The following is a 57,180-nucleotide window of genomic DNA, read 5'->3' as shown; positions in this document are numbered from 1 at the left end:
CGGCCGCCCGGCCGACCGCGAGGTCCGGGCCCGTCGTGTGACGGGCCCGGGCCTGTCGTGTGGTCGGTCAGACGCGGTCGGCCGCGATCAGGAGGTACTGGAAGGACCCGTCCTTGTAGGAGTTGATGAACGCCGTCTCGATTCCGGTGACCAGCGAGGAGGTGGCACGCAGCTCCCAGTAGGGCAGGGTCTCGGGCGTCAGGTCGATGACGGCCTGCGGTACGAGCCGGTTGTTGGCCATGGCGCGGAAGTACTCCCGGCGCGAGTGGATGTTGCACTCGAAGTGCGCGTTGATCTGGGAGACCCACTTCGACGGTTGGCCGTATCGCGGGTTCCAGCAGCCGGTGATGGTCACGTAGCGGCCGCCGACCGTCAGGACGCGGGAGTGCTCGGCGAAGAGGTCTTCCAGGTCGACGTACATGCTCGACTCGTTGTTCCACGAGGCGGCGACCTGTCCCCTTTCGAGGGGGGTGTCGAGCATGTTGCACACGCGAGCGCGGACGTGGTCGTCGATGCCGAGTTCCAGGGCCCTGCGGTTGGCGAACTCCGCCTGCTTGGCCGACAGCGTGACACCCTCGACGTCGCACCCGAACCGCTGGTGGGCCATGACCATCGACCCGCCGCGGCCGCAGCCGGCGTCCAGGAGGGTGTCGCCCCGCCCGATGGGGCCGAGGTGGTCCAGGAGGACTTCGGTCTGCGCCGACTCCAGGCGGTGGAGTTCGGAGATCAGCCTGTTCTCGTACCCGCCGTCTCCGGTGTCCCCGAGGGCGGCGTGGTCGATGTCGCCGATGCCGTAGTGGTGGTGGTAGAGCCCGTCCACGTCGCCGAGACGCAGGTTGACGGGCCTGGCCTCACCGTCCCAGTAGCGCGCGATGTCCCCCTGGTAGGGCGAGGCGGGGCCGGGGATGAACGCGGTGGCGCCGGTGGTGAGTTCGGTGCTGGTCATGGTGGGATCCGTTCCTTACCAAAAATCGGGCAGGCTGTATCGGTAGGTGTTGGTCTGGTGCCAGTAGTGGTTGCCGTCGACCCAGGCGGCCACGCCCCGCAGGAAGCGCAGCACGCTCGGGACGGGGCAGGCGGCCGCCAGGGCGGCGGCTTCGGACTCGAACGCGCGCATGAGGTCGTTGTGGATCTCGACCGCTTTCAGATAGGCGTCCCGGTCCGGGACTCCCTCACGTTCGGCGATCACCACGGGCAGGTTCAGATGTCTGCCGGGGCTGTCGAGTTCCTTGGTGTACGAGTAGAGGTCGTTCACGATGGTGGTGGCGTTCGAGGCGAGCGCGATGACCCGCTGCATCTCCGGCTGGGCGTGCAGGTCCGCGGGCAGTTCGTATCCGCCGACGGTGTCGGTGATCGTCGGGCAGGGACGGAAGTTGTTGAACTGGCGCATCGCCAGATACTCCCAGACCTCGGGCACATGGTCCGTCTCGGCCCACGCGGCCTCCGCGAGGTAGCCCAGGTGCAGACGTGCCATGTCGTGCCGGTACCGGTCGGCCTGCGAGGGCGTGGCCTGCTGGACGAAGTACTCCATGGCGGAGCGGTAGGCACGCCGGGGCGCGTCCGACTGCAGCGACTCCGCCCACGGCTGCTCGTACTCCCGCGTCGTGAGCAGGGGGTCGAGAGCCGTGTGTGCCAGCAGAAGGCGGCTGCCGAGTCCGACGGGTGAACCGCCGTGGTCCTCGCAGTAGCAGTCGTCGAGCGCGTTCTCCGCGACCATCAGCCGTGTGGCGATCATCAGGCGGTCGACCGTGGGAGAGTCGGGATGGCAGGCCACCATGTAGCGTCCGACGGAGAAACCGTCGAACTGGTCCTCCCATTCCGGGGGGCAGGCCTGGACCTCGTCGACCGCCCATCTCTTGATCCGGTGGCTGATCTCCTCCACCCGTACCGGGTCCGGCTCTGCCACCGGGTGGTGGTACAGGCCGGGGACCGGCGTGCCCTCCACCGGCGTCCCGGGCTCCCGAGGTGTCGGCGGCTCCTCCCGCCGCGTCGGATACAGGCCGGTCGTGCCCACTCCGCTGGGTCCCCGCAGGATCCGTTCCAGGGCGGAGGCCGCCGGCCCCGCCACGGCACGGCTCTCCTCTCCGAGCCACGGGGTGAGGTCGCCGGTGGTGTCGCTGTGGGGTTCGGAGTGGGCGATACGGGTGCGGGCCCCGACGAGGGCCATGGCGTCAGCCAGGCGCGACTGCGAAGGGGAAGGCCCGGGCTCGGGCATCCTTGGCTCCTTGGTGGAATGGGCGAAGGCCTCGCCGGTACGGGGGCCGAAGCGGCTGGACGCGAGCCCTCTAGCCGCGGCCACGGGCGATCTGCACGTCTTCCAGCACGCCCAGCGCATCGGGCAGGAGGACCGCCGCGGAGTAGTACGTGGTGACCAGGTACGAGAGGATCGCCTGCTCGTCGATGCCCATGAAGCGCACCGACAGTCCCGGCTCGTACTCCTCCACCAGACCGGTCTGACGCAGGCCGATGACGCCCTGGTTGTCCTCCCCGGTCCGCAGGGCGAGGATCGAGCTGGTGCTCTCCTTGCTGATGGGGATCTTGTCGCAGGGCAGGATCGGGACCCCGCGCCAGCCCAGTACCTGCCGGCCGTCGAGGTCGACGGTCTCCGGGTAGAGCCCGTAGGCGCTGAACTCGCGGCCGATCGCCGCGATCGTCCTGGGGTGGGCGAGGAAGAACTTGGTGCTGCGGCGCCGGCAGAGCAGATTGTCGAGGTCGTCCGGCGTGGGCGGGCCGGAGTGACTCTGGATCCGCTGCTTGAAGGCGGCGTTGTGGAGCAGGCCGAACTCGCGGTTGTTGACGAGTTCGTACTCCTGGCGTTCCCGCAACGCTTCGACGGTGAGCCGGAGTTGTTCCTCCGTCTGGTTCATCGGACCGTTGTAGAGATCGGCGACCCTCGAGTGGACGCGCAGGACCGTCTGCGCGACGGAGAGTTCGTACTCCCGCGGGTGGAGTTCGTAGTCGACGAAGGTGCTCGGCAGCTCGGCCTCACCTGTGTGACCGGCCGACATGGCGATCTCGGCCTCGCCGTGGTGGTTCTGCCGCCGGAGGGCGAGCTCGCCGAAACGCTGTAGGTGGGCCCGAAGACCGGGAGCCGAGGACGCCACGGCGGCGAAGTCGGAGCGGGACAAGGTCAGCAGGGTGCCCGCCGTCCGGGCGGTGGCGGTGCAGTCCCATCTCGCGTCGGTGTCCACGAGGGCGCCCTCACCGAAGTGACCGCCGTCGGCGAGCACGGCGTCCGTCATCTCGTCCCCGTACTTGCCGGCGGACGTCCGGCTGATCCGGCCGTGGGCGATCAGGTGGACCTGCTCGGCGGGGGTGCCGGCACGGACCAGTACCTCGCCCGCCCGGAAGTCGCGTTGGACGCACCGGTCGGCGATCGCCGTCAGCACCTCGACGTCCTCGAAGCCGCGCAGCAGGGCCAGTTCACCGAGCTGACGGGGAATCACACGGACGTCGGCGCCGTCCTGGACGAACTCGACGCGTCCGTCGCCGACGTTGTGGCTCAGCCGGCGGTTCACCCGGTAGGTGCCGCCCTTGGTCTCCACCCAGGGGAGCATCCGCAGCAGCCACCGCGAGGTGATCTCCTGCATCTGCGGGGCGGACTTGGTCGTGTGGGTGAGGTTACGGGCGGCCGCCGTGCCCAGACTGGACTGCCGGCGCGGCTCCAGCCCCGCTTCCGGGCCGGTCTCAACGGTCATCGAGCGAGGTCTCCTTCGCGACGGCGTCGATCGGCGCACGAGCGCCGACCACTGGATGGGAAACGGGTGGGTGAAACGCGGAGAATCCGCCCAGATCCACGGGAACCGTAACGGCCGATGCGTCCGACCTGCCTGTCGTTCCAGCCGAGTTACCTCGATACAGCGATCTAGATCCATATCGGGTTTACCGAAGCGATCATCGATATTCGGACAGCGCGATCGAGATCCCGCCAACACCTGGCGGCGGCCCGCCCCTTGCCGCCGCCGACGCCCTCCCGCCGTACAACGGGAACGGGAACGGGTGTCCCCGGCGCCAGTGCGCCGGGGACACCGGCCGCGACGGCGCAGGTTCGTTCCCGAAGTCCGTCTGGTGCCACCGTCACGGGATGACCCAAGCTGGCCCGCATGGATTGGTTGCCACTGCTCTCCACCCTCGCCGGGGCCGCGATCGGCATCGGCTCCACCCTCATCGCCGATCGCAATCGGTGGAAGCACGAGGACGTCAAAGAAGCCCTTCGGCTGCGGCTCGACATCTACACCCAGTACACCACCACCGTGAAGGCCCTCGGTGAGACCTTGCGGACCCTGGCCGAGCGAGGGCACCCGTCCGACGAGGAACGGGCGCTCGCGCTACGCACGGCCTTCCGGGAGTCAGGCGTGGCCATCGCATCGGAACGGATGTGGCTCATCGCGCCCCAACCCGTCGTCAAGGCCTCCGACAGCGTGTTCCACTGCCTGCGACGCATCTGCGACGGCTACGCCGACGGCGCCGCTGTCAGCGGTCCGGAGGATCGCGCCCGCTGGGAGGAACGCGGCAGAGCCGCCGCCAGGATGCGCAAGCTCATGCGCGAAGACCTCGGCGTCGGCCCGCTCACCGAACGCCACAGCCCCCTTCTCGACGACCATGGCAGTCCCGCCGCACAGTGATCGTGACCGCGGCACCCATCGCTCCGGCGGGTGGCCACCAGGGGCGGACCTGCCCCGTCCCCCGGCCCGCCCACCCCTCATAGAAGCGGGACCCGGCAACAGCCGGGCCCCGCTCAGGTCAGGTCAGGTCAGGTCAGGTCAGGATGACGCTGCTCGGCGGCAGATCGGTGGTCATGTCTCCCGGATCCGCTGCCTCCACCACGCTGCCGCATGCCATGAACTCACCGATGCGGCCCGCGGATCGGGCAGGGTGCGTCGGAGGAACTCCGCATCGAGTCGGGCGACGACGGCGCCCAGCCTTCCCCGCGCCGCGGGCGGCAGCCGCCGGAGTGCTTCTTCGAGGGTGTCCCGAGCGTCCGTCGGGTCGCAGCACGGGCAGTCGCTCCAGGACAGATACAGGTATCGGCCGGGCTTTCGGAGGAAACTCTCGTATCGGTGCAAGGCCTCAGCGACAGCGCCGTGCCACAGATACCGGGCTTCGATCCGGTCGATGGCCGTCTGAGCCCGGCGGGGAACGCCTGGAATCCGGCGGGCGGAACGGATGTCGCTACGAGTCGGCCATCGCTGCGCGCGGATGGCGCCGGGCGGTCTACGCGCCATCGGCCTTTCGGGTCTGTGTCATGGAGCCCATCATGCCAGGACTCACGGTCACAGTCAGCAGCCGCTGTACCTCCGGAGGGCCTCATGGACGCAGCAGACCGGTCATGGACGCAGCAGACCGGTCGTGGCACTTCACGCCGCACCTCGGCGCCACCGACCTCCTGACATGCAGCGGCACCAGGCGCGAGCCGCCCTCATGGGGGCGGTCAGAAGCTCCAGCTGTAGAGGCCGCCGCCGGTGTTCACCGCAGACTCCGCGAGCCGGGCGACTCCCCGCAGGACCGCCAGCAGATCGTCGTCGGTCATGTCGTCCCCGTCCTCGGACCGGAGCCGCGTGGTCCAGCGTCCTGCGAGCTCCTCGAGTTCGGCGGGGCTCGCGCCGGCCAGCGCTCGGGTCAGCCGCTCCGGCAGAGCGAACACCTCGACGCCATCGTTCAAAGGGGCGGTGACCCACTCGGGCCACACCCACCCGTGGAACCGCTCGATCGACGGGACCTCGGCCGAAGGCTCCTCGAAGTACATGTCCCAATCGGCGATGGCAGTGTCCGGCTCGATGAAGCGGCAGGTCACGGACTCGAAGGCCGCACCGGGTCCCCGCAGGCGCGTCGCAGCGGCGGTCTTGTCGTCGGGGGCGAGGAAGAACACTATGTCGTGGGCCACCGGAGCATGATGGCAGCCCGCTCGCTACCTTCCTCTCATGGAACGGGCCATCATCCTGAGCGGTCTCGCCGCGAGCGGAACCGACACCGCCCCGCGGCGAGTCGTCGAACTCGCCGACGGGCTCGGCATACCGGCCGCCGATCTTCTCGCTGTCGCGGGCCACCCGGTGCCGGCGGAACTCCTCCCCCCGAAGCGCGACACCAGGGTCTTGAGGCAGTTCGCGTACCGCGTCAGTCACTGCGGCCACTCACAGCTCGCCGCGCTGGAGACTTTCGTCCGCTCACTGCCCCGCGTCGCCGCTCCAGAACCCTTCGTGCAGCAGGCCTGGCCGGGCCGCCGTCCCCCCGAGACCAGGTTCGCCGCCGTGCTCTGCGCGCTGGTCCGCAACCGCGGCTTCGCCATCGGCGATCTGCCGTTCATGGGGCTGTCCCTCAGCACGTTGTACGGGATGGTGTGGCGCTGGGACCCGAGCCCGCATCGTCGGCAGCAATTGTCCGCCGTGGCGGGCCCGTTGGGCTGGACCCTGCCCGATCTCTTCGCGGTCGCCGATGAACCGTACTCGGAGGAAATCCGCCCGATGCTGCACTGCCACCACCTCGGGCGGGTCCTCGCGGCGGCCGTCCCCTTGAGCACCGCTCAGCTGATCGAGACCGCGGAGGAAGCGGATCGACTGAGCGCGCGTCAGGAGCACGGCGTGTGGCGGCCGGTCTCACAGGGTTTCGCAGAGGAGTGCCCGGATGTTCAATCGCCTTGAAGTCGGTACGTTGCCACCGGGCCCCCGATGGGCTGCCCAGTTGCGGTTCCGGATCGACGGTGAGGACGTGGTGGCGGGAGCGGTCGGAGAGGGAGGCCGCGGCCCCTTCGCCGAGGAGGCACTGCCCGCTGACGGTCCCGGTCCTCTTCGGGCGACCGACGAGGGGCACCGTGCGGTGCTGGGGGAGCCCGAGTGCACAGGCGGATGCTGTGGGTACCTGTCCGTGTTCGTGCGGCGTCTCGGCGGGATCGTGGAGTGGTCCGGCTGGCAGGTGCCCGAGGGCGGGGCAAGACCCCCCGTGTTCCTTTTCGACGCCGGTCGATACGACGCCGAACTGACCCGAGCGCTGACGGACCGCGGGGACGGTTCCGGGAGTGATCGGCGCGCCGCCGGTCCTGCCTTGTGACGCGTGCCCGCCGGCCCGGCCCACCGGACCGCCCCGGCGGCGAGAGGTGCGGGCGGACCGTGGCGGCTCGCACGGACGAGCGCGGAACGCGGCAGGCGGGGCGGGCGGCCGCCGGGTTTCGGTCCCGCGGATGATCAGTGGGGGGAGCTCCGGAACCAGCCGGTGATGTCGGGCGCGTGTTCTTCGAGGAATCCGCCCGCGCGGGCCGCCGCTTCTTCCGCGGTCGCGTGACAGGTTCCGTCGGCGACCGCGCCGGAGAGACAGCCCTAGAGTCATGGACCATGACCGTGCTGCATGGCGACTCCGTCACCCTCCGGCCCACCGTCCGCGACGACGTCCCCGCCCTGGCCGCCATCCGGGCCACGCCGGAAGTACGCGCGCGATGGCGGGGCGGGGACGATCTCGAGGCGGACGTCGAGGCCGACCTGCGGGACAAGGGGACCCGATGCCTGACGGTGGAGCACGACCGGCGGATCATCGGCATGATCCAGTGGTACGCCGAGGAGGAGCCGGACTACCGGCACGCCGGCATCGACCTCTTCCTCGATCCCGCGGTGCACGGCAGGGGCCTGGGCACCGACGCCGTACGGACACTGGCCCGGCACCTCGTCGACGCCCACGGCCATCACCGTCTGATCATCGACCCGGCGGCCGACAACGCCGCCGCGATCCGCTGCTACACCAAGGCCGGCTTCCGCCCGGTCGGCATCATGCGGCGCTACGAGCGCGGCCCGGACGGCAGTTGGCACGACGGCCTCCTGATGGACCTCCTGGCCGACGAGGTGGTGCGCTGACCGCCACGCGCCACCCGCTACCCACCGCTCGCCGCCCGCAGCCCGCCGCTCGCCGCTCGCCGCCGAACGGGCTGTACAGGCGACCACGACCGCGATAGCGTCACATCGACGAGAATTCTCGTCGATGTGACGCTATTTGTTTCGAGGGGGAGCCATGACACAGGCGCTGCTCGCCGGGCGATACCGGCTCAAGGACGAACTGGGGCGCGGCGGCATGGGGGTCGTCTGGCGCGCGGAGGACGAACGGATCGGCCGGACGGTGGCGCTGAAGGTACTGCCGCCCGAATACGGCGTGCCGGCCGCGCAGGACCGGCTCGCCTCGGAGGCGAGAGCGCTCGGGCGGATATGGGACCCGCGCGTGGTCGCCGTGCTCGACTACGGGCAGGACGCGGACGGCACGGTGTTCGTGGTCATGGAACTGGTCGCCGGTCACACCCTGGACCGGGCCGCCGCCGGCGCGTCGGTGCCCTTGATCCTGGACTGGGCCGGACAGATCTGCCGGGCCCTGGAGGTCACGCACGCGGCCGGGCTGCTGCACCGCGACATCAAGCCCGGCAACGTGATGGTCACCCCCACGGGGGCCGTCAAGCTCCTGGACTTCGGCATCGCCCGGTTCGTCCGGGAGCCGGACCCGGCCGGCCCGCTCACCCTTGCGGGGCAGGCGATCGGAACGCCCGCCTACATGGCCCCCGAACAGCTCGGCACGCCCGGGACGGTCGACGGCAGGGCCGATCTGTACGCCCTGGGCTGCGTGCTGTACGAGCTGCTGACCGGAGCCCGCCCCGAGTGCGGTGGCCTCTACGAGAGGAAGCTGCCGCCCCCGCCCTCCCTCCACTCGCGCGAGCCCCTGCCCGCCGAGGTCGACGGACTGGTCCTCGCGCTCCTCGCCCCGGACCGGGCGGACCGGCCCGCCGACGCCGGGGCGGCGCGCACCATGGTCGAGGCCGCGATGGACGCCTGGAGCGGGACGTACGGGCCGCCCGGGTCCGTCGCACCCGGGCGGCCCGGCGGTACCGGTGGAGACACGTCCGGTGCCCCTTCCTCGTACGCCCCGACCGTCCTCCTGGACGTCGTGGCACCGTCCCCCGCACAGGGCGGCCCGGCGCCCCGGACCCGGATCATGCCGGTGTCCATGTCCGGCCTCGACCGCGTCCGCGAACTGGCCGACTGGCAGCGCGGCCACCTGGAGGCGTGCCGGGACCCGCGTACGCCCGCCGTCAAGGAACTGCGCCACCTCGTCGAGGAACTGGTCTACCTCCCGGCGGCCCTGCTGGCTCACACGGACCTCTCCGGCCTGAACCTCGACAGCGCCGTCCTCATCCGGGGAAGGCTGGCCGGAGTCCGACTGACGGGCACTCAACTCTCCTTCGCCCTCATGCCGTTCGCCGATCTGCGCGAGGCGCACCTCGTCGGCGCGGACCTCGCGGGCACCTACCTCGGTTCGGCGGACCTGACGGGCGCGGACCTGACGGACGCCCAGCTCTACACGACCCACCTCACCGAGGCGAACCTGGTGGGCGCGCACCTGACGGGCGCCAACCTCCTGTCCGCGGTGCTGTCCGACGCCGATCTCTCCGGTGCCGACCTGCGCGGCGCGGTCCTGTACGGCGCTTCACTCCGCGAGGCCCGGCTGAGGGGTGCCGACCTCTCGGGCGCCGACCTGCGGGACGCCGACCTCGCCGGCGCCGACCTGAGCGGTGCGCGCTGGTCCGTCGAGACGCGCTGGCCGTTCCCGTCGACCGCGCTGCGGAAGCTGTCGTACTCCTCGCAGGCACCGGGCGGATTCGTCCTGCCCGACCCCTGCGTCTCGCTGAAGCTGCGCCGGCTGCTGGACGGTGACGACGGCCGGTAGCTCCCGATGGTGCGCCGACGCCCCTGGGTGCCTCGGCCGCATCCGCCCGTACGGCGGATACGGGGCCGGAGCGGGTGGTCGCGGCGTGACGGCTACAGGCCCGCCCGGGTCAGCAGTCGCTCCATGTGCTCGACGGGAAGGAACGGCAAGGCACCGGCGGCTTCCGCGACGTGCTCCGAGGAGTCGGCGAGAAGGCGGAGCAGGGACGGGAGCGGGAGGTTGCGGTGGGGCGCGACCGCGAGGCGGACGCGGGCTTCGGGGTCGGAGGCCAGCTTCTCGGCGAGTTCCGGCGGCAGATCCGGATCGCGGGGCGCGAAGGAGCGGAGCCGGGGCTCGGGGTCCGTGGCGAAGCGGCGCAGGGTTTCCGGGGAGAAGGTCAGGACCTCCTCCCGGTCCCACCAGAACGTGAACTTGTCCCGTCGGCGGTAGCGGCGTTCGATGTCCTCGGCGGTCGCGGGATCGACCAGGTGCGGAGCGGTGTGCGCCATGGTGAGGCGGACGATCTCCTCCTCGTCGTCGAGCAGACGGGCCACGGCGTCGGCGGGAAGGGTCCTGGCGGCGGCCGCCGAGACCCGGAAGCCGACGTAGGGCGAGTCGACGTGGGGCAGCGGATCGGCCGTGACCCACGGCAGGCGCAGGATCCGCAACTCCGTCGGTGCGGCAGTGTTCCGATACCACTGCAGGACTGTCTCGTCGTCGGCGTCGAGGCTCGGGTCGGCCGTCGAGCGTGAGAGTTCGTGGACCGAGGCGTGGATCTCCGCCCGTACGTGCTCCGGCGTGTCGGGGCGGGCGAAGACCTTCACCCGGACGTTCAGGGCCGGATCGACGGCGAGGACGTCGCGGACCGACGGCGGCAGGTCGGGATGCCGGGCGAGCTCGGCGCGCACCTCGCCGTCCGGGTCACCGACGAGCTGCTGGAGGGTGTCCGCGTCGAGAACGGCGTGGATCACCGCGCCCGCCCGGGTCACGGGGTCCGCCAACAGGGCCGGCAGCAGGTCCGGGGGCGGTGTCGGATGCGGCCCGTGCGCGAAGTAGGTCGAACAGGCCGCGGCGCGGACCTCGGCCTCGGAGTCGGTCAGCAGGGTCCGGCGGACCGCTTCCGGCGCCTGTGTCCAGTGCTTCGCCAGCGTGGCGCGGATCGCGGGGTCGGGGTCGGCGGCGAGACGGGCCCGGAGGTCGGGCGGCGTGTGACGGCCCTGGGCCAGGCGCTCGCGGACCTGTGGCTCGGGATCGTCGACGAGCCGCTCCAGCATCTCCCTAGGCGCGGTCGCGGCGCGCATGACGAGCGCGGACCGCACCGCCTCGTCCCGATGGGAGGCCAGGCTGACGCGGAACCGGTCCGGCAACCGGTCGTTGAGCGCCAGGCCGTGCAGGAGCCAGTGGTCGTCGGTCGCGACGATCTCGGCGATCATGTCCTCGGTGAGGTCGGGACGCCCCGCCACCTTGCCCATGCCCCGCCGCCGTCCGAACAGCCGCCGGACCAGGGGGGCCGGCAGGGCGGGATTCACCGCCAGCCCGTCCATCACCTTGTCGAGGTGGACGGGAGTCACGGCATCGGTGTCCATGCGGCCAGGATGTCAGGCGGACTCCGCCACCACGCCGCCGGGCCGCGGCCCACACCGGATCGAAGCTCACCCGGTCCCGGATCACCCGACAAGCAGCTCCGCCGCCCGCCGGTACTGCTCGGACCGTTCCTCGGCCAGCCTCCACAAGGCGATCGCACCTCGCACGCCCGGGCCGGCAGCTCCGCCGGACGCCCCCGCGCGACGCCGAGCGGCGCCGGACGCACGCGGGCACGCGGGCACGCGGGAGCAGCTCTCGCCCGAGGTGCCCGCGATCGTCGTCAACCCGCAGGCACACCGGCACACCGGAGCAGCACATCAGTCGCACGGGACGCGACCGCCTGACGTCTCATCACTTGACGCTCGCTCAGAACGTTTACACCGGGCCCCCTTTGTCGGAGCGCGCGGACGGTGGCACTCTCGTCACCGAGCGCGCTTCCGCCGACTCCCGGGCGGGACCGGCGGAAGCGCGCGGAGCGAAGACGGTCGGCGCCGCCCCCGCGCAGGAGCGGGGTGGCGCGGTCACCGGCGCGAGCGGCGCCGCGGCCCCGGGTGGACGGCCCTCACGACGCGGCGTGAACCACGTGCCCGTCATGGCACACTGCGGCCATGACTGACGGCAACGCCTCCGCGGCGCCGCACGCCCGGCCGGATCCTCCCCGCGTGGCCTGGCGCAAGGAGATGCGCGAGCGGGTCATCGCCGAGGCCAGGTCACTGGCCGCCGAGGACGGCTGGGACCGCGTCCGGGTGGCCGACCTCGCCCTGCGCGCCGGCGTGTCACGCCCCTCGATCTACAAGGAATTCGGCGACCGGGCGGGCATCGGCCGCGCCCTGGTGGAGCACGAGACGGACAAGTTCCTCATCGGCCTCGCCGCGGTGCTGGACACCCACCGCGGCCGTCTCGCCCCCGCGCTGGAGGCGGCCGTGGCCCACTCCCTGGAGCAGGCGGCCGTCAACCCGTTCGTCGGCGCCGTACTGACCGCCACGCGCGGGGGCACGGATGCCCTGCTGCCCTTCCTGACCAGCAGACCCGAACCCGTCTTCTCCAGCACCCGGCGGCTGCTCTGCGCGTGGTTCGGCGAAACGGTCCCGCAGGTCACCGAGGACCGCCGCGCCGCGGCAGCCGATCTGACCGTACGCCTCACCCTCAGCCACATGCTGCTGCCCTCCCACGATCCGGGGGCGACCCCGTCCCACATAGCGCGGACCGTGTGCGCGACCCTCGGCGCGTGAGGCCGTCGCACGCCGGAGCGGGGCCGGCCGGGACCGGCGGCGCCGGGCGAGAAGACGATCACTCTCCGGGGAGGGCGCGCCGGACGGAGGGGCGCCCGGACTCCGGAGACCGACGGGCCGGCCCCGCCACGGACCATATTGCTGCGCCATCATTGTTGCTGCAACATATTCGCAATAAAGGGGCGAGGTGCCCTGCCCGATCACCCGTCCGGGAAGGGAGCGCGCCCGGTGGACACCTGTACCCCCGGCCCGGCCCGCGACCACACCGCGCCCGCGTCGAAGCCGGTCACCGGGGCCCGCTCCGCGTCCCGTCGCCCCCTTCACGGCCCCGGCGTCCGGCGGGCGAGCCGGGGCGAGCCGTCGCGAGCGACCGCCCGACCGGGACGGCGGCGCCGGCGCGCGGCACCGTGCGCGTCCGGCCACTCGGACAACCGGCCGGATGCCGCCTTGCACCAGGGGTGCCCGCGGCGCGATCCGGCCAACCTGCCGACGCAACCCAGGCATTACGCCCATGTGGCCGGCCGTGCCGGAACAGGGACGCGCGGGTTACATCTACGCGCGGCGCAAACCAGGTCGGGCGGTCGCGGTCGAGGTGAGGATTCCGCTCAGGAGGACGGCCAGACTCCCGAGAGCCTCCGCGTCACGCTCCCGCCTCACCGCGTCCCCCCACGTTCGCAGCTCGGCATTCACCTGCCGAAACACCTGCTCATCGATGAGATAGGCCCACCGCGTGATCCCCAGGCCGCGCGTGACCGTCACCAGCGTCTCGATGGTCAGATTCGCGCCCTCCGCCGACTCCGCGGCCGTCAGGGTGCGTTTCGAGACACCCGTGCGCTCGGCCAGCTCCGACAAGGTGAACGGACCTTCCGGGTGATTCTGCCGGATATGGCGCAGTCGGCGGGCGATCGCGGGCATCACCGCTCCATCGTCCTGCCCGTCCGGGAGCCGGGTGGAGTACCAGGTCCATCCGGTGTCGCGGTTGGCCATTTCCAGACCTCCGGTGCAATCTATTGCGACGTCGATCCTGCGACGTCGAAAGGATTATTGACCGCCCCGTCACGCCGCCCCTAAGCTCAGCGGCAGCTATGCGAAACGGGGGCAGAGAATGAAGACTCGAAAGCGCTGGCGACCCGGTGGAAAAGGCATCGCCACGCCACCTCCTCCCCACGTCGGAGGACGGAGATCAAGTACGGCCCATAAGATCGTTCCATGCACCTCGAGCGTCTCGAACAGGCGTATCCAAAATCGGACATCGAGGGAATGCAGATGCAGGTGAACCTCTTGGGCGCGATGGAGATAATAGAGGACGGCATTTCTGTCGTACTGGCCGGGGAAAAACTTCGCGCCATCATCGCGACGCTCGCCCTGTCGCCCGGGGTATCGGTCTCCTCGAACGATCTCATAGACGAATTATGGGGAGAGCGTCCACCGAAGAACGCCGCCAATTCCCTTCAGAGTCATATCGCCCGACTGCGCCGGATCCTCGCGGAAGGCTCCGGCAAGCCGCAGGTGCGGGAGATCATCGAGACCAGCTCCTCCGGATACATACTGCGCATCGGCGCCCGTGACGTCGACGCGCTCCGGTTCGAGCAGTCCGTGGCCTCGACGGAACGGATCAGTCATGTGCCGCAGCAGGTGGCCGACCGGCTCGACCAGGCACTCGCGCTGTGGCGGGGCCCGGCCCTCCTGGACGCGGGGCCCGGCATGATCTGCCGGACGGCCTACGCGGGACTCGAGGAGACTCGTCTGATCGCCCACGAAAGGCTCATCGACGCGCGGCTCGCGCTGGGGGAATACCAGGGAACGGTCCCGGAGATCGAACAGCTCTACATGCAATACCCCCTGCGGGAACGATTCTGCGAGCAATTCATGACCGCGCTGTACCATTCGGGCCGGCAGGCGGAGGCGCTCGACGCCTATCAGCGCACACGCCATCGCCTGGCACACGACCTGGGCCTCGAACCGAGCGAAAGGCTGCAGACGAGGTTCCAGCGGATCCTGAACCATTCGCGGGCGGGCCGATGAACCGAACCGGTCCCGCCGTCAAATGGAGTTCGTCACCCTGAGGATCTGCCAGATGGCTCCGGGGCGCACCCTTCCTTCGAAGGCGAGATACTCCGGAAGTATCAGGTCGGGCGCCCACTTCTCCTTGTAGGCGAGCTGGCTTCGGGAAGGATAGACGGACTCACCTCGCTCGGCGAGCAGTCTCATGAATTTCGCCGTGAGTGGACTGTGACCGGGCAGCTCGTGCTCGGGGAGCAGACCCGTGAACGGAGTGAAGCCGAAATGCAGCCATTCCGCGCCCTCCGCCCGGAAGATATCCATGGCCGTGGAGTTCAAGGCTTCCATCACGCCGGGCGGGGTGTCCGGACCCCGCCGGCTCAGATCATGGAGCCAGCCCGGGCTGGAGCCGTAGGAGGGCGAGTAGGAGATGTAGGCGACGGGCACGTCGTCCAGGAGGCCGACGAAGAGCCTGCGATGTTCCTGTGCCGGCCCCCCGAGCTGCCCCACCAGGAACGCGATCTCCTTGACGTGCCGGCCCTTCGAGTTCAGCCAGGTCCTGTCGATGTGGCCGACGGCCTCGGCGTACCGGCTGAACTCCGCCTCGCGTATCTCCAGTCCGCTGCGCTTGGCTCGCGATATCTTGTTGCGCAGCTTGACGAACTTCGAACCACGAAGAGAGAAGTCCGACAGCTTGACGGAGTATGACGCCCCGACCTGGTTGACCACGAATCCCTCGGAGTCGTACAGCTCGGTGTCCGCCGCCTGAAGCTGTATCGCGGAGATGAGACGCTTCTCTTTCTTCGCGAACTTTTTGAACTCCCGCAGCAGCGCCGCCTGTTGTTCCTTCGGGGCGAACACTCCCCCGAATTGGACGAGGTACCGCCCGGCTCTGCGGTAGACGATGACCCCGTCCTCCCCGGGCACGAGGAAGACCTCGTTTCCGCTGTTCAGGGCCAGAAAGGCACTCGGGTTTTCCGCGTACTTCTCGATGGCGGACCTGATCGGCGCCCTTCGGGAGTCGCCCGGGGAATCCGGATCCGCATCGGCCTGCGCCTTTGACCGCCTCATGGAGGAACCGTCCCTTCACGTCACCTCGCCGCGCCAACTGGGTGAGCAGCGTAGTGATTTCCTCGGCAACGCTTCTGACAGGGCCGTTTCAGCGGGCTGTCAGCGCTTTTTCAGTGGCCGCTGCGAGGGTCTGGAGAACTTCGGAGCATCCGACGGGAAAGAGAACAGCGACAGCAGGGAGTGAGAGTGGGGATCACGCAGTTGTCCCTCCCGGATCCGACGCCGCCCAGTCCGGCACGAGAAAGCCGGACATCCTTCAGGTCCTATTCCTCCTACGTGGGCGGGCAGGACCACGAAAGCGACTCCTGGGTCTATGTCGTGGATTCCTCGGTATTACTGGACGACGCGTTCGCGAGTCTGTCGCTCAAGCGGAAGCTGGAGCAGGGGCGCATCACACCCGACTCCCTGCCGCCGAGCATCGTCGGCCGTGTGGCGAAGGCCGACCGGCCGACGGTCGAGGCGGCGCTGGAAGCCGCCGCGGCGGCGGCGCCGGCCTGGGCGGCCTTCCCTCTGGAGACGCGACTGGACAAGGTCGGCGAGCTGCTGCGGCGGAGGCTGTCCGAGCGCGCCGAGGAGATCACCCGGATCCTGGTGTCCGAGGGGCATCCGCTCGCCCTGGCCCGCTGGCAGGTCTCGGGAATGCTGGAGTGCTTCGGTCCGGAGTCGGTGGGCTTCTACCACGCGCAGATGCACCAGGAGTTCCGGCAGGGCGAACGGCGCATCCAGATCCGCCGCCTCCCGGACGGTGTGGTGTGCCTGAACCCTCCCCACAACGCTCCCCTCTCCAGCGCCCTGCTGGGCGTCACCTCCGTCATGGCCGGCAACTCCCTGGTCGTGCGCGCCCCGCGAAGCGCTCCTCTCGGCGTGATGTACGTCCTGCACGAGGTGGTGAGGCCCGTACTGGAGGAGGTCGGGGCACCGCCCGGCACGCTCAACGTGGTGTGCGGCGACCCCGCGCCGATGCTGTCCGCGTGGGTGGACAGCCCCCATGTCGACGACATCATGTACTTCGGCAGCAGCGAGAACGGCGTCCGGTTCCAGGAACGCTGCATCGCCGCCGGGAAGAAGCCGATCCTCGAACTCGCGGGCAACGACGTGGTCGTGGTCTGGAAGGACGCCGACCTCGACCTGGCGGCCGAGGCGTTGACGGAGAGCTTCTACGGCTCGGGCCAGCTCTGCATGATCCCCAACCAGGTGGTCGTGCATCCCGATGTCGCCGACGGTCTCGTCGCACGGCTGATCCGTCAGATCGGCCACATCCGCCCCGGCCGGCCGGGCGAGGAGGACGTGCTGCTCACCCCCGTGCTGCGCAACGAGAAGTTCTTCAGCTGCCTGCGCGACGCCCTGGACAAGGGCGCCGAACTCGCCTGCGGCGGCCACGCCATGCAGGCCGACGAGACCCGCGACGCCGCCGGCATCTTCCTCGAACCGACCGTCGTGGTGGTGCGCGGCCTCGAGGGCGCACGCGAGGTCGACGCCGTACGGCACGAGACGTTCTTTCCCCTGCTGCCCCTCGTCGTGGCGGAGCCCGCCCCGGACGAGGTCCTCCTGGAGCGCTTCGTCGAGTACATGAACAGCAACGAGTACGGCCTGCGCAATTCGCTGTGGGCGGCGTCGTCGACGGTGGTCGACACCTTCCTCGCCCGGATCCGCACCGGCGGACTGCTGAAGATCAACGACTCGCACATCGGCTTTCTCCCCTATCTGCCCACCCACGGCGGAACCGGTCTGACCGGCGGCGTCTTCGGCGAGGCCAACTACCCGATCCTGCGCACGAGCCACCTCCAGGGCGTCAGCATCAGCTCCGGATCCAGGCCCCGGGACGCGGTCTTCGGGCGGTGGAAGGCCCTGCAGAGGAACGGTTCGCGCAGCGCTCCCGCGTCGGTCCACCCCAACGATCACCAACCGTGAGGAGGCGCGAGCTCTCGTGCATTCACTCGACGCAGCACGTTCGACCTGTGAGGCCTTCCTGCCCGGGCTCCTGGGCAGGCTCGACGACATCCCGCTGACCGAGCTGGAGCGGCCGGGCAGCCCGGCGATCGATCTCTTCCGTTCCCACGCCGGTCCCGGCCTGGTGATCCCCAAGACCTATGCCGGCGCGGGCGCCAGCCCGCTCCAGGCACTCGAGGCGACCCGTGCCCTCGCGGCGTCGGCCCCGTCCCTGGCCGTGGCGACCACCATGCACCACTTCTCGGTGGCGACGCTCTTCACCCTCGCCGACAGCCTGCAGAGCAGCGGCGTGGAGTGGGCGCTCCTGGAAGGCATCAGCTCGCAGAACCTCCTGGTGGCCTCCGGCTTCGCGGAGGGACGGCCGGGCAGCGGGATCCTCTCTCCCACGATGACCGCCCGGGCCGCCGACGGCGGCTACACGATCAACGGCGCGAAGAAGCCGTGCAGCCTGTCCCGGTCGATGGACCTGCTCACCGCGAGCGTGGCCCTCCCCCGCGAGGACGGCGGCGGCGACATGGCGGTGCTGCTCGTGCCCCGGGCGGCCGAGGGCATCACCGTGCACCCGTTCTGGTCGAGTTGGGCGCTGGCCGGCGCGGAGAGCGACGAGGTCCGGCTCACCGACGTGTTCGTCGACGAACAACAGGTCATGCGGACCGAGTTGGGTGACGCCGGCGAGCTCGACGAGTTGCAGACGGTCGGCTTCATCTGGTTCGCGCTGCTCATCTCCGCCTCGTACGTGGGGATCGCCAGCGCGCTCGTGGAGCGGGTGGTGGCCCGTGGGCGCGGCAGCGACTCCGATCGCGCCCGGCTGGTCGCGCGCCTGGAGTCGGCCATGCTCCTGCTGGAGGGCACGGCTCGCATGATCATGGACGGCGAGACGGGCAACGTCGCCCTCGGCAAGGCCCTGCTGGCTCGCTTCGGCTGCCAGGACGCGCTCGGCGAGACGGTGCGCCAGGCCGTCGAGGCGCTCGGGGGCATGGCGTTCATCGAGTCCTCGGACGTCGCCTACCTGGCCGCCTCGTCGCACGGTCTCTCCTTCCACCCCCCGTCCCGCGCCGGCTTCGTCGGCCCCTTCCTCGAGCACGTCGAGGGCCGACCGCTGCGGCTGTCCTGAGGAGGACCATGAACACGGCATCGGTACCCGCCGCGCCGCCCGCGGGGGACGACGGACGGGCGTACGACCGAAGCGCCCTCGGGGCCCTGTACCGGACCCGGCTCAACAAGGGCCGGGCGGTCCTGGGCGAGATGTTCGGCGGGCACGTCGAACTGGAGTCGCGGGGCGCCTGGGTGATCACCGCCGAGGGCAGGCGCATCCTCAACTGCGGTGGCTACGGGGTACTGCTGCTCGGCTCACGGCACCCGACCGTCGTACGTCTGGTCGAGGAGCAGTTGCACCGCAATCCCGTGGCCACGCGGGTCCTCCTCGAACCGCAGGCGGCCCTGGCGGCGGACGCCCTGGTCGAGGTGGTCCCGGCCGGTCTGGAGCGCGTCCACTTCGCCGGTTCCGGCGCGGAGGCCGTGGAGACCGCGATCAAGATGGCCCGGACGCACGGCAGGGACCATCTGGTGGCCACGTACGACGGCTACCACGGCAAGACCATGGGGGCGCTCAGCCTCACCGGGAAGGACGTGTTCCAGGCCCCGTTCCGGCCCCTGCTGCCCGATGTGCACCATGTTCCGTTCGGTGACGCGGAGGCGCTGGACGAGCTGCTCGCCACCATTCCGGGCCGGGGCTGCGTCGTCGTCGAGCCCGTCCAGGGAGAGGCGGGCGTCGTCCTGCCGCCCGACGGCTATCTGCGCGCGGTGCAGAGGGCCTGCACGCGCCACGGCGCGTTCTTCGTCCTGGACGAGGTGCAGACCGGCCTCGGCCGGCTGGGCACCTGGTTCGGGGCGGACCGGGAGGGCGTCACGCCCGACGCGCTGCTCGTGGGCAAGGGGCTCAGCGGGGGTGTGATCCCGGTGTCCGCGGTGGTGGCCACACCGCGCGCCTTCTCCGTCTTCGACCGTGACCCCTATCTCCACACGTCCACGTTCTCCGGGGTCCCCATCGCCATGGCCGCCGCACGCGGCGCGATCACGGCCATCAAGGAGGAAGGCCTGGTCGAACGCTCCCGCGACCTCGGTGCCCAACTGCTGCGGACCCTGGGCGACACGGTCCGGGAGCACTTCGGCGACGCGGTCCGCGACGTGCGCGGGCGCGGACTGCTGCTGGGCTTCGAGTTCCGCGAGCCGGGCATCCCCGGCGACCTGCTGATCGAACTGGTCTCGCAGGGTGTCATCGCCAACCACTCGCTCAACTCGCACCTGGTGCTGCGCCTGACCCCGCCCGCCGTCCTCGACGCGGCGGAGGTGTCCTTCCTGTGCGAGGCATTCGACAGGGCCTGCCGTGCGCAGGCGGCCCGGTACGTTCCGACTTCCGAAGGTGGACCGGTTCATGCGTAGCGTTCATGTGGCTCTTGCCGTGCGGGAACACGATCCGGGCGCGGTCTTCGACCGGGTGCGTCACTTCGCCGGCTACCCCGAACTCGTCCCGGTGGTCCGGTCGGTGACCGTGCACGAGGTCAGCGCCGAGGAGGAGACGAGCGACTGGGAGGTGTACTTCCGCAACGGAATCCTGAGCTGGACCGAGGAGGACCGCTTCGACCGGGCCGCCCTGACCATCCTCTTCTCCCAACTGGACGGCGACTTCGAGTCGTTCACCGGATCCTGGCGCGTCTCCCGCGAGGGCGCGGGCTGCCGCGTGGATTTCGACGCCGAGTTCGACTTCGGCATCCCGAGCCTGGCCGGGATCCTGGACCCGGTCGCGGTCAAGGTATTCAAGGAGACCATCGCCCGTATCGTCAGCGGACTGTTCACCGGCGCCGCCGTGATCGGCGACGAGGCGGTCGCAGAGGCGCTGGCGGGGTCGCTCTGATGGACACCAAGAACCTGTTCATGACCGGCACCACCGCGTGGCTGGTCCGCGCGGAGTACGGGCTGGGGCTGCTGGTGTCGGTGGTGCTGTTCTTCGCGCACCTCGGCGACGTGCGCTGGATACCCGCCGTCGCGCTCTTCGTCTACATCGACCTGATCGGCTATCTCCCCGGTGCCTACCGGTACCACCGCGCCCACAACAGGGACAAGGCCGCGGGCAAGGCCGGCGGCACCGAGATCCCGAAGGTCTACTTCGTCCTGTACAACGTGATGCACAGCCTGGTGACGCAGGGGCTGGTCGCCCTGGTGTGGATCTCGGTGTGGGGATTCGAGTGGGCCCTGCTGGCCCTGCCCATCCACCTGTTCGGCGACCGCGCGCTGTTCGGGAACTTCCTCAAGCCCTTCGCCCTGAGTTTCGAACCGGAGACGCATCCGGCGTACCGGCGCTTCCGGAGCGAGTTCGAGGCCTCCGCCGACGACGTACGGCCGGCGCGGTCCGCGCGGTCGCTGCGGACGGGATCTCTGTGACCAGCACGGCCGCCGACCGGCTGCTCAGGGTCTGGCCGCCCGGCCCGGCGGCCGAGCCGTCCGGTGGTACGGCGCACCGGCTGGCCACGGGAGTCGTGGTGCTGACCTGCGGCGGCGAGGCGGACGTGCAGGGCGTCACGGTCAGCACGCTGGCCCTCGCGTCCGTCGAGCCGCCCATGGTCTCGGTCGCGCTGCGGCGCACCAGCCGTGCCCTGCGGTCGCTCCTCGGCACCTCGGCCTTCGTCGCCAACGTGCTGGGCTCCCGCCAGGAGCAGCTGGCCCGGCACTTCGCCCGCAGGCGGCGTGCCACGGGTGTCGACCAGCTGGATCCCGGCGCCTGGGCCGGCCGGACGGAGGACGGCGTTCCCGTGCTGCGCGGCGCGTTCGGCTGGCTGGTGTGCAGTGTGCAGCGCACCGTTCCGGTGGGCGATCACGACCTGCTGCTGGCCAGGGTCGACCGGGCGGTACCGGGCAGTGGCGCTCCCCTGCTCAACTTCGCCGGCGAGTTGCATCAGCTGCCCGCCCTCATGCCTGTAGAAAGGGACTGACCATGGCTTTTGCGAACTTCCCTGCGGAGGCCGACTGGGATCGCGCTCCGTCGCTGGTGGACGGAGCCATCGAGCTCGACCTGACCCCGGCGTCGTGCGATCTGCAGTACTGGCTGGCCGCGGTACCGCAGGGCACTCTGCGGGGCAACGTGCTCGGTCACGCCGCCGACGTCCGTCCCCATCCCGTGATGAGGGAGCCCGGCCCGCTGAACAGTGCGCTCACACAGGAGTTGGCGTTCCGCTCCATCGCGGAGGAGAAGGCGACCCGGGCCATCGCCTACATGGTGGCGCTCGCCCCGGACAACGAAACCCTCGAGTTCTACTCCACCCAACTCCTCGACGAGGCGCGGCACGCCATGGTGTTCCGCAGTCACCTGCTGCAACTGGGAGTGGAGAAGAGCGAGTTGTGGGGGACCATCGAGCGGCTCGCGGCGGCCGACCGGGATGCGGTCCTGGTCCCGCTGGAGGAGTTCGGGCTCCGTTCCCTGCGTGAGCGCGGGGACTTCATCGGCGGCGTACTGGTCCTGACCGTGCTGGTCGAGGGCGTGCTGGCACCGGCGGCGGAGCTGAGCGAGCGCAAGTGGCGCGCCTTCGACCCGGCCGCGGCGGACATCGAGCGCGGCGCGGGCATCGACGAGATCAGGCACCTGACGGTGGGCAGCGCCATCGTCCGCGAGCACCTGCTCAGGAACCCCGGGGACAGGCCGCGGGTCCTCGAACTGCTGCGGGAGGGATACCGGTTGTGGGAACGGCTGCCGGTCGAGGACATGGTGCTCAACCGGGAGAAGCTCTTCCAGCAGGGCATCGAGCAGCACGGCGAGCTGCTGGGCGACTACGAGGTGTGGCCCGGTCGCAGGCTCGCCGACACCACGATCGAGGAACGGATGGCGACCGGCCAGGAGTGGGCGCAGCGCATGCAGCGTTCCCGGCTCGCCTACATGGGGCTGGAGGAGGCGATATGACGCGCTTGAACGGCGGCGCCGACCCGCGCGGTGCCGGCTCTCCGGGCCCCGCCGAGGCCGAGGCGGCCGACTACGAAGAGGTCACCCGGCTGGTGAAAGCCGCCGGTCTGATGGACCAGCAGCCCGTCTACTACGTCTACAAGATCGCCTTCAACCTGCTGCTGCTGACCGCGGCCTGGGCCCTGTTCGCGTGGATCGGCGACAGCTGGTGGCAGCTGGCGACCGCGGTGCTCCTCGCGTTCTGCTTCGCCCAGACCGATCTGCTGGGGCACGACGCGGGCCACCGGCAGATCTTCCGGACCCGCAAGGCGAGCGACGTCGTCGGCTACCTCCACGGGAACCTGCTGACCGGCGTCAGTTTCGGCTGGTGGGTGGGGCATCACACACGGCACCACAACTTCCCCAACCACCTCTCGCTCGACCCGGACATCACGCGCCGCCAGGTCATCTTCTCGAGCACGCACCGGGGCAAGCGGACCGGTCCCGCGGGCCGGTTCATCGTGCGCCACCAGGCGTGGATGTTCTACGTGCTGATCATGATGGAGGGGCTGCGGCTGCACCTGTCGGGGTACGTCGCGGCCCGCAAGGGCGCGCTCAAGCGCTACAAGGCGGCCGACCTGGGCCTGCTCAGCCTCCATCTGGTGTGCTACTTCGCCGCCGTGTTCTGGGTGCTGCCGCCGGGCAAGGCCCTCGCGTTCATCGTGGTCCACCAGGCCCTGTTCGGCTTCTACATGGGTCTGCTGTTCGCGCCGAACCACAAGGGCCTGCCCGTGCGGGACGGGGCGAAGGAGGAACTGGACTGGATCACCCGCCAGGTGGTCACCTCGCGCAACCTGCTCCCCAGCCGGATCACGCACTTCTTCTACGGGGGGCTCAACTACCAGATCGAGCACCACCTGTTCCCGTCGATGCCGCGGCGGAACCTGCACCGGGCCCAGCCCCTGATCAAGGAGTACTGCCTGAGCCACGGCCTTCCGTACGTGGAGGTGCGGCTGGTGAGGTCCTACCTCGACGTCGCCGACTACCTGGACGACGTGAGCCAGGAGGTACGGGACCTCGACGAGCGGGACTCCGTCCTCGCACGGGTGCACCGGTGAGCCGGACCGCGGTGATCCGGGGCATCGGCGCCTGGGTGCCGCCCCGGATCGTCACCAACGACGAGCTCGCCCGGGAACTGGACACCTCCGACGAGTGGATCCGCAGCCGGACCGGGATCTCCCAGCGGCACATCGCCGACCCGGACATGGCCACGTCGGATCTCGCGGTGGAGGCCGGCGGCAGGGCGCTGAAGTCCGCTTCGACGGCCTCGGTCGACTTCGTCATCGTGGCCACCTCCACGCCGGACCGGCCGTGCCCGGCCACCGCGCCCTCGGTGGCCTCCCGGCTCGGTCTGGGCACGGCGGCCGCGTTCGACGTGGGCGCCGTGTGCACGGGGTTCCTCTACTCGCTCGCCGCCGGGGCGGGCCTCATCGCCGCGGGGACCGCCGAGAGCGTCCTCGTGCTGGGAGCCGACACCTTCTCCACCATCCTGGACCCCGTGGACCGCTCGACCCGGGCCGTGTTCGGGGACGGGGCGGGCGGCGTCGTCCTGGCCGCGGGCGCCCCTGACGAACCCGGCGCCCTGGGCCGCTTCGACCTGGCGAGCGACGGCGAGGGCAGCGACCTGATCACCGTCCCGTCGGGCGGCTCCCGTGACCCGGTGCGCACCGGTCCGGGCAGGGCCGCCGAGGCCGCCGACCCGTACTTCCGGATGGAGGGCAGGACCGTCTTCCGCAACGCGGTCGAGCGGATGGCCGCCTCCGCCCTCCGGGTGGCCGGGGCCAGGGGCTGGGACGTGGGAGCCGTCGATCTGCTGGTGGCGCACCAGGCGAACCTGCGCATCATGAACGCGGTCGCGGACCGGATGCGGCTGCCGCGGGAGCGCTGCGCGGTGAACGTGGACCGCGTCGGCAACACCGCGGCGGCCTCCATCCCGCTCGCGCTCGTCGACGCGATGGACGACGGCACGCTCCGCCCCGGTCACCGGGTGGTGCTGACCGCCTTCGGCGGCGGGCTCACCTGGGGCTCCTGTGCCCTGCGCTGGCCCGATCTGGTGGCCGGCTGAGGTGAACGGCCGCTTCGTTCCAGGAGCGGCAACCGGCACGGCCCGTACGGACCGGCACCGACCCATCGCACCGCTGTCATCGACCGTCACGACGAACCTGAGGAGATACCCCGTGAGCGACGTCTACGAGCGCCTCGTGGCACTGCTGGCCGAGGGCTTCGGCCTGGAGGCCGGCGAGATCGAACCCGAACTGACCTTCAGCGAGCTGGAGATGGACTCTCTGGCCCTCGTCGAACTGGGGCTGACCGCCCAGCAGGAGTTCGGCGTCACCCTCGCGGACGAGGACATCCAGTCGGGCGACACCATCGCCCAGGCCGCCAAGACCATCGAGGCCAAGACGGCGGGCCTGGGATGACGTCGGACCGCAGGCCGTCGGACCGCAGGCCGTCGCATGCGGCGGTGACCGGCATCGGCATGGTGACCGCGGCCGGGATCGGCGCCGAGGCCGCGTGGCGGACCGTCCGCGCGGGCGGGGCGACGGCCGCCGGGCCCGTCCCGGCGCTGGCGGGGACACCCGCCGACTTCGGCTGCGCGGTCACCGACTTCGCCCGAGCGGGCCTCGTCGAGCGGCGCAAGGCATGGCGGCTCGACCGCAGCAGCCAGTTCGCCCTCGCCGCCGCCAAGGAGGCACTGGACGACTCCGGCCTGGACCCCGCCACCTGGGACGGCGCCCGGGTCGGAGTGGTCCTCGGCAGCGGCATAGGGGGCGCGGCCACCTGGGAGAAGCAGCACCGGGTCCTCCTCGACCAAGGAGCCCAGAAGGTCTCGTCGCTGCTCATCCCGATGCTGGCCGTCAACATGGCGGCCGGCTACGTGGCCATGGAGTGCGGCGCCCGGGGCCCGAACCTCGTCACGGCGACGGCGTGCGCCTCGGGCGCGACCGCGGTGGGAGTCGCGCGCGACCTGCTGCGTTCGGGCGCCTGCGACGTGGTGATCACCGGGGGCACGGAGGCCTGCCTCGTGCCCTCCATCATCTCCGGCTTCAGCCAGATGGGGGCACTGTCCACGCGCCGCGGTGAACCGCACGCCGCCTCCCGGCCGTTCGACAGGGACCGCGACGGGTTCGTGCCCGCGGAGGGCGCCGCCGTCCTGGTCCTGGAACGGGAAGCGGACGCGCGGGCGCGTGGCGCACGCGTCCACGCCCTGGTCAGCGGGTACGGCGCGTCGGCCGACGCGCACAACGCCACCGCCCCCGACCCGGAGGGCGCCGGCGCGGAACTGGCGCTGCGGGCCGCCCTGGCCGACGCCGGAATCGGCCCGGGCGACGTCGACCACGTCAACGCGCACGGAACCTCCACGCCGTTGAACGACCTCGCCGAGGCGAAGCTGATCAGCCGCGCGCTCGGCGACCGGCCGGCCGTCACCTCGGTCAAGGGCGTCCTCGGACACGCGCTGGGCGCGGCCGGCGCGATCGAGGCGGCGGTCACCTCGATGACCCTGGAGCACGGGTTCGTCCCGCCCACCGCCAATCTCGACAGCCAGGACGCGCGGATCGAGATCGACGTCGTCTCCAAGGTCGGCCGGGACACCCGCCCCGAGGTCGCGATCAGCAATTCCTTCGGATTCGGCGGGCAGAACGCCGTACTCGTCCTCACCCGGGCATGAGGACGCACCGGGCGGACGACGACGCCCGCCCCGACACACGTGTGAGGTTGCCACGCATGCCAAGGGCCGACGCCGCATCAGGACCACGCACCCGGCACACGGAGCCGGACCCGGGCGACGTCGCCCACGGTCCGCGCCCCGACGACGTACCGCCCCACGGCTCGCTGACCACGACCCTCGCGCGCTGGGCCTCCGGTCTGCGCCACGACGACCTGCCCGACCGGATCAGCGCCTACGCGACCAGCCAGCTGATCTCGCACCTCGCCGTCGTCCGGGCCGGCATGACGCACCCGCTGGGGCACAAGCTGGTCGAGGCGTTCGGGCCGCCGACCGGGGACCGCCCCGAACAGGCCGCCTACGTCATGGCGGCGCTCTCCTCCTGCCTCTACCTCGAGGACAGCATGTACGTGGGACACGTGTCGCATTCGACCGTCGGTGTGCCCCTCGCCTTCCGCCGCGAACAGCGGCTGACCGGCGAGCGGCTGCTCACCGCGATGGTCGCCGCCAACGAGTGTGCCGCCAGGGTGACCGCCGCGAGCACCCTGGGGCCGTTCCGGGGGCAGACCGCGGCGCACGCCCAGCTGGTGGGCGCCGTGGCGGCGAAACTGCACGGAGCGGGTGCGCCGGCCGCCGAGTGGACCGACGCCTGGGGGCTGGCCCTGGCCGCTCCCCCGTGGTCCTTGCGACGGGCCTTCCTGGGCAGTGACGCCAAGGTGCTCTCCGCGTCCGTTCCCGTACGCGTGGGCCTGGACGCCTGCCGGGCCGCCGCCGCCGGTCTGACGGGGGCCGAGGACATCCTGGAACACCCCGGCGGTCTGCTGGCCAAGGTCTCCGAGGTGCCCACGCCCGAGGTGGTCACGGCGGGACTCGGCACCCGCTGGCACACCGAGACGCTGTCGTTCAAGGTGCATCCGGCGGGCGCGTACGTCGACGCGGCCATCGACTGCGCCTGCGAACTGCACGGCCTGCTCACGCCCGCGGAGGTCGACGACATCGACGAGGTCGTGGTGCGCGCCGCACGGCTGACCATGGTGATGGACCGGGAGGCGCGTCCCTATCTCGACCGTGAGCGCTCCGCGATCCTGGCCCTCAACCTGTCCGTCGCCTACAACGTGGCCACCGCGCTGCTCACCGGAGGGGTGACCACCGCCGACCTCACCGAGCCGGCCACCGCCGATCCGGTGCGCTGGGCGCTGGCGGCGAAGGTCCGGCTGGAGTACGACCCCGAGCTGAGCCGGGGTCTGCTGAGTGCCACCGCACCGCTGGGCGAGGCACTGCGACAGGCCGAGGAACGCGCGGAGGAATGGTTCAGGGACTTCTCCGGCGGGCGGACCGCGCCCGGCGTCTTCCCGAGGGGCGCGCCGAGTCCCACCTTCGAGCACGCCACGAAGGCGATCGGCTCCCGGATCGAGGTCACCCTGCGCACCGGCCGCACACTGCGCGCGGAGCGCGCGCACGCCCTCGGTTCCGCCGGGGCCGAGACCCGGCGGAACCACCGGAGGATCGCCCTGGACAAACTCGCGGCCACCGGGGCGCCCGCGGACGCCGTGGAGTGCCTGCGGCACACCGCGTCGCTGGACGCCGCCGAACTCGACGCGGCGGTGAGGGCGGTGCTGAGCGGATGACGACGCGCGAACCTGATCACCCGTCCGCGCCGGGCACCGCCGGGGGGAGAACCCGTCCGACGACGGGGCGCACACGCCCGGGAGCGGCCTTCTTCGACGTCGACGAGACCCTGATCGCCGTGAAGAGCATGTTCCGGTTCCTCCGGTACCACCTCGCCGCGATCGGAAGCCCGCCCGCCGCCTACTCCGCGGTGACCGACGAGCTGCGCGGTCTCGTCGCCGCCGGAGCCTCGCGGGAGGAGGTCATGCGCGCCTACTACCGCGTCTACGCGGGGCAGCGCGCCGCGGACCTGTCCGCCACGGGCCGTGACTGGTTCCGGCACGAGCTGGGTGCGGGAGACCTGTTCCTGCCCGCCGGCCTGCGGGCGTTCCGTGAACACGGCCGCCGCGGCGACCTCACCGTGCTGGTGTCCGGCTCGTTCGCGCCCTGCCTCGATCCGCTCGCCGACCGGCTGGGCGCCACGGCGGTGCTGGCCACCCGGCTCGAGACGGTCGACGGCGTCCACACCGGGGAACTGGTCACCCTCATGCTGGGCCGGGACAAGGCGGACGCGACCCGGGCCTTCCTGCGGGAGCACGGGATCGCGCCCGCCGATTGCAGCGCCTACGGCGACCACGCGTCGGACCTCCCCATGCTGCTGGCCGTCGGAGACCCCGTCGTGGTGGGCGACGACCCCGAGCTGGTGCGGCACGCCGCGGCCCGCGGATGGCGGCGCCTGCCGGGGCGGGAGGGGTCCCCGTCCGCCGGGACGACGGCGGAGGATGGCGCCGGAATCTCGCCAGACCGCCCACGGGCGGGCTGGCATCGTTGATCTCTGATCTCTGTTCCCTCTCGAGGAATCCACGGAGGAGTTCCGACATGACCGACACGGCGAACCGCCCGACCGAAGCCGACGACCCCTACCTGCTGTCAGCGGGCGAGACCGCCCGGGTGCTGGCGGACGCTCCGTGGAAGCGTCTCGCCGTGGTGGGCGACAGCGGCGCCGAGGGGGTCACCGAGGCATTCGAGGGATACCGCTGCCTCCCGTGGGGCGAGCGCTTCGTGGAGGAGCTGCGGACCGTCCAGCCGGACCTCGCGTTCGTCAACCTGGGCCTGCGGAACCTGTTCGCCGCCCAGGTGCGGGAGACCCAGCTGGCGCCCGCGCTGGAGTTCCGGCCGGATCTGGCCGTCGTGTTCAGCGGGGGCAACGACATGCTGCAACGGCACTTCGACATCGACGCGGTCGAGTCCGAACTGGAGCGCGTCATCGTGCCGCTGCGCGAGACCGGCTGCACGGTCCTGACCTCGGGCCTGTTCGACATCACGAACTCCCCCTACGTCGAGGAGCGCTACCGCAAGCCGATGAGCGAGCGCATCGCCGCCTGGTCGGAGCGGACCAAGCAGGTGGCGGCACGGCTGGGAGCCGTCCACGTGGACCTCCCCCGTCATCCCGCGGGCACCGAGGAGATCTACAGCACCGACGGCCTGCACCTGAACGCGCGGGGCCAGGCCATCCTGTGCACCGAGATCGTGCGGAGCCTCGCGGGGCACCTACAGGCCCGCTGAACGGGCCTGCCTCCCCCGCGCCACCGACCACGACCGCCCACGAGAGGACCTGGGATGTCCGGTTCGCGCATGTACGTGGCGAGGACGAAGGACGACGTGCGCCGCCTGGGCGGGTCCTTCATGAAGAGTCCCGAGGCCCGGCGGGCCGCCGCGGACATCGGCATGACCCGCTTCGGCTACTACTTCCGGGGGCGGGGCGGTGTCCTGGGCCCGGTCGGCCCGGAGGTCACGGCCGCGGTCTTCGGCTTCTTCCCGGTGGAGTTCGTCCGCCGGCACTGCCGGGCGGCCGCCCAGGCCCCAGAGATCACGGACCGCTACGCGGAATCGTGCCGCGCCTGGGGGCGGCGGTGTCTGGCGGGCTTCTCGTCCGCGGCCCGGCTCGCCGAGCTCCTGGAGGCCGTCGCCGACCGGGTGGACGTCCCGGGCCTCCCCCTGTTCGCCGGCTGGCGGGACGTCGACCGTCCCGCGGACGCTCCCGCCCGGGTGGCGCAACTGGCCCACGTCCTGCGGGAACACCGTGGCGGTCTGCACCTCTCGGCGGTGCTGGCCACCGGGATGACTCCGCTCGAGGCCACCCTGACCAGGGACAACGGGATCAAGCGTGCCGAATTCCTGGGCTGGCAGCGTCCCTACCCCCTGGTCGACGGCGAGCTCCGCTCCCGTCGTGCCGCGGCGGAGGAGCTGACCGACCGGATGGCCGCGCCCGCCTACGGCTCACTGAGCACGGACGACGCGGACGAGCTGAGCCGGCTGCTGCGTGCCGCGTCCGCCCTGGCGATGGCACGGCACCGGCCCGCCACGCCGCAGACCGCCGGCTCCCCGGCCTGAACGGCGCCGTGGACCCGACCGGGGGCGGGGCACGGCGCCGCGGCCGCGCGTCAGGAGCACTTCCCCAGAAGGCCGAGGACACGGATGACCGCCGCGGCCGCGATGGCGTGGCCACGGCCGTTCAGATACGGCGCGTTCGAACTCCACGGGCTCGGCCCGGGACTCACCGGCCGGCGGGCGAGATCCACGTAGAGCGCGCCGTGCCGCAACGAGATCGCCTCGGTACGCTCGGCCAACAGGCGCACCCGGTACCGTACTTCGGCCTTGCGCTGTGCCACCGCGGGCTCCGAGCAGGAGATGTCCGGCACTCCCATGGTCAGCACCGTGCAGCCGGTGTCGCGCAGTGGCCCGATCATCCGGCTCAGCTCGATCTCCACGGCGTACGCGTCGAAGGGCTCGCCCAGCACGTCGGTGCCCCCGCAGGCGATCACGGCGAGGGTCGGCCTGAGAGCGAGCGCCTTGGCGAGCTGGCGGGCCCGCACATCCGCGGCCAGCACATCGCGCCGGCCCAGATTGATGTAGGCCAGCCCCGGGCAGACGGTGCGCAGGACGGTCGCGACGCGGTCCGCCCAGGGCTTGCGGCCGAACCCCTCGACGGGCTCGCCCACTCCGTTGGCCGCGCCGTCCCCTATCACCACGAGGCGCCGCCAGGGAGAGCCCGCCACCAGCTCCCGCGCCTCGGCCTCGGTCAAGCAGCTCGGATCGTTCTCTTCCCCCGTGACCGCTGTGGGTCCGCTCCCCCTCATCCGTCCCCTCGCCCCAGTACGCGCAGGGTCTCGGCGTCCGCCCCCGACCAGTCGGGAACGCTCAGCACCTGGAGCACCGCGGTCGTCCAGCAATATCCGATACCGACGCCGGCCAGCAGGACGAGGTCTCCGCGCCGCAGCTGACCCGATTCGAAGAGGTACGTCAGCCCCGCGAACTGGTCGCCCGCCCCGAGGTGGCCGGTCCGCCGCCCCCACTCCCACGGGCTGCGGTCCAGGTCGATCTTCAGGGGGGCGAGCAACTGCCAGCTCAGCAACGGCTTTCCGAGGTTCGGGAGGACCAGCTTGGCCAGCTGGTCCATCCCGACGTCGGCGTCGGCCAGTACCTGCTCCACGTTCTCCACGAGAGCCGCCGAGAGCCGGTCGATCACGGCGTCCACGCCTTCGCGCTGCGCGAAGCGGATCTTGCGTCCGCGCAGGTCCAGCGGGGTTCCCTCGAGGTGGGGGGCGTCCGTGAAGCCGCGTTCGGTGTCCCGGTAGAGCCCTTCGAAGTACGGGTCCGACGACGAGTGGGTGGCGAGGATCCGCGCGACGCCGCCGCCGCGGGCCGCCACCATGGCCGTACCGCCGTCCCCGAAGGCCAGGCCGATGTCGCTGCTCCAGCGGTTGAAGCCGGGGGGAGCGAAACGGTCACCCGTGGTCAGCAGTGCCGCCCCTCCCGCCGGTCCCGCCAGCAGGTAGGGGATCGCCAGGTGCAGGGATGCCATCCCGCCGTCGCAGGCGTGGTTCAGCTGGATCGACGGCGCGCCGCCGCCGATGGTCCGCTGCTGGACGTAGGTCGCGGGTGTCCACAGGTCCTCGCCCTGGTGATAGGTGTGGGCGTGCAGCAGCAGTCGGACGTCCTCGGCGGAACGTCCGCTGCGCGCCATCGCCTGCCTTCCGGCGGCCGCCGCCATGTCGACGGCCGGTTCCTCCTCGCTCACCAGGACCGACAGCAGTTCGTTGTCCTTGAACTCCTGTGCGGAGTACCGGCCTTCGGAGACGGCCGTCTCCGCGGGCTCCGGCGAAGGCAGCCGGGTTCCCAGGCCGGCGATGTACATGTCGTTCCAGCGCACTGGTGTCAACTCCCTCAGTCGAATGGGTCCCTGGCCGTCCGGTCAGGCTTCCGGCCGGTCCCGCAGTTCGAGCACCATGTGCGCCACGTTCTCGATGGTGCGGAAGTTGTCCGTGCGCATGGCTTTCGGCGACACGGTCACGTCGTACCGTTCACTCACGAAGGCGGCGAGGCGTGTCGTGTTCATCGAATTCAGGATTCCCCATTCGAGGAGCGGGGAGGAGGGGGTCAGTTCGACCGAGGCGTCCCCCTCGAGGAATTCCTTGCGGATGTACCCGTCGATCTCTTCGATCACCGCGGCGAGTTCCATACGAGCGGTTCTTCCTTTCCTTGGGTTCGGAGATCAGGTCCGGCTGCCCGACGGCTGGAGCAGGGTGTCCCGCAGCGCCTGCCGGTCGGTCTTTCCGTTGCGGGTGCGCGGCAGTTCGGCCACCGTCAGCACCGAGTCGGGAATCATGTACCTGGGCAGCCGCTCGGCGCAGTGCCGCTTCAGCGCCAGCAGTCCCGGGGGCGGGCCGGCCGGGACGACGACGGCGACGATCCGCGCCGCCATGCCGCTTCCGTCCACGAGGACGGCCACCTCGCCCACGGCCGGGTGCCGGGACAGGCACGCCTCGATCTCGCCGAGTTCCACCCGGTGTCCCCGCACCTTGACCATGTGGTCGAGCCGCCCGCGGTACTCGAAGACGCCGTCCGCCCGTACCCGGACGACGTCACCGGTCCGGTAGGGGCCCTCCTGCGCGCCCCGGCCCCAGTAGCCGGCCATGACGGTGGGTCCGTCCACGACGAGTTCGCCCTCCTCGCCGACGGCCGCCCGCCGCCCGCCGGGGGTGAGCGCCCACACCTCGTCGCCGGAGCAGGCCCGGCCGATCGGCACCGGCTCGCCGCCGGCGACGTCCTCCGCGGTCACCTCGTGGAAGGTGCAGACGTTCGTCTCGGTCGGGCCGTACAGGTTCAGGAGCCGGACGCCCTCGAGGTACCGGTGCAGGAGCGCGAGGTAGTCCACCGCGAAGGGTTCACCGGCGAAGAGCAGGACGCGCAGCCACGGGGGCCGCGCGCCCTCGCACAGGTCTCCGTCCCGGATCATCAGGATGAGGACCGAGGGCACGGAGTACCAGACGGTGATCCGCTCCGTCCGCAGGAACGCGCAGAGCTGCTGCGGCGCGTACGCCATCTCCGACGGGACGAGATGAACGGACGCCCCGGCCCGGAAGGCCACGTAGAGGTCCAGTACGGACAGGTCGAAGCCGAACGGGGCGTGGTTGGCGAAGCGGTCCCGGCTCGTCGCCCCGATCTCGGCGGCCGCCCACTCGACGAACGCCAGGGCGTTGCGCTGGCTGATGCACACGCCCTTGGGCTCTCCTGTCGAGCCGGACGTGTACAGGATGTAGGCGAGGTCGTCGGGGCCGGGTTGCTCGACGGGCAGCGGAGGACGTCCGTCCGTCCCGGGCAGGCCGTCGAGCACGAGGAGTCCGGGCAGTTCCTCGCCCGACTCCCGCAGCTCGGCCGCGCGCCGGGAGTCGGTGACGATCACCGTCGCGGAGCATCCCCGTGCTATCCGCGCGGTCCGGCGCGACGGCCCCGAGCCGTCCACCGGTACGTAGACGGCGGACAGCCGCAGCGCCCCCTGCATGGCGGCGACCGCGACGACGGACTTGTCCAGCCAGATCACCACCCGGTCCGTCCCGCGCACCCCCTTGTCCCGGAGCAGGTGGGCCAGCGTGTCCGCCGCGCGGTCGAGTTCGTCGTAGGTGACCGAGCGGTCGGGCCCCGCGACGGCCAGGTCCCCGCCCGCGCGCCGCGCGCTGTCCCGGACCAGTGACGCCAGGTTCACAACCCGAGCCCCTTCGCGATGAGTTCGTGCTGGATCTCGGAGGTCCCGGAGAAGAGCTTCGCGGGGATCGCGTCCCGGAGGACGACCTCGAGCCCCTCGCTCACCAGGTAGCCCCGCGATCCGAAGATCTGCAGCGCGTCGACGGCCGCCTGGACGGCGGCCTCCGACACCGCGAGCTTCGACAGCGCGCTGTCCATGGGCAGCGCCTCGTCCCGGTCCAGCCGGAAGCAGGCCCGGTAGAGCAGCATCCGGGCGGCTTCGAGCCGGAGCTTCATGTCGGCGATCCGGTGGGAGACCGCCTGGAAGTCGGCGATGCGGCGGCCGAACTGGCGGCGTTCCCGGGCATGGGCCACGCACCGTTCGAGCAGCCGGTCCATGAGGCCGACGTACCCGGCGAAGAGGCAGGCGCGCTCCCACGCCATCGAGTGCTGGAAGATCGCGCTGCCTTCCCCCTCCTCCCCGAGGAGGTTGCGGGCCGGCACCCGGCACTCCTCGAACCGGACCGATCCGGCCGCGCAGGTGCCGAGGCCCATCTTCTCGAACGGCCCGTCGACGGACAGGCCTGCCGTGCCGCGTTCGACGACGAAGGCGGAGACGCCGAGGAATCCCGCTGTCGGGTCGGTCACCGCGTAGGTGACGAAGACGTCGGCCTCCGGAGCGTTGCTGGCCCAGGACTTCGTCCCGGTGAGGACGTATCCGTCGCCGTCCCGCACCGCCCGGGCCGACATCGCCGAGATGTCCGAGCCCGCCTCGGACTCCGTCATGGCGTTGGCGGCGATGAACGAGCCGTCGCACAGGGCCGGCAACAGGCGCCGCCGGACCTCGTCCCCGGCGTAGGCCGAGATCGGGACGGCGCAGGCGAACTGATGGGCGCTCGTGGCGAAGACCAGCCCGGTGTCGGCGCAGCCCCGGCCGAAGGCCTCGATCAGATGCGCGGTGTCCAGTGCGGACCTCCCGCCTCCGCCGTCCTCGGCCGGGACGCAGAGCCCCAGGAGCCCCAGCTCACCGCAGTGCCGCCAGAGTTCCCGCAGCCCGCCCTCGGGGGGCCGCGGACGGTCGAGGCGCTCCCGGACGGCCGAGAGCATGTCGTCGTACTCCTTGGACTGATGGGGCTGCCAATCCAGAAACATCTGACCTCGCTGTAGATCGGGGACTGCCTGGGCGGGGGGCTTTCGGCGCTACCAACGGACCGGCAGTTCCTCGATTCCGCCGAGATGGGCGTACGAGCGCCAGCGCAGGTCCTCGAAGGGCACCGCGAGCCCGAGGTCCGGGAAACGCGGGAGGAGGGCGCCCAGCGCGGACTCCAGCTCGACGCGGGCCAGCGAGGACCCGACGCAGAAGTGCGTGCCGAAGCCGAACGCGATGTGCGGGTTGCTCTCGCGGTGGATGTCGAACCGTTCGGGATCGGGGAACACCGAGGGGTCCCGGTCGGCCGTGCTGATGGAGGCGACGACCGCGCTGCCGGCCGCCACCCGTCCGCCCCGCAGTTCGACGTCCTCGGTCGCGATGCGCAGGAAGGAGCCGTCTCCGGGCTCGTTCAGCCGCAGGATCTCGTCGATCGCCCGGGGGATCAGCGCGGGATCGGAGCGCAGCTCCGCGAGCGCCTCCGGGTTGCGCAGCAGCGTGATCACGCCGCCGCCCAGCGCGGTCACCGTGGTGTCGTGGCCCGCGAGGAGCAGGATCACGCCGAGGCTCACGAGCTCGTTCTCGGTCAGCGCCCCCTCGCTGTCGCGCGCCTGCACGAGGGCGCTCAGCAGGTCCTCGCCGGGGGTCTGTCGTTTGGTCTCGATCAGATCGGCCAGGTACGTCCGCATCTCGCTGTTGGCCCGGCCGACCTCCGCCAGCGGATACTTCGCGTACGACATGAAGTGGTCGCACCAGCGGCCGAACTTCGTGTGGTCGGAGTAGGGCACGCCCAGCAGGTTGCAGATGACGCGCAGGGCCAGCGGCCGTCCCAGCATGTCGTTCAGGTCACCGGGCGGTCCCTTGGTCTCCATCTCGTCCAGGAGTTCGGCCACGTGCCGTTCGATCTCGGGCCGCATGCCCTCGACCCGGCGGCGGCCGAACTCCCGGTTGATGAGCCCGCGCAGCCGGGAGTGGCGCGGCGGGTCGATGCTGATGATGCTGTCCTGGTCGGGCTCGGCCAGCTGCGCTCGCGGGGCGCCGGGTTCGAACAGGGCGTCGCGGCTGAAGCGCGGATCGGAGAGCACGGTCTTGACGTCGTCGTACGCGGTGACGAACAGCGCCGGGAATCCGGTGGCCAGCGTGATGGGGCACACCGGGGCCTCCTTCTGGAGGCGCGTGTATTCCTCGGGCGGATCGGTGACCGTCGTTCGCTGGACCGGATACGTCAGGTGCGGTGGCTGAGCGGACACGTGCGGCAGTCCTTTCGCCGGTACCGGGGAGGGACGCTTGCCATGGGAGTCGTGGATGCCGCCGCGCGATGCCCGGTGCGCCGTCATGAGGCTCCGGCGCACCACGGCGGCTCTCGTCACCCCTACCGTGTCAGCCGACTCTGAGATGGCGCTGACACATCCCTGGTGCGTGCGGCCGTCATCGTGACCGCTGCGCCGGAAGGTTCGGGGTGAGGCCCGTCTCGCGCACCGTGACGCTCACCCGGCCGCCGCGGATGCCCAGTTCGGCCGGTGCGGTACCGGGCAGGGTGCGTACCACGGAGTGGTAGGCCATCCGTCCCGGTCCGCCGAAGACGAACAGGTCACCGCTGTGCAGGATCAGGTCCTGCCAGGGGCGGGTGCGCGTCTCGTTGTTCCCGAAGCGGAAGACGCAGCTGTTCCCGAGACTGAGCGAGACCACGGGCGCGCCGCTCTCCTCGGCACGGTCCTGGTGCATGCCCAGCCGGGCCTCGTCGTCGTAGAAGTTGACGATCGCGGCGTCGGCCTTGTGGTCCCGGGGCCGTCCGCACACCTCGTCGTCGAGTTCCGCCGCCTCGACGACCGCTCTTCGCGCCAGGTCCGCGAGCCAGCCGGGCAGCGGTTTGACCGGTGTGCCGTCCGCGCCGACCGTGGTCCGGGTGTATCCGTGGCGCAGCGAGTAGTGCCACCCGAGGCACACCGACCGCACCCGCATCGGGGTCCCGTCGGGCATGCTCGGCCGGTGCAGTCCCGCCGCCCCGCGTGCCCACTCCCGGCAGGCGTGCAGCAACTGCCTCTGCTGCTCGATGCCGAGCCAGCGCGGGAGGAGCACCGCTCCGGACCGCGGGACCAGGGGCGGGCGCCCGAACAGCGCGTCGTCGTCCTGGTGGGTCAACGGACCGTCCCCGCGGCGGCCCAGAGGTGCTGTACGGCGTAGGAGCGCCAGGGCCGCCAGGCTTCGGAGCGCTCGTCGCCGGCGGTGGGTCCCAGGTCGCCGAAGGACTGGCGGGCCGCGTCGTGCGACTCCGGTTCCGCCGGAACGAGGACGTCCGGGTCCCCCAGCGCCCGCATGCGGATGAGGGCGGCCGTCCGCGGTGTGACGCCCTCGACCTTGAGCAGCTTCCGACCGGCCTCCTCACGGTCCACGCCCACTCCCAGGACCAGGTCCTCGCAGGCCAGGGCGGTGGCCATCGCCTTCACCCGGCTCCCCCGCTCCGAAGTGCCCGCCAGCTCGTGCGGCGCGAGCGGCGCGAGCGTCTCGACCGCCGGGAACGTGTGCGTGACCTGGCCGACCTCTCTGGTCAGCGGCTTGCCGTAGCGGGCGACGAGCAGCGCCGCGTCGCCCCTCGCCTGCTCGGGGCCCGCGTCCTGGGCGAGGACCGCCCGGACGGCGCACTCGGCCGGGTCCACGGAACCCGGCACCCTGCGGCCGGGCACGCGTGCGACGAGCGGGGCGAGCAGCGCGTCCCGCGCGAGCACCTCGTCGACGGCCCCCGGGTCCGCGTCCAGATCGAGCAGGTCGCGGCACCGCTGGACGGCCGCCGTCATGTCGCGCAGGTCCTGGAGGTGCAGCTCGCATTCCACGAAGCCGCGGCCGGGCGGCTGGGCGGTCTTGCCCGCGGGCTTGCCCGCGGCGCGGGAGAGGGACACGACGGCGCTGCCGTGCGGGAGCGACAGCGCCCGGTGGTAGACGCCGTCGACGTACTCCTCGATGCCCGGCACGGCCTGCTCGCCGAGCTGCTCCAGCAGCCCGCCGACGTCCAGCGGGGTGCGGAACGGCAACTGGATCCGGATCCCGTTGCCCCACGGCTGCGCGGGCGGGGCCGTACGCGGCCGGCGCTGGACCGCGCGGGCCCTCAGCTCCGTGGGGGGCATCGAGAACACCGCCCGCATGTTGTCGTTGAACTGCCGGATGCTGGAATACCCCGAGGCGAAGGCCACCTCGCTGACGTGCAGGTCGGTGGTCTCCAGGAGGAGCTGCGCCGTCCGTGCCCGCTGGGCCCGGGCGAGCGCGAGCGGGCCCGCCCCGACCTCGGCCACGAGCTGCCGCTGGAGCTGGCGCTCGCTGTAGTTCAGCCGGGCGGCGAGGCCGCTGACGCCCTCCCGGTCCACCAGGCCGTCGGCGATCAGCCGCATGGCACGTCCGACCAGGTCGGCACGGCTGTTCCACTCCGGTGACCCCGGGACCGAGTCGGGCCGGCACCGCTTGCACGCGCGGAACCCGGCCGCCTGCGCGGCGGCCGCGGTCCGGTAGAACCGCATGTTGACACGCTTGGGAGTCATGGCCGGGCACGTCGGGCGGCAGTAGATGCCCGTACTGGCCACTCCGATGTACAACCGGCCGTCGAACCGGCTGTCGTTGCTCAGAGCGGCCCGGTAGTAGTGCTCCTCGTCCATCATGCATCCACCATGGGCTCCGGAACGGGGGCGATGCCAGCGAGAATCCGACATCGACATCGGTTGGTCAGAGACGCATCCGGATCGGTCGGTCAGGGACGCATCCGGGCGGGCAGGCTCAAGGGTCCGCGGAACAGGTACAGATCCCGGTAGGGCGGCTCGTCGGTGAGCAGCTTCAGGTCCGGGGCCCGGGTGAGCAGCGCGCGCAGGGCGATGTTCATCTCCATCCGGGCCAGCTGTGCGCCCAGGCAGTGGTGCGGGCCGTTGCTGAAGGTGAGGTGGCGGGGCGCGTTCCGCGCGCGGTCCTTGTAGCGGGTCATGTCGAAGGTCTCGGGGTCCGGGAAGGCGGCCGGGTCACGGTTCGCCGCGGCGATCACCAGGACGATGCCGTCGCCCCGCTCGAAGGTGTGGCCGGCGAGCTCCCGGTCCTGCAGCGCCACCCGCGAGGTGAACTGGATCGGGGGGTCGTAGCGCAGCGCTTCCTCGACCGCGGCCGGTACGAGGTCCGGGTCGGCCTTGAGGAGTTCGAGCCGGCCGGGATCGCGGTGGAGGGCCGTCATCATCATGCCGAGACCGTTCATCGTCGTCTCGTGACCGGCGACCATGAGCATCGCGCCTATCTCGTGCAGTTCGTGCTCGGAGAGCAGGTCGCTGTCCTCCCGGGCGGCGACCAGGTCGCTGAGCAGGTCACCGCGGTGGTGCTCCCGTCTCTCCTCCGCCAGACCCTTGAAGTACTGCTCGAACGCCTCCTCGGCTTCGTAGCGTGCCGTGATCTCCTGCGGACTGAGCAGGAAGTCCGGGTCGACCCCGCGCACGATCGCGGTCGACCACTTCTGGAAGACGGGCACGTCGGCCATGGGCACCCCGATCATCCCGCACACCAGCTGCATCGGCAGCGGGCTGTTGAGCGCGGTGACCAGATCGACCTCGTTGGCTTCGAGGGCGGCGTCGAGCAGCTCGTCCACGATCTGTTCCGTCCGCGCGCGCAGCTCTTCTATCTTCTGCGGTTTGAAGGCCTTGCTGACCAGCCGGTGGAGCCGGGTGTGGTCGGGCGGGTCCATCCCGAGCATCGATCCGGGTACGTCGTCCCGTCCCACGCCCGGCCTGAAGGGGCTGATCCTGTCGTTGTACCCGTGACCCCAGAGCGGGTCGAGGAGAACCTTGTTGCAGTCCGCGTGATGTGACGCCAGATATATCCGGGGTGCCAGGGAATGGATCCGGTCGGCCTCCCGCAGGGCCGCGTAGAGGGGGTACGGATTCACCCGGTGCTCCGGGTTGAAGACCTCCAGTGCGAGTTTCGGTGCCGTCGTCATGCTTCCAGCTCCTCCGAAGTGGGGCTCTGTTGAAGGGACGTTCTGCGGCGCACCGTTCCTTGCCGGTTCGGGTCACGGCGCCGGCCGGGGACCGGCGCCCGCGGGGTCGGCGGTCAGGCCTCACCTCCCGTCGTGGCGGCGGTCCCGGTGGTGGCGGAGGTGGTGGCGGCGGAGGCGGAGGCGGACGGCTGGGGTGCGGGCCTCAGCGTCAGGCCGAGACCGGCGAGGCCGGAGACCGCTGCCATCACGGTGCAGAACAGCAGGACGTGGGCGTACGCGGTGGTGCCCGAGATGTCCGCGCCGGCGAGGACCGAGGCCAGCACCGCGATGCCGAGGGCACCGCCCATCTGCCGCGCCGCCATGTTGAGCCCCGTCGCCCCGGCGAACTGCGCGGGGGGCACCGACAGGGCCGCCGCCGTCGAGACACCCGTGCTGACCGCGCCCATGCCGAAGCCCGAGATGGCGGCCGTCGGGATCCAGAGGTCGACCAGGTGCGGCTCGACGGGCAGTACGGCGACCAGCCAGACTCCGACCCCCACGATGAGCAGCGAGCCGCCGATCACCATCAGCCGCGGACTGGCGCGCCTGCCCAGCACCCGCCCGATGCCGACGGCCGCGATCGCCGAGAAGACGGCGCCGGGGCTCAGCACGAAGCCGGCCTTCAGCTCCGAGTAGTGCCAGACGTTCACGAGGTACAGCACCCCGCACAGCAGCCAGGCGTAGAGGGCCGCCCCGTAGAAGAACGACACGACGTTCGCCAGGGAGAAGGTCCTGCTCCGCCACAACGTGGTGTCGATCGCCGGAACGGGCTGCGTACGGGCCCGCAGCACACCGTAGGCGAGCACCACGGCGCCGGCCGCCAGGCATCCGAGGGTCCGGGAGGTGCCCCATCCCCAGTCCGAGCCCTGCGTCACGCCGAGGACGAGGCCGCCCATGCCGATCGCCAGCGCGAGGGACCCCACCGCGTCGGGGAAGCGCCCGGGGACCCGCTCGGACCGCCGCACGGCACGGACCCCGGCCATCAGCGCGATCCCGAAGGGCACGTTGATGAGGAAGACCGAGCGCCAGCCGGACGCGTCGATGAGCACGCCGCCCAGGCTGGGTCCGATCGCGGCGGCGGCGGAACCGGCGGCACTCCACAGACCGATGGCCGCCATCCGCCGCGCCGGCGGGGTGTCGAACAGGATCACGGCCAGTGACGCGGGAATCATCGCCGCCGCGCCCGCTCCCTGGATCGCGCGGGCCGCCAGGAGGAAGGGCAGGTACGGCGCCACGGCGCACAGTAGGGACGCCACGGTGAAGACGCCGACGCCCATGGTGTAGAGCGCCCTCCGCCCGACCGCGTCCGCGAGGCGTCCGGCCGGTGCCAGCAGCGCCGCGAAGAAGATGGCGTACAGCGTGATGACCCAGGAGAAGTCGGAGATCGACGCCCCCCGGAAGGTCTCGTGCATGTCGGAGACCGCCAGGTTGGCGATCGTGGAGTCGAGGATCGCCAGGAACATGGCGCCGGAGGCGAGCAGGGCGATCCTCGCGTAGCCGGGCCCCTGCTCGGGGGTTTCGGACCCGTTCACGCGCTCGCCTCCACGGCCCGCCGGGGGCGAGCGCTCAACTCGCCCTTGCAGTTGGGGCACCGGCTGCCGGAACCGTCCGCGCAGGAGACGCAGAAGGTGCACTCGTAGCTGCAGATCATCGCCGGGTCCCCGGGTGCGAGTGCCGTGCCGCACGTCTCGCAGGTGGGCTTCATGTCGAGCATCGCCAGTGTCCTCCAGGAAGAGTTCGAGCAAGCAAGCGACCATCGCCGCCGTGACGCCGCCGGTCCGGCACGCGGGTCCGCCCCGCACCGGGGCCGTCCCGCGTCGGACGGGGCGTCGTGCCGGGGAGCGCGCCGTCGGCGCACGTCCTCCCACGATGTGTCGAAGCGATGCAATCCTCGCGGGCCCGCACGGTGCTGTCTGGCAAATTTCGGTCACCAACATTCCCCGCCGGACCGGGTGCCGCCAGGAAGGAAGTTGATGACGGGAAGTCGCTGGCGCAACCCCCGGTGACCGCGCCAGGGTTCCCGGAACGGGTCGTTCCCGGCGGCGCACGAACTGTCGCGCGGAGCGTTCCTGATCGTCCGGTACACCTCGAGGAGGGAATCCAGTGATCGAATCAGTTGTCCTGGCGGGCGCCCGTACGCCTCTGGGCCGGCCGTTCGGCTGTCGGCGGGCGCTGTCGGCCGCACAGCTCGGCGCGGTGGCCGTGCGAGCCGCCCTGGAACGGGCGCGGGTACGGGGCGACGAGGTCGATCAGGTCCTCCTCGGGCACGCGTCGGCCGACGTCGGCGACGACCGCTCGGCGCGGACGGCGGTGGCGGGCGCGGGCATCCCTCCTGAGGTGCCCCTACTGGTCGTCGGACGGACGTCCCTGTCCGGTCTGAACACCATCGCCGTGGCGGACCGGCTCATCCGGTCGGGCGCCCGTGACATCGTCGTCGCGGGCGGCGTGGAGTCGACGACCGCCTCCCGGCGGGATCCGGACGAGCGGACGACGCCTCGCTTCCGGCTCCCGCGCCGCCGGCCGCCGAAGCCGGACCGGCGTGCCCGGGCCGAGGCCGCCGCGCTGTCCCACGAGCGCGCCGTCGGCGCCCGGCTCGCGGGCCTCTTCCGCGAGGAGACCGCCCCGGTCGCGCTGCCCGGCCGCACCGGCCGGGACACCGTCGGCCGCGACGGGGGCGTCCGCCACGGCTTCGGCGCCGAGACGCCGGCCGCGGCCGGCGTCCCGTACCTCCCCAACGGCACGGTCACGGCCGCCGACGGGGCGGCCGCCGTGGTGATGATGCGCCGCTCGCTGGCCGAGGAACGGGGTCTGGACTGGCTCGCCGAGGTCGTCGGACACGGCGCGGTCTCGGGCCGGGCGGACGCCCTGCACCTTCAGCCCTCCCTGGCCATCCGCAAGGCCCTCGCGCCTCTCGGACTGAAGGTGCGCGACCTCGATCTCATCGAGGTCGACGAGTCGTTCGCGGCCGTGGTGGTCCGGGCGATGAGCGTGCTGTGCGCGGGGACGAACCGGATCGATCCGCACGGCGGAGCCGTCGCCCTCGGGCACCCGGCCGGCGCGTCGGGGGCGCGCATCGTGCTGCACCTGGCGCACTCCCTGCGACGTCGTGGCGGCGGCCTGGGGGCGGCCGGTGTCCGCGGTGGGGCCGGCCTCGGCGAAGCCCTGCTGCTCCGCTCCTCCCACCACTGAACCCGCCGGGCGGACCGGGTCGCTGGCACCACGGTTTCAGCGGCGTGCCAGCGCGGGCTGCGAGTGTTCCTTGCCCGAGGGTTTCCACGGCGAGGGAAGCGAGTGGTGACATGGCCGCACCGCGATGGGCCCGGACGGTACTGGTCATAGTGAACCCGGCGGCGGGCTCGGTGGACGCGGCCCTCGTCGACGAGGTGACGCGCCACTGCCGTTCCTGGGCGGACGATCTGGCCCTGGTCACGGCGCGGGACCCGGACGAGACGGAGGACGCGGCCGCGAAGGCCCACGAGAGCGGTGTCGACGCGATCGTGGTCCTGGGCGGCGACGGCACCACGCGCGCCGTCGCGTCCGGGATCGCCCGCGCCCGGTCGCGGAGCCCCCACGGCCCCGGCGCGAACAGCGGCGCCATGCTCAACCTCCCCGCCGGGACCGGCAATTCCTTCTACCGGGAGATCTGGTCGGACCACCCCTGGCAACAGGTCCTGCGGACGGCGCTCGCGACGGAGCGCCCCCGGATCCGGGGGGTCGACATGGCCCGGATCGTCGAACTGGACACCCTGGTGCTCCTCGGGGCGTGCTCCGGTCTGGTCGCGGAAGCCCTGGTGACCGCGGGACGGCTCCCCGAGGTGCCCGGCCGTGAGCGCTACCGGCAGGCCGTGGCCCAGACCCTGCGGACCTTCCGCCCGTATCCGGGCCGGGTGACCGTCGACGGGGTCGTCGTCCACGAGGGGACGGCGGTACTGGCCAACGTCGGCGGAGGCCGTTATCGCGGTGGGCAGTTCAAGGTGCTGCCGCGTTCCGAACTCGACGACGGCCTGCTGGACGTGTGTGTCGTGGGCGGCGAACTGGACCCCGCGGCCCTGCCCGGTCTGACGGCGGACGGCAGCCATCTGGAGCGCCCCGAATGCGTCTACGCGAGAGGTCGTCGCATCACCCTCGAACGCACCGACGGCGAGCCCCTGACCTTCGAGCACGACGGTGAACTCCCCGCCGCCGACGCCGATCGCTACACGATAGAGGTACTGCCCGACATCCTTCCCGTCCTCGCTCCACCGAGCACATGAGCGGGGCCGGGGGAGATCCGAACACGAAGGGCTGGTCATGAACGTCACCGACGGGACGCCGGGGAACACGAGCTGGACGTTTCCCGCAGCCGGCGACAACTTCTTCACCTGGGAATACGACTCGGGGCGCGAACGACTGCTCAGTCTCTACCAGAAGGGCAAGGACAAGCAGTGGGACAGCGCCCGGCGCATCGACTGGTCCCTCCCCGTCGACCCCTACGACGCCCTGGGCACCCCGGAGAAGACGCTGGCGCTGTACGGGTCGCGGCAGTACGCGAAACTGAACGAGCGGGAGCGCCAGGAGATGCGGCAGCACATGGCGGCCTGGGAGTTCAGCCAGTTCCTGCACGGGGAGCAGGGCGCGATGATCTGCTCCGCCCGCATCGTCCAGTCGGTCCCCGACATCGACTCCAAGTTCTACGCCGCCACCCAGGTGATGGACGAGGCCCGGCACGCCGAGATATTCACCCGCTTCCTCGACGAGAAGATCGGCCTGTCCTATCCGATCAACCCGCACCTCAAGTCCCTCCTGGAGGACGCCCTCAACGACGCGCGCTGGGACCTGCCCTACCTGGGCATGCAGGTGCTCATCGAGGGACTCGCCCTGGCGGCCTTCGGAATCCTGCGGGACCGGACCGACAAACCGCTGCCCAAGCAGATCCTGGCGTACGTGATGCAGGACGAAGCACGTCACGTGGCGTTCGGCAGGCTGGCGCTGCGCGACTACTACGCCGAGCTGTCGAGCGCGGAGATAGCCGAGCGCGAGGAGTTCGTCATCGAGGGCTGCCATCTGATGCGGGACCGGTTCCGCATGCAGGAGGTGTGGGAGAACCTCGGCTTCGACATGAAGGAGTGCATGGAGTACATGAACCGGGGGCCGCGCATGCGCGCCTTCCGGTCACTCCTCTTCGCGCGGATCGTGCCCTGTGTCAGGGACATCGGCCTGTGGAGCCCCGCCGTCCGGAACGCCTACGACGCCATGGGCGTCCTGGACATGGCCAACAGCGACCTGGTCAAGCTCATGGAGTCCGACGAGATGCAGGCCGACGAGCTCGACAGGGAGCGGCGGGAGACGCTCGCCCGGACGGCCGAGGTCGAGGAGAGCATCGCGCTGGGTGCCGCGGACTCCTGAGGCACCGTCCGTGGAATCCCCCGCACCCCTCGCCCGGCGCCCCTCTCCCCCGGTCCCGGTCTCCACCACCCACCTCCCACCCAGGCGGTGCCCATGAACCCGACGCCCTCCCCGGCCGGCCGGAGCGGAAGACCACGGCCGGCGTTCCTGGACGACTGCGCCCCGACCCGGTTCCGGCGCCGGCTCAGCCCCTTCTCCCGGCTGCCGCGCACCGGGCGCATCGGCGAGGTCTGGCACCTCGCCGCGCGGCACGGCAGGTACGGCCCGGTGATCGTCGACCGCGCGCCGGACGTCGACCCGCGGGGCCCGCTGGAACGCAGCTACGCGCAGTGGGCGTCCCTGGTGGACGACCTGGCCGCACGGCTGTACGCGCTGGGGGTACGCCCGTGGGACCGGGTCGCCGTCATCAAGCGCAACCATCTCGACGTGGCCCTGCTCGCCTCGGCCGCCGCCCGGATCGGCGCGGTTCCCGCGCTGATCACCGACAACCATCCCGCCGAGACGCTCATCGTCCTCCTCCGACGGCTGGAGCGCCCCTTCCTGGTGGCGGACCGGCGGGTCCTGGAACGGCTGGCCCTCGACGGGGAAGGCCTGGCCCGGCTGACGGAAGGCACGGCCTGTGTGGACGCCCCCGGCCCGGACCGGTCCGGTGTACGGGCCTTCACCGACCTGGCCGGCGGACCGGCGCCCCCGGTCGGCATGCGCGAGCCGCACGAACCGATGGTCATCACCCATACGTCGGGCACGACGGGGACACCCAAGCTGGTGCTGCACTCGGCCCGGTCCCTCTACTCCCTGGGTCTGGTCGAGACCGAGCGGTGGCCGGTCGTCCGGCTGCGCGGGAACGACACGGTGGCCTTCTGCCACCCGTACTCGCACCAGCGGGTCATCACCGGACTGCTGCCCCTGACCACCGTCGGGCCGAAACTGCTGATGCTGTCCGACCCGGAATCACCCGCCGCGCACGCCCTGTTGGCCGAGCACGCCCCCACGCTCGTCGAGACCCTGCCGAACGCGTTCCTGGCCTGGGAGGACCTGGCCCGTGACCCGCGCCGGCCGTTCCGCGACGTCCGGCTGTTCATCAACTCCTTCGACGCCATCCACACGCGCACCGTACGGACCTTCCTCGCGGCCACCGACCGCCGGCTGCCCGTCTGGGTCCAGTCGTGGAGCCAGACCGAGGCCGGTGCCGTCGCCATCCGCCCCTATCTGCGGGGATCGGTGAGGCGACGGGGCCGTCGTCCACCGCCGACCCAGAACCTGGGATGGCCGGTACCGGGGTTCGGGAAGGTGCGCGCGGTCGCGCCGGAGAGCGGTGACCCGGTACCGGCCGGGCAGGTGGGTCTGATCCAGTTCTCGGCACCCGGCCGCTGCCTCGGCTACGTCGGAGAACAGGAACGGCACACCGCGAAGTGCGAGGGCCCCTGGTGGAACCTCGGCGACATGGCGGTCGTCGGCCGGTGGGGAGCGGTCCGGCTGATCGACCGCGAGGTCGACCGGATCCCCGGTGCCAGCGCGCTGGAGATCGAGGACGTGCTGCTCGACCGGCTGCCGCAGATCACCGAGGTGGTCGTGCTCGCCGTCCGGGGCGCCCACCCCCAGCCGGTGCTCAGTCTGCGGGAGGGGACCTCCCTCGAACCCGGGCAGTGGCGTCGGGCCACGGCGGACCTGCCCACGATGGCCGCCCCGCTCCGGATCCGCTGGGAGGAGTTCCCGCGCACCGCGACCTGGAAGATCCGGCGCACGCTGCTGCGCGAGCAACTCCTCACCGGAGCCACCGGGGTCGGATCCGGACGGTGGACGTGATCCGTCGGCCACGGGACGGCCGCTGACCGCTCGCGGCGCCGGGCGGCCGGGGCCGGCCCGGCGCCGCGGGCTCCTGCCGGATACGGCTGAGACCCCCGTCTCAGCGCCGTGCAAGCCGAAGCTGCCATGCTTCATACGTCACCCACCGAGGGCGACTGGAGAGATTCCCATAGCGGCCCAATGGGGATCGGAGACACCTCCGATCAGGGGTTTCGCCCCACGCAGGTTCGAATCCTGCTCTCTCCGCCACAGCCCGCCGCGCCCGCCGCCTCATGGCCGGGCGCGGCGGGCTGTCTGGAGCGCGCAGCGCCCAACCGCCCTCCGGGGAAGCAGGCATGACGGCTCCTCAGAAAATCTGGTTGCGCCCGGACGGACGATCGGCTTGGGTTCGTGCTCGTGACCGTCCTGAGTGATCTCGTACGCCCGGACCGCTATCCACGCTCCTCCCGCTACGACCCCGCCTGGCTGCTCGGTCTCGACATGGGGCCCAACCCGTTGTGGCTGCTGGAGGACCTGGGCCGGAACCTCGACCTGCGCCCGGGAACGCGGGTCCTCGACCTCGGCTCCGGCAAGGGGGCCACATCGGTGTTCCTGGCCCGCGAGTACGGCGTCCAGGTCGTCGCGGCCGACTGGTGGATCGCTCCCGAGGAGGCGGCGGCCGTGTTCGCCGAGGCGGGTGTCGGCGACCGGGTGCGGGCCGTACGGGCGGAGGCGCACGCCCTGCCGTTCGAGGAGGAGAGCTTCGACGCCGTCGTGAGCGTGGACGCCTTCGAGTACTTCGGTACGGCGGACAGCTATCTGCCCCACCTGGTGCGGTTCCTCCGGCCCGGCGGACAACTGGGCATCGCGACGCCCGCGTTGACCCGGGAGATCCGTGAGCTCGGGGCGATCCCGCCCCACATCAAGGAGGTGGTCGGCTGGGAGGCGATCGCCTGGCACACCGCGGACTGGTGGCGTTTCCAGTGGGAGATCACCGAACTGGTGGAGGTCACGTCCGCGCGGCTGCAGCGGGACGCCTGGAAGGACTGGCTGTTGTGGGCCCGGGCCGGGGCCGAGCACCATCCGGACGGCCGGAGCGCGAACCGGCCCGTCATCGACATGCTCACGGAGGACGGCGGGAAGCTGCTCTCCTTCGCCCTGGTGACGGCACGGAAGAACTGAGCGGACCCCACACCCTCACCGCTCCGCCCCGGCGTCCCGCCCTCGTCCCCGGCTCCGCGGGCCGGGCTGCGCGGCCGTCATGGAGAGGAGCATCTTGCGCGTCTCCTCCGCACGGGGGGAGGGCCCTGACGGCAGCGCGCGTTCCCCAGGTTGGACGGCGCGTGGGCTTCTCCGCCGGTGTGTCCGAGCCGCCGGAAGAGCGCGCGGGCCCGCTCGAAACGTTCGGCCGCGGCCGGGTGGTCGCCCAGTCTCGCCAGGACGATGCCCATGTTCCCGAGGGTGCCGGCCTCTCCGAACGTGTGGTCCGTCCGCCGGTACAGCGCCAGCGCCTGCCGGTAGCGCTCGATCGCGGCCTGGTGGTCCTCGAGCAGTTCCTGGACGATACCGAGGTCTGGTGCACGGTGCTCGTGCAGGCCTGAGACAACCTCGGAAGGCGGCGAGCGCACATCTGCTCGCCGCCTTCCGGCGTACTCGCGTGACGCCGGATCCCCGGGCGGGGTCAGGCGGTCACCTCCGCCCGGGCGGGGTCCTGGGTCCCCTGCCGCACGACCCGCCGACGCCGGGACGGCAGGCCCATCGTCGGGTTGGCGACGCCCCAGGCCGCGCCCTTGCAGATCAGCTCCTTGTAGAGGGCGGCCGTGCGGCCCGTCAGGGCGCGGTCGACGGCCCGGTCGTCGGCGGTGACGAACTGGATCAGGCCGTCCTTCCGGCCGAGGGAGACGCACTGCTGGAAGTAGCGGATGGAGACGTGGGGGACCTTGGTGCCGGCGAGCCGGGCGGCGATGGCGTCGGCGGCCTGCCAGGCCATGGGGACGCCCGAGGCGCAGGACATGCGCAGGGGCTTGCCCTGGGGACCGACGGCCATCGCGGCGTCGCCCACGGCGTACACGTCCGGGTGGGAGACCGAGCGCATCGTGGTGTCGACCACGATCCGGCCGTGCTCGGTGACCTCCAGGGTGGTGGCCCCGGCGATCGGGTGGACGGCGAAGCCGGTGGTCCAGACGGTGACCGCGGCGGGGACGGTCCGGCCGTCGGCGGTCGTCACACCGTCCGCCGCCACGGCGGTGACCGTCGTGTGCTCACGGACCTCGATGCCGAGCCGGTCGGTCACCTTCCGCAGGTGGGCGCGGCCCTTCGCGGAGAGCCAGTCGCCGAGGGCGCCGTGGGCGGCCAGGGAGACGTCGAGGTCCGGACGGGCCTCGGCGATCTCGGTGGCGGCCTCCAGGCCGGTCAGGCCGCCGCCCACGACGACCACGGGCTCGCCGGCGCCGAGGGCGCCGAGGCGGTCGCGGAGGCGGCGGGCGCCCGAACGGCTCGCCACCTGGTCGGCGTGCGCGGCGGCACCGGGGACGCCCCCGTCGTTCCAGCCGCTGCCGAGGGCGTAGACCAGGGTGTCGTACGAGAGCTCGGCCGGGCCGTCGGCACCGGTGAGGGAGACCGTCCTGCGGTCCACGTCCACGGCGGTGACGCTCGCGACCTTCAGCTCCACGCCCGTACCGGCGAACATCTCGCCGAACGGCCGGGGCTCGAGGTCCTGGCCCGTGGCGAGCTGGTGCATCCGGACGCGCTCGACGAAGTCGGGCTCGGGGTTGACGAGGGTGATGGCGACGTCCTCGCGGTGCAGCCGCTTGGCGAGGCGGCCGGCGGCGGTGGCTCCGGTGTAGCCGGCTCCGAGGACGACGATGCGGTGCAGCATGTCCGTGCTCCTGTCTGGACGGGTCCGCCGTTGTCCGGCGTGGTGTCGCCCCTTGAACCGGGCAGCCCGGCGTTTCCTGACAGGATCAGAATGTGACCTGCGCCACATCGCGTCAGAGGGTGTGGAGCGGGCCCTCCCCGTGGTCCATCGCGGCCCACCGCCGGGTCGCGCGGACGAGTTTGTCGGGGTTGACCTGGCTGCGGACCGCCACGATGCCCTCCGCGGTGACCTCCAGACAGGTGATCCCGACGACCCGGCCGTCCACGACCGCGACGATCGCGGGCCCGCCGTTGGCGGTGGTGGCGTACACGTCGGGCGCGCCGCCGACGTACTTCCGCTTGGCGTCGCTCGGCTTGAACAGGCCGCGCAGGAAGGTGGCGACCGCGTGCGCGCCCTCGAACGCCTTCGCGCGGGCCGGGATCTTGCCGCCGCCGTCGCCGACCGAGACGGCGTCCTGGGTGAGCAGGCGGACGAGGGGTTCGGTGCGGCCGCTGGTCGCCGCCGCCAGGAACTCCTCGACGATCCGCCGGGCGGCGGCCTCGTCGACCTCGGTGCGCGCCTTGCCCTCGGCGACGTGTTTCTTGGCCCGGTGGTAGATCTGCTGGCCGGCCGCCTCGGTGATGTCCAGGATCTCGGCGATCTCCCGGTGCGGGTAGTCGAAGGCCTCCCGCAGGACGTACACCGCCCGCTCCTTGGGCGACAGGCGCTCCAGCAGGACGAGGACGGCGTACGAGACGGACTCGCGCTGCTCGGCGGTGTCGGCGGGGCCGAGCATCGTGTCCCCGGCGAGCAGCGGCTCGGGGAGCCACCGCCCCACGTACGTCTCGCGCCGTGCGCGGGCCGAGGTCAGCTGGTTGAGGCAGAGGTTGGTGAGGACCTTGGTCAGCCAGGCCTCGGGCACCTCGATCCGGTCGGCGTCGGCCGCCTGCCAGCGCAGGAACGTCTCCTGCACGGCGTCCTCCGCGTCGCCCGACGAGCCGAGCAGCCGGTAGGCGATAGCCTCCAGCCGGGGCCTGGCGGCCTCGAACCGGTCCACGTCACTCATGATCAGGGCCATGCCCGCGATCCTAGGGCCTGTCCGGCGATCCGCGTCGTCGCCCGGCGACGACCCGGTGGCGCGGGCTGTTCATCCGGACGCCGAGAGCCGCCCGGCGGGGGGAAGCGAACGAAGGCCCTCGTCCAGCATGCGGATCAATTCCCCCACCCGTCTGCCGCCTTCCGGTGCGGCCGGGAAGCGTTCGAGCACCTCCACGACGACCGGTGTCGCGCGACGGAGCGCCCGTTCGACCTGTTCGGCACCCGTGCCCGGATCGTGGCCTGCGACCAGTTCGGCGGCTCTGGCCGCGTGGGCGCCCGCGCCCAGGATGTGCTTGACCTGGGTCGCCTTGGCCAGCGGATGCAGATAGGCGGCGCCCGCCGCGGACATCGCCGCCCGAGCCGCCTCGCACGCGGCCTCGGTGTCCGCGCCCCTGGCCGCCCTGAGGGCCGCCCACGCCGTGTCGCGCAGGGACTTCCCCCGCTCACCACCCCGAGCGAACTCCCACGCGGCGCCGACCGCCTCCCGGGGCCGCGAGTCGCCGGGCTGATCCGCCTCGAACACCTCGAGCACCACTTCCGCGCACGCCGCGGCGAACGCGGTGACCTCGCGAAGGTCCTGCTTGCTCAGAACGATCTGGTTCTCTTCTCCTGACACTCCCCCATCTTCGTTCATGGCGCGGGGGGACTCCGTCGGCGCAACGGTGCCGGGGCGCTCGCGCGGCGGGTTCACCACCGAGCCGCGCCCGGCCCCCGAACAGGGCCGGCGGCCCATGCCGATCGCGGTGGCGGCCGGGTGGCGCGGTGACCCGCCGCGGTTCGGACCCGCGCCGTCGCCACGCGACACGACGGACCAGCGGTACGCCACGGGGCGGCCGTCCTCGGTGCCGGCGTCGGCGAGTGGCCGCGGCCATCGCCCACGTGTCAGGTCCGCGGTTGCGCCCGGTCCTCCTCGGCCACCGCGTAGCCGGGCACGGACGGCCATCGAACGGTCAGCACCACCGACTCCTCCTCCGCGAGCCACGAGTGGTCGACTCCGCGCCCCCACACGACGTAGTCACCCTGCTTCTCCAGAAGGACGCTGCGGCCGGGCAGTTCGACGCGGAAGCGACCACTGACGAGGACCAGGAGAGCCGTGCGTTCTTCGCCCCTCACCCACTGCGATCGCTCGTCGGCACGGGGGTGGACACCCCATTTGATCTCCACGGCCTCGCTGTGGCGCGGGTCGTCGGCGTCCTTGAAGTGCCCGAGGAGCCATCCTCGGTCCAGTGCCGCGTCCTCGCCCGCGTTGCCCACGTACACGCTGTCCTTCACGTGGGCGAACGCTAGCAGCCGCTCCCGCCCTCGCGGCCGGCGTTCCCGACACCCGTCCTAGTGGACCGTCACGGCCTCCCCGACCGGGACACGTGCGTACTCGGTGCCGCCCTTGAAGTCCAACCAGCCGTCGAAGTACTCCTGGCCCAGCTCGTTGAGCGTGGCATCGTGAATCGGGAACGCGCGCTTCGGCCGCACCTCCCGCACGAAGTCCAGCGCCTCGGCGAGCTTGAGCCAGGGCGCGGCGGCCGGCACGAGCAGTGTCTCCACCGGCGACGGCGGGACGAACAGCGAGTCGCCCGGGTGGTAGACCTTCCCGTCGACGAGGAAGCCGAGGTTGGCGCAGCCGGGCAGGCCGTCGTAGATCTCGGCGTGCGTCCCGCCCACGGCGTCGACGGTGAACCCCGCCGCGGTGAACCGCTCTCCCGCCTCGACGGCGACCGCCGCGCCTCCCAGTTCGGGGGCCGACTCGGCCGCCGCCGACGGCAGGTGCACCCGGAACGCGGAGTTGCGCCGGGCCGCCGCGACGAGCTTGCCCGCGTCGAGGTGGTCAGGGTGCTCGTGCGTCACCAGCACCTCGTCGGCCCCGTCGAGGGCCTCGGCCTCGGAGAACGTCCCCGGGTCGATCACCAGCACCCGGTCGCCGTCCTCCAGGCGCACACAGGCGTGGCCGTATTTGATCAAGCGCATCCCCCCACTATGGCAGGCGGCCGAAGACCGGGGGCCGATTCGGTCGGACCGCGCCGGAGTTCGGACCGTGCCGGAGTTCGGACCGCGCCGGAGTTCGGACCGCGCCGGAGTTCGGACCTGCCGCAGCGCGGCCGCCGGCCCGGGCACCCCGGCGAGCAGCTCGGCAGGGACCGCCGCACGACGCGCCCGGGTCGCCGGTCACCGGGACACGCCCTAGCGGCCCGGCCGGGAGCGGAGAAGGGCGAGGGTCTGCTCGAGCTCGTCGCGCAGTACGCGTGCGGCGGCCTCGGCGTCTCCCGCCACCACGGCGTCCACCAGGGCGGCATGGCTCTCGTCCCCGTGGTGGGGATCGCCGGAGCGCAGGTCGAGCAACTCCACCAGATCGAGCAGCCGTTGCTCCAGGACCGGTACGAACTCGGCGAACAGTCCGGTGAGGACCGGGTTGTTCGCCGCGGCGACCACGGTTTCGTGCAGGGCGATGTCGGCCCTGACGAACTCGGCGTCGCCGGCGTTCCCGGCGTCACGGCGCCGGGCCAGGGCTTCCCGCAGAGCGGTGACGTCGGCCTCGGTGCGGCGCCGGGCCGCCAGCCGCGCGGCTTCGACCTCGACGAGCACGCGGACTTCGTAGACATCCGTGACGGCCGCCCGCCGGAGCCGGGCGGACCAGTCCTCATGGGGCTTGTCCGCGATGACGAAGACACCTGACCCCTGGCGTGCCTGCACCAGCCCGGCGCCGGCCAGGGCCCGCAGGGCTTCGCGGACGGTGGAGCGCCCCACACCGAGGGCCTTGGCCAGGGTGGTCTCTCCGGGAAGCCTCGTCCCCACGGCCCACTCGCCACTGGTGATCTGCTCGCGCAGGTGGTCGGTGGCCTGCTCGACCAAGGGGGACGGCCGCAAAGCGCCTAGTGACATGTGAGGTTCACCCTTTCATTCCTCAGCTTGTCTGAGGAGCTGAGCTGTCGCTATCGTATCCCGCATGCTGCTGCGCGAGCTCCTTCTCCTCGGCCGCCGCTGCGGGGTCTGACACGACCGGCACCCCGCAGCGGGGTACGGGGCTGTGCCGGTCTCCGGATGGCTGACTGAAAGAAGTCCCGCACGATGGCTCCCTCTTCCCGAAGCGCGATGTTCCCCACCCTGCGCACTCCTTCCGGTGACGTCCCCGCGGACGCGCCGAGGTGGAACCCCCAGCGTCCGAGCGCGATGCCGCACCGGCGCTACCTGCCCGTGCACCAGCGGGTCGCGCTGCCCCTGACGGACAGGGCCTGGCCGTCGCGCCGGCTCGAACGGGCCCCGCTGTGGGTTCCGGTCGACCTGCGGGACGGCAACCAGGCACTGGCCGAGCCGATGGACACCGAACGCAAGCGGCGCATGTTCGACCTCATGGTCGCCATGGGCTTCAAGGAGATCGAGGTGGGCTACCCCTCCGCGAGCCGGACCGACTTCGACTTCGTGCGGCACCTGGCCGACAGCGGCGCCGTCCCCGACGACGTGACCGTCTCCGTGTTCACCGCGGCCCGCCAGGACCTGATCGACCGGACCGTCGCCTCCGTCGAAGGCCTTCCCCGCACCCTCGTGCACCTCTACACCGCGACCGCGCCCACCTGGCGGGACGTGGTGCTGGACCGCTCCCGTACGGAGGTCCACGCGCTGATCCTCGACGCCGCCACCCATCTGATGCGCCGCGCCGAACAGCGGCCGGGCGCCGACATCCGGTTCGAGTTCTCCCCCGAGGTCTTCAACCTCACCGAGCCGGACTTCGTCCTGGAGGTGTGCGACAGCCTGACCGAACTGTGGGAGGCGAGCCCGGACCGGCCGGTGGTCCACAACCTGCCGGCGACGGTGGAGATCGCCACTCCCAACGTGTACGCGGACCAGATCGAGTACATGGACCGTCACCTGGCGCGCCGCGCGTCGGTCATCCTCTCGGTCCATCCGCACAACGACCGCGGGACCGGCGTCGCCTGCGCCGAACTCGCCGTCCTGGCGGGCGCGCAGCGCGTCGAGGGGTGCCTGTTCGGCAACGGCGAGCGCACGGGCAACGTCGACCTGGTGACCCTGGCGCTGAACCTGTACGCGCAGGGCGTGAACCCGATGGTCGACTTCTCCGACATCGACGCGGTGCGCGAGGTGGTGGAGCACTGCACCCGGCTGCCGGTCCACCCCCGTCACCCCTACGGGGGCGACCTCGTGCACACGGCCTTCTCCGGCACCCACCAGGACGCCATCGCCAAGGGGCTGGCCCACCACGCCGAGCGGGCCGCCGAGGCGGGCGTCCCCGCCGGGGAGGCTCCGTGGGCGGTGCCGTACCTGCCCATCGACCCGGGCGACATCGGCCGCACGTACGAAGAGGTCATCCGTATCAACTCCCAGTCCGGCAAGGGCGGCATCGCGCACCTCCTCCGGGCCCACCACGGCCTGGACCTGCCCCGGGCCATGCGACCGGACTTCTCCCGGGCGGTGCAGCACGTCACCGACACCACCGGCCAGGAGCTCACCCACAAGGAACTGTTCGAGCTCTTCCGCACCACCTACATCACCCCGGCCCTGGACGGCCCGGTCACCCTGGAGTCCTGGAGCACCACCGAACCCGCCCCGGGCGAGCACCTGTTCAGCTGCACGCTGCGCGCCGACGGCCGGGAGCACGTCCGCAGCGGCACCGGGAACGGTCCGCTGGCCGCCTTCACCGACGCCCTGCGCGGCATCGGCGTCACCGTCGACATCCTCGGCTACACCGAGCACTCCACCGCCACGGGGCCGGGCAGTCCCGCCGTCGCCTACGCCGAGTGCCGTGTCGGCGACACCACCTGCTGGGGCGCGGGCCGGGACACCTCGGTGCTCACCGCCTCCGTCCACGCGGTCATGGCCGCCGTCAACCGCTCCGGGCGGGCCTCCTCGTGAACGCTCCCCGGTGCCGCGCGCACTGATCGGTGCGCGGGACGGGCGAGGCTGACGGTCGTGGGGGTGGGGCCCCCGGGGGGGGGGCCCCCCCCCACGGCCGGCCGTCGGGACCATCAGGAGGTGCTCACCGCCGCGGCCGGTGGGAGCCCGGGGTGTGGCCGAGGACGCGGCGGAAGACGTCGATGAACGCGCTGGCCGACGCCCAGCCGCACAGGTGCGCCACGGTGGTCACCGGCGTGTCCTCGGCCAGCAGGACCAGGGCGTGGTGCAGGCGCAGTTGGGTGCGCCACTGCGGGAAGGTCATGCCGAGGTCGTTCCGGAACATCCGGGACAGGGTGCGGTCGCTCGCTCCGACCTCCCTGCCCAGCGCGGCCAGCGTACGGTCGTCGGCCGGATCGGCGCGCAGGATGTCGCACAGCGCCCGGAGCCGGTGGGCGGTCGGCATGGGCAGGTGCAGGGGCTGCTGCGGCGAGGCTCGCAACTGGTCGAGCAGCACGGCCCGGAGCCGGAGGCGTTCGGGACCGTCGTCGTCCGGGGCGCGGGTGTAGGCGAGGATCAGCTCGCGCAGCAGGGGGCCGACGGCCAGCACCGTCGGCGCCTCCAGGCCGAGCGGGTTCTCGTCCCGGGGAAGCCCGACCAGATGCAGTTCGAGTTCGCCGTGGGCCTGGTGGGCGTGGACCGTGCCCGCCGGTACCCAGATGGCACGCGTACCGGGCGCGACCCAGGAGCCCGCGTCGGTGGTGACGGCCAGCACTCCACGGCCGGCGTAGACGATCTGGTGGTCGTCGTGCCGGTGGGCGTCTATCTCCGCACCGGACGCCAGCCGTTGGGCACGGGTGGGTGCGATCGGCTCATGGCGGATCTGCGTCATCGGTTGGCAGGTTATCGGAAGCACGACGCATCGCCCGGTGACGACCATGGTGGGGTGTCGAAGAACAGATCGATCATGCTGCTGTCGGTCGGGCATGCCTGCGTCGACGTCTACCAGGGCGCGGTGGCGTCCCTCGTCCCGTACTTCGTCGCCGAGCGGGCTTACGGCTACGCCGCCGCCTCCGGCCTCGTGCTCGCCGCCTCGGTGCTGTCCTCCGTGGCGCAACCGGTGTTCGGCGTGCTCACCGACCGCCGGCCGATGCCCTGGCTGCTGCCGCTGAGCACCCTCCTCGGCGGACTGGGCATCGCGCTGAGCGGGGTGAGCGGCTCGTACGGGCTGACGCTGCTGTTCGTGGCGGTGTCCGGGCTCGGTGTCGCCGCCTACC

General features: G+C 71.6%; 53 protein-coding genes, 1 tRNA gene and 1 pseudogene. 30 read left to right on the top strand and 25 right to left on the bottom strand.

Going from position 1 to position 57,180, the window contains the following annotated elements; all coding sequences use genetic code 11:
- Positions 1-67: 67 nt before the first annotated feature.
- From CW362_RS24680 to CW362_RS24670, 3 genes are all read right to left on the bottom strand, one after another.
- Positions 68-946, bottom strand: coding sequence for a geranyl diphosphate 2-C-methyltransferase (locus CW362_RS24680; protein ID WP_103551711.1), 879 nt, complete (start codon positions 944-946; stop codon positions 68-70).
- Between the two features lie 15 nt (positions 947-961).
- Positions 962-2,215 carry a family 2 encapsulin nanocompartment cargo protein terpene cyclase gene (locus tag CW362_RS24675; protein ID WP_103551710.1) on the bottom strand — a complete coding sequence of 418 codons (1,254 nt, stop codon included), beginning with the start codon at positions 2,213-2,215 and terminating at the stop codon, positions 962-964.
- 70 nt (positions 2,216-2,285) lie between these two features.
- Positions 2,286-3,698, bottom strand: coding sequence for a family 2B encapsulin nanocompartment shell protein (locus CW362_RS24670; RefSeq protein WP_103551709.1), 1,413 nt, complete (start codon positions 3,696-3,698; stop codon positions 2,286-2,288).
- Positions 3,699-4,103: 405 nt separating this feature from the next.
- On the opposite strand from CW362_RS24670, the gene CW362_RS24665 reads away from it, so the two are divergent.
- Positions 4,104-4,625, top strand: a complete 522-nt coding sequence (locus tag CW362_RS24665) for a hypothetical protein (protein WP_240658015.1) — start codon at positions 4,104-4,106, stop codon at positions 4,623-4,625.
- Positions 4,626-5,431: 806 nt separating this feature from the next.
- Here CW362_RS24665 and CW362_RS24655 read toward each other — a convergent pair.
- Positions 5,432-5,884 (bottom strand): hypothetical protein, encoded by a 453-nt coding sequence (locus tag CW362_RS24655; RefSeq protein ID WP_103551707.1) that lies wholly within the window; start codon positions 5,882-5,884, stop codon positions 5,432-5,434.
- Positions 5,885-5,921: 37 nt separating this feature from the next.
- Here CW362_RS24655 and CW362_RS24650 point away from each other — a divergent pair, with 37 nt between their 5' ends.
- From CW362_RS24650 to CW362_RS24635, 3 genes are all read left to right on the top strand, one after another.
- Positions 5,922-6,638: a hypothetical protein gene (locus CW362_RS24650; protein ID WP_103551706.1), complete on the top strand. Its 717-nt coding sequence runs from the start codon at positions 5,922-5,924 to the stop codon at positions 6,636-6,638.
- A 687-nt stretch (positions 6,639-7,325) separates the two neighbouring features.
- A complete protein-coding gene (locus CW362_RS24640) occupies positions 7,326-7,838 on the top strand; it encodes a GNAT family N-acetyltransferase (protein ID WP_103551704.1) in 513 nt (170 codons plus the stop codon).
- A 154-nt stretch (positions 7,839-7,992) separates the two neighbouring features.
- The gene (locus CW362_RS24635; RefSeq protein ID WP_103551703.1) at positions 7,993-9,690 is read left to right on the top strand and encodes a serine/threonine-protein kinase; all 1,698 of its coding nucleotides are present in this window, start codon (positions 7,993-7,995) and stop codon (positions 9,688-9,690) included.
- Positions 9,691-9,782: 92 nt separating this feature from the next.
- On the opposite strand, the gene CW362_RS24630 is transcribed toward CW362_RS24635, so the two are convergent.
- Positions 9,783-11,255, bottom strand: coding sequence for a hypothetical protein (locus CW362_RS24630; protein WP_103551702.1), 1,473 nt, complete (start codon positions 11,253-11,255; stop codon positions 9,783-9,785).
- A 606-nt stretch (positions 11,256-11,861) separates the two neighbouring features.
- Here CW362_RS24630 and CW362_RS24625 point away from each other — a divergent pair.
- A complete protein-coding gene (locus CW362_RS24625) occupies positions 11,862-12,485 on the top strand; it encodes a TetR/AcrR family transcriptional regulator (protein WP_103551701.1) in 624 nt (207 codons plus the stop codon).
- Positions 12,486-13,037: 552 nt separating this feature from the next.
- Here CW362_RS24625 and CW362_RS42995 read toward each other — a convergent pair.
- Positions 13,038-13,472: a helix-turn-helix domain-containing protein gene (locus CW362_RS42995; protein WP_240658014.1), complete on the bottom strand. Its 435-nt coding sequence runs from the start codon at positions 13,470-13,472 to the stop codon at positions 13,038-13,040.
- Positions 13,473-13,694: 222 nt separating this feature from the next.
- Here CW362_RS42995 and CW362_RS24615 point away from each other — a divergent pair, with 222 nt between their 5' ends.
- Positions 13,695-14,510: an AfsR/SARP family transcriptional regulator gene (locus tag CW362_RS24615; protein WP_240658012.1), complete on the top strand. Its 816-nt coding sequence runs from the start codon at positions 13,695-13,697 to the stop codon at positions 14,508-14,510.
- Between the two features lie 18 nt (positions 14,511-14,528).
- Here the strand turns inward: CW362_RS24615 and CW362_RS24610 are convergent, their stop codons facing one another.
- Positions 14,529-15,557, bottom strand: coding sequence for a DUF2156 domain-containing protein (locus tag CW362_RS24610; RefSeq protein ID WP_103551700.1), 1,029 nt, complete (start codon positions 15,555-15,557; stop codon positions 14,529-14,531).
- Positions 15,558-15,833: 276 nt separating this feature from the next.
- On the opposite strand from CW362_RS24610, the gene CW362_RS24605 reads away from it, so the two are divergent.
- The 15 genes from CW362_RS24605 (at position 15,834) to CW362_RS24535 (ending at position 30,166) form a co-directional block, all read left to right on the top strand.
- The gene (locus CW362_RS24605; RefSeq protein WP_338069077.1) at positions 15,834-17,468 is read left to right on the top strand and encodes an aldehyde dehydrogenase family protein; all 1,635 of its coding nucleotides are present in this window, start codon (positions 15,834-15,836) and stop codon (positions 17,466-17,468) included.
- A gap of 16 nt (positions 17,469-17,484) precedes the next feature.
- Positions 17,485-18,621 (top strand): acyl-CoA dehydrogenase family protein, encoded by a 1,137-nt coding sequence (locus CW362_RS24600; RefSeq protein WP_103551699.1) that lies wholly within the window; start codon positions 17,485-17,487, stop codon positions 18,619-18,621.
- An 8-nt stretch (positions 18,622-18,629) separates the two neighbouring features.
- A complete protein-coding gene (locus CW362_RS24595) occupies positions 18,630-19,949 on the top strand; it encodes an aspartate aminotransferase family protein (RefSeq protein ID WP_103551698.1) in 1,320 nt (439 codons plus the stop codon).
- The gene (locus tag CW362_RS24590) at positions 19,942-20,421 is read left to right on the top strand and encodes a type II toxin-antitoxin system RatA family toxin (RefSeq protein WP_103551697.1); all 480 of its coding nucleotides are present in this window, start codon (positions 19,942-19,944) and stop codon (positions 20,419-20,421) included. The genes CW362_RS24595 and CW362_RS24590 overlap by 8 nt, the downstream gene beginning before the upstream one ends.
- Positions 20,421-20,948, top strand: a complete 528-nt coding sequence (locus tag CW362_RS24585; protein WP_103551696.1) for a hypothetical protein — start codon at positions 20,421-20,423, stop codon at positions 20,946-20,948. Before CW362_RS24590 ends, CW362_RS24585 begins: the two co-directional genes overlap by 1 nt.
- Entirely contained in the window at positions 20,945-21,496 is a 552-nt protein-coding gene (locus CW362_RS24580) for a flavin reductase family protein (protein WP_162684209.1), read from the top strand. Before CW362_RS24585 ends, CW362_RS24580 begins: the two co-directional genes overlap by 4 nt.
- A 2-nt stretch (positions 21,497-21,498) precedes the next feature.
- Positions 21,499-22,458 carry a VlmB-like protein gene (locus tag CW362_RS24575; protein WP_103551694.1) on the top strand — a complete coding sequence of 320 codons (960 nt, stop codon included), beginning with the start codon at positions 21,499-21,501 and terminating at the stop codon, positions 22,456-22,458.
- A complete protein-coding gene (locus CW362_RS24570; RefSeq protein ID WP_103551693.1) occupies positions 22,455-23,555 on the top strand; it encodes a fatty acid desaturase family protein in 1,101 nt (366 codons plus the stop codon). Before CW362_RS24575 ends, CW362_RS24570 begins: the two co-directional genes overlap by 4 nt.
- Positions 23,552-24,562 carry a beta-ketoacyl-ACP synthase III gene (locus tag CW362_RS24565; protein ID WP_103551692.1) on the top strand — a complete coding sequence of 337 codons (1,011 nt, stop codon included), beginning with the start codon at positions 23,552-23,554 and terminating at the stop codon, positions 24,560-24,562. Before CW362_RS24570 ends, CW362_RS24565 begins: the two co-directional genes overlap by 4 nt.
- Positions 24,563-24,674: 112 nt before the next feature.
- On the top strand, positions 24,675-24,917 hold the full coding sequence (locus CW362_RS24560) for an acyl carrier protein (RefSeq protein ID WP_103551691.1): 243 nt from the start codon (positions 24,675-24,677) through the stop codon (positions 24,915-24,917).
- Positions 24,914-26,167, top strand: a complete 1,254-nt coding sequence (locus CW362_RS24555; protein WP_206301049.1) for a beta-ketoacyl-[acyl-carrier-protein] synthase family protein — start codon at positions 24,914-24,916, stop codon at positions 26,165-26,167. Before CW362_RS24560 ends, CW362_RS24555 begins: the two co-directional genes overlap by 4 nt.
- A gap of 56 nt (positions 26,168-26,223) precedes the next feature.
- The gene (locus CW362_RS24550) at positions 26,224-27,792 is read left to right on the top strand and encodes an MmgE/PrpD family protein (RefSeq protein WP_162684208.1); all 1,569 of its coding nucleotides are present in this window, start codon (positions 26,224-26,226) and stop codon (positions 27,790-27,792) included.
- Positions 27,789-28,604, top strand: a complete 816-nt coding sequence (locus CW362_RS24545; protein ID WP_103551689.1) for an HAD family hydrolase — start codon at positions 27,789-27,791, stop codon at positions 28,602-28,604. Before CW362_RS24550 ends, CW362_RS24545 begins: the two co-directional genes overlap by 4 nt.
- Positions 28,605-28,651: 47 nt before the next feature.
- Complete coding sequence (locus tag CW362_RS24540; RefSeq protein ID WP_103551688.1) at positions 28,652-29,338, top strand: SGNH/GDSL hydrolase family protein; 687 nt, start codon at positions 28,652-28,654, stop codon at positions 29,336-29,338.
- Positions 29,339-29,392: 54 nt separating this feature from the next.
- The gene (locus CW362_RS24535) at positions 29,393-30,166 is read left to right on the top strand and encodes an SCO6745 family protein (RefSeq protein WP_206301048.1); all 774 of its coding nucleotides are present in this window, start codon (positions 29,393-29,395) and stop codon (positions 30,164-30,166) included.
- A 50-nt stretch (positions 30,167-30,216) separates the two neighbouring features.
- Here the strand turns inward: CW362_RS24535 and CW362_RS24530 are convergent, their stop codons facing one another.
- From CW362_RS24530 to CW362_RS24480, 11 genes are all read right to left on the bottom strand, one after another.
- Positions 30,217-30,858 (bottom strand): SGNH/GDSL hydrolase family protein, encoded by a 642-nt coding sequence (locus tag CW362_RS24530; protein ID WP_162684207.1) that lies wholly within the window; start codon positions 30,856-30,858, stop codon positions 30,217-30,219.
- Between the two features lie 50 nt (positions 30,859-30,908).
- Positions 30,909-31,985, bottom strand: coding sequence for a ketoacyl-ACP synthase III family protein (locus tag CW362_RS24525; protein ID WP_103551686.1), 1,077 nt, complete (start codon positions 31,983-31,985; stop codon positions 30,909-30,911).
- Between the two features lie 42 nt (positions 31,986-32,027).
- A complete protein-coding gene (locus tag CW362_RS24520; RefSeq protein WP_103551685.1) occupies positions 32,028-32,294 on the bottom strand; it encodes a phosphopantetheine-binding protein in 267 nt (88 codons plus the stop codon).
- Between the two features lie 33 nt (positions 32,295-32,327).
- Positions 32,328-33,818 carry an amino acid adenylation domain-containing protein gene (locus CW362_RS24515; protein ID WP_103551684.1) on the bottom strand — a complete coding sequence of 497 codons (1,491 nt, stop codon included), beginning with the start codon at positions 33,816-33,818 and terminating at the stop codon, positions 32,328-32,330.
- The gene (locus CW362_RS24510) at positions 33,815-34,948 is read right to left on the bottom strand and encodes an acyl-CoA dehydrogenase family protein (RefSeq protein WP_103551683.1); all 1,134 of its coding nucleotides are present in this window, start codon (positions 34,946-34,948) and stop codon (positions 33,815-33,817) included. The genes CW362_RS24515 and CW362_RS24510 overlap by 4 nt, the downstream gene beginning before the upstream one ends.
- 48 nt (positions 34,949-34,996) lie before the next feature.
- Positions 34,997-36,193 (bottom strand): cytochrome P450, encoded by a 1,197-nt coding sequence (locus CW362_RS24505; RefSeq protein WP_162684206.1) that lies wholly within the window; start codon positions 36,191-36,193, stop codon positions 34,997-34,999.
- A gap of 178 nt (positions 36,194-36,371) precedes the next feature.
- On the bottom strand, positions 36,372-37,085 hold the full coding sequence (locus CW362_RS24500; RefSeq protein WP_240658010.1) for an alpha-ketoglutarate-dependent dioxygenase AlkB: 714 nt from the start codon (positions 37,083-37,085) through the stop codon (positions 36,372-36,374).
- Positions 37,082-38,590 carry an AlkA N-terminal domain-containing protein gene (locus CW362_RS24495; RefSeq protein WP_206301047.1) on the bottom strand — a complete coding sequence of 503 codons (1,509 nt, stop codon included), beginning with the start codon at positions 38,588-38,590 and terminating at the stop codon, positions 37,082-37,084. The genes CW362_RS24500 and CW362_RS24495 overlap by 4 nt, the downstream gene beginning before the upstream one ends.
- 89 nt (positions 38,591-38,679) lie before the next feature.
- Entirely contained in the window at positions 38,680-39,900 is a 1,221-nt protein-coding gene (locus CW362_RS24490; protein WP_103551681.1) for a cytochrome P450, read from the bottom strand.
- 113 nt (positions 39,901-40,013) lie between these two features.
- The gene (locus tag CW362_RS24485; RefSeq protein WP_103551680.1) at positions 40,014-41,471 is read right to left on the bottom strand and encodes an MFS transporter; all 1,458 of its coding nucleotides are present in this window, start codon (positions 41,469-41,471) and stop codon (positions 40,014-40,016) included.
- On the bottom strand, positions 41,468-41,653 hold the full coding sequence (locus CW362_RS24480) for a DUF1272 domain-containing protein (RefSeq protein WP_103551679.1): 186 nt from the start codon (positions 41,651-41,653) through the stop codon (positions 41,468-41,470). The genes CW362_RS24485 and CW362_RS24480 overlap by 4 nt, the downstream gene beginning before the upstream one ends.
- A gap of 389 nt (positions 41,654-42,042) precedes the next feature.
- On the opposite strand from CW362_RS24480, the gene CW362_RS24475 reads away from it, so the two are divergent.
- From CW362_RS24475 to CW362_RS44735, 7 genes are all read left to right on the top strand, one after another.
- Positions 42,043-43,128, top strand: a complete 1,086-nt coding sequence (locus CW362_RS24475) for a thiolase family protein (RefSeq protein WP_103551678.1) — start codon at positions 42,043-42,045, stop codon at positions 43,126-43,128.
- Positions 43,129-43,238: 110 nt separating this feature from the next.
- A complete protein-coding gene (locus CW362_RS24470) occupies positions 43,239-44,192 on the top strand; it encodes a diacylglycerol/lipid kinase family protein (protein WP_206301046.1) in 954 nt (317 codons plus the stop codon).
- Between the two features lie 37 nt (positions 44,193-44,229).
- Positions 44,230-45,324, top strand: a complete 1,095-nt coding sequence (locus tag CW362_RS24465; protein ID WP_103551677.1) for a ferritin-like domain-containing protein — start codon at positions 44,230-44,232, stop codon at positions 45,322-45,324.
- Between the two features lie 93 nt (positions 45,325-45,417).
- Positions 45,418-47,130 (top strand): class I adenylate-forming enzyme family protein, encoded by a 1,713-nt coding sequence (locus tag CW362_RS24460; RefSeq protein ID WP_103551676.1) that lies wholly within the window; start codon positions 45,418-45,420, stop codon positions 47,128-47,130.
- A 157-nt stretch (positions 47,131-47,287) separates the two neighbouring features.
- Positions 47,288-47,379: transfer RNA gene (locus CW362_RS43445), tRNA-OTHER, on the top strand.
- A 147-nt stretch (positions 47,380-47,526) separates the two neighbouring features.
- The gene (locus tag CW362_RS24455) at positions 47,527-48,291 is read left to right on the top strand and encodes an SAM-dependent methyltransferase (protein WP_206301050.1); all 765 of its coding nucleotides are present in this window, start codon (positions 47,527-47,529) and stop codon (positions 48,289-48,291) included.
- Positions 48,292-48,452: 161 nt separating this feature from the next.
- Positions 48,453-48,710, top strand: a complete 258-nt coding sequence (locus CW362_RS44735) for a hypothetical protein (RefSeq protein WP_240658007.1) — start codon at positions 48,453-48,455, stop codon at positions 48,708-48,710.
- An 80-nt stretch (positions 48,711-48,790) separates the two neighbouring features.
- Here the strand turns inward: CW362_RS44735 and CW362_RS24445 are convergent, their stop codons facing one another.
- The 6 genes from CW362_RS24445 to CW362_RS24420 all read right to left on the bottom strand — a co-directional run bounded on the left by CW362_RS24445 (position 48,791) and on the right by CW362_RS24420 (position 53,938).
- The gene (locus CW362_RS24445; protein ID WP_103551674.1) at positions 48,791-49,987 is read right to left on the bottom strand and encodes an NAD(P)/FAD-dependent oxidoreductase; all 1,197 of its coding nucleotides are present in this window, start codon (positions 49,985-49,987) and stop codon (positions 48,791-48,793) included.
- A 112-nt stretch (positions 49,988-50,099) separates the two neighbouring features.
- Positions 50,100-51,044, bottom strand: a complete 945-nt coding sequence (locus tag CW362_RS24440) for an RNA polymerase sigma-70 factor (protein ID WP_103551673.1) — start codon at positions 51,042-51,044, stop codon at positions 50,100-50,102.
- A gap of 69 nt (positions 51,045-51,113) precedes the next feature.
- Complete coding sequence (locus tag CW362_RS24435) at positions 51,114-51,680, bottom strand: putative immunity protein (RefSeq protein WP_240658005.1); 567 nt, start codon at positions 51,678-51,680, stop codon at positions 51,114-51,116.
- Positions 51,681-51,946: 266 nt separating this feature from the next.
- On the bottom strand, positions 51,947-52,336 hold the full coding sequence (locus tag CW362_RS24430) for a cupin domain-containing protein (protein WP_103551672.1): 390 nt from the start codon (positions 52,334-52,336) through the stop codon (positions 51,947-51,949).
- Positions 52,337-52,393: 57 nt separating this feature from the next.
- The gene (locus CW362_RS24425; protein ID WP_103551671.1) at positions 52,394-53,026 is read right to left on the bottom strand and encodes an MBL fold metallo-hydrolase; all 633 of its coding nucleotides are present in this window, start codon (positions 53,024-53,026) and stop codon (positions 52,394-52,396) included.
- 213 nt (positions 53,027-53,239) lie between these two features.
- A complete protein-coding gene (locus tag CW362_RS24420) occupies positions 53,240-53,938 on the bottom strand; it encodes a FadR/GntR family transcriptional regulator (RefSeq protein ID WP_103551670.1) in 699 nt (232 codons plus the stop codon).
- Positions 53,939-54,124: 186 nt separating this feature from the next.
- Here CW362_RS24420 and leuA point away from each other — a divergent pair, with 186 nt between their 5' ends.
- On the top strand, positions 54,125-55,924 hold the full coding sequence (leuA, locus tag CW362_RS24415; protein WP_103551669.1) for a 2-isopropylmalate synthase: 1,800 nt from the start codon (positions 54,125-54,127) through the stop codon (positions 55,922-55,924).
- A gap of 124 nt (positions 55,925-56,048) precedes the next feature.
- On the opposite strand, the gene CW362_RS24410 is transcribed toward leuA, so the two are convergent.
- Positions 56,049-56,795, bottom strand: a complete 747-nt coding sequence (locus tag CW362_RS24410; RefSeq protein WP_103551668.1) for an AraC family transcriptional regulator — start codon at positions 56,793-56,795, stop codon at positions 56,049-56,051.
- A gap of 54 nt (positions 56,796-56,849) precedes the next feature.
- Here CW362_RS24410 and CW362_RS24405 point away from each other — a divergent pair.
- Positions 56,850-57,180: pseudogene (locus CW362_RS24405) on the top strand (MFS transporter); the annotation flags it as partial.

It is taken from the genome of Streptomyces populi (genome assembly GCF_002911015.1).
Taxonomy (GTDB): domain Bacteria; phylum Actinomycetota; class Actinomycetes; order Streptomycetales; family Streptomycetaceae; genus Streptomyces; species Streptomyces populi.
This window is presented reverse-complemented; position numbering and strand designations above follow the sequence as displayed.

Bases quoted from the DNA above. Each gene is read 5' to 3' on its own strand.
- CW362_RS24495 (WP_206301047.1), bottom strand. From the start codon at position 38,590: ATGATGGACGAGGAGCACTACTACCGGGCCGCTCTGAGCAACGACAGC.
- CW362_RS24570 (WP_103551693.1), top strand. From the start codon at position 22,455: ATGACGCGCTTGAACGGCGGCGCCGACCCGCGCGGTGCCGGCTCTCCG.
- CW362_RS24635 (WP_103551703.1), top strand. From the start codon at position 7,993: ATGACACAGGCGCTGCTCGCCGGGCGATACCGGCTCAAGGACGAACTG.
- CW362_RS24510 (WP_103551683.1), bottom strand. From the start codon at position 34,948: ATGTTTCTGGATTGGCAGCCCCATCAGTCCAAGGAGTACGACGACATG.
- CW362_RS24650 (WP_103551706.1), top strand. From the start codon at position 5,922: ATGGAACGGGCCATCATCCTGAGCGGTCTCGCCGCGAGCGGAACCGAC.
- CW362_RS24610 (WP_103551700.1), bottom strand. From the start codon at position 15,557: ATGAGGCGGTCAAAGGCGCAGGCCGATGCGGATCCGGATTCCCCGGGC.
- CW362_RS24615 (WP_240658012.1), top strand. From the start codon at position 13,695: ATGCACCTCGAGCGTCTCGAACAGGCGTATCCAAAATCGGACATCGAG.
- CW362_RS24680 (WP_103551711.1), bottom strand. From the start codon at position 946: ATGACCAGCACCGAACTCACCACCGGCGCCACCGCGTTCATCCCCGGC.
- CW362_RS24420 (WP_103551670.1), bottom strand. From the start codon at position 53,938: ATGTCACTAGGCGCTTTGCGGCCGTCCCCCTTGGTCGAGCAGGCCACC.
- CW362_RS24445 (WP_103551674.1), bottom strand. From the start codon at position 49,987: ATGCTGCACCGCATCGTCGTCCTCGGAGCCGGCTACACCGGAGCCACC.
- CW362_RS24630 (WP_103551702.1), bottom strand. From the start codon at position 11,255: ATGGACACCGATGCCGTGACTCCCGTCCACCTCGACAAGGTGATGGAC.
- CW362_RS24575 (WP_103551694.1), top strand. From the start codon at position 21,499: ATGGCTTTTGCGAACTTCCCTGCGGAGGCCGACTGGGATCGCGCTCCG.
- CW362_RS24490 (WP_103551681.1), bottom strand. From the start codon at position 39,900: ATGACGACGGCACCGAAACTCGCACTGGAGGTCTTCAACCCGGAGCAC.
- CW362_RS42995 (WP_240658014.1), bottom strand. From the start codon at position 13,472: ATGGCCAACCGCGACACCGGATGGACCTGGTACTCCACCCGGCTCCCG.
- CW362_RS24665 (WP_240658015.1), top strand. From the start codon at position 4,104: ATGGATTGGTTGCCACTGCTCTCCACCCTCGCCGGGGCCGCGATCGGC.
- CW362_RS24590 (WP_103551697.1), top strand. From the start codon at position 19,942: ATGCGTAGCGTTCATGTGGCTCTTGCCGTGCGGGAACACGATCCGGGC.
- CW362_RS24460 (WP_103551676.1), top strand. From the start codon at position 45,418: ATGAACCCGACGCCCTCCCCGGCCGGCCGGAGCGGAAGACCACGGCCG.
- CW362_RS24545 (WP_103551689.1), top strand. From the start codon at position 27,789: ATGACGACGCGCGAACCTGATCACCCGTCCGCGCCGGGCACCGCCGGG.
- CW362_RS24550 (WP_162684208.1), top strand. From the start codon at position 26,224: ATGCCAAGGGCCGACGCCGCATCAGGACCACGCACCCGGCACACGGAG.
- CW362_RS24625 (WP_103551701.1), top strand. From the start codon at position 11,862: ATGACTGACGGCAACGCCTCCGCGGCGCCGCACGCCCGGCCGGATCCT.
- CW362_RS24470 (WP_206301046.1), top strand. From the start codon at position 43,239: ATGGCCGCACCGCGATGGGCCCGGACGGTACTGGTCATAGTGAACCCG.
- CW362_RS24595 (WP_103551698.1), top strand. From the start codon at position 18,630: ATGAACACGGCATCGGTACCCGCCGCGCCGCCCGCGGGGGACGACGGA.
- CW362_RS24585 (WP_103551696.1), top strand. From the start codon at position 20,421: ATGGACACCAAGAACCTGTTCATGACCGGCACCACCGCGTGGCTGGTC.
- CW362_RS24640 (WP_103551704.1), top strand. From the start codon at position 7,326: ATGACCGTGCTGCATGGCGACTCCGTCACCCTCCGGCCCACCGTCCGC.
- CW362_RS24425 (WP_103551671.1), bottom strand. From the start codon at position 53,026: ATGCGCTTGATCAAATACGGCCACGCCTGTGTGCGCCTGGAGGACGGC.
- CW362_RS24535 (WP_206301048.1), top strand. From the start codon at position 29,393: ATGTCCGGTTCGCGCATGTACGTGGCGAGGACGAAGGACGACGTGCGC.
- CW362_RS24465 (WP_103551677.1), top strand. From the start codon at position 44,230: ATGAACGTCACCGACGGGACGCCGGGGAACACGAGCTGGACGTTTCCC.
- leuA (WP_103551669.1), top strand. From the start codon at position 54,125: ATGGCTCCCTCTTCCCGAAGCGCGATGTTCCCCACCCTGCGCACTCCT.
- CW362_RS24670 (WP_103551709.1), bottom strand. From the start codon at position 3,698: ATGACCGTTGAGACCGGCCCGGAAGCGGGGCTGGAGCCGCGCCGGCAG.
- CW362_RS24520 (WP_103551685.1), bottom strand. From the start codon at position 32,294: ATGGAACTCGCCGCGGTGATCGAAGAGATCGACGGGTACATCCGCAAG.
- CW362_RS24675 (WP_103551710.1), bottom strand. From the start codon at position 2,215: ATGCCCGAGCCCGGGCCTTCCCCTTCGCAGTCGCGCCTGGCTGACGCC.
- CW362_RS24410 (WP_103551668.1), bottom strand. From the start codon at position 56,795: ATGACGCAGATCCGCCATGAGCCGATCGCACCCACCCGTGCCCAACGG.
- CW362_RS24480 (WP_103551679.1), bottom strand. From the start codon at position 41,653: ATGCTCGACATGAAGCCCACCTGCGAGACGTGCGGCACGGCACTCGCA.
- CW362_RS24540 (WP_103551688.1), top strand. From the start codon at position 28,652: ATGACCGACACGGCGAACCGCCCGACCGAAGCCGACGACCCCTACCTG.
- CW362_RS24555 (WP_206301049.1), top strand. From the start codon at position 24,914: ATGACGTCGGACCGCAGGCCGTCGGACCGCAGGCCGTCGCATGCGGCG.
- CW362_RS24440 (WP_103551673.1), bottom strand. From the start codon at position 51,044: ATGGCCCTGATCATGAGTGACGTGGACCGGTTCGAGGCCGCCAGGCCC.